Annotated in this window: 55 protein-coding genes and 1 riboswitch (1 of these 56 cut by a window edge); of the genes, 31 read left to right on the top strand and 24 right to left on the bottom strand. The window is 72.1% G+C overall.

The genetic code is table 11. The features are described from left to right. Positions 1 to 239: 239 nt before the first annotated feature. Entirely contained in the window at positions 240 to 488 is a 249-nt protein-coding gene (locus tag ASF18_RS20500; RefSeq protein WP_056212328.1) for a hypothetical protein, read from the bottom strand. 155 nt (positions 489 to 643) lie between these two features. After that, positions 644 to 1,582, bottom strand: coding sequence for a glyoxylate/hydroxypyruvate reductase A (locus ASF18_RS20505; RefSeq protein ID WP_056354744.1), 939 nt, complete (start codon positions 1,580 to 1,582; stop codon positions 644 to 646). Between the two features lie 141 nt (positions 1,583 to 1,723). On the opposite strand from ASF18_RS20505, the gene ASF18_RS20510 reads away from it, so the two are divergent. Beyond that, positions 1,724 to 3,313, top strand: coding sequence for an amidase family protein (locus ASF18_RS20510; RefSeq protein WP_082487835.1), 1,590 nt, complete (start codon positions 1,724 to 1,726; stop codon positions 3,311 to 3,313). On the opposite strand, the gene ASF18_RS20515 is transcribed toward ASF18_RS20510, so the two are convergent. The 4 genes from ASF18_RS20515 to ASF18_RS20530 all read right to left on the bottom strand — a co-directional run bounded on the left by ASF18_RS20515 (position 3,314) and on the right by ASF18_RS20530 (position 5,991). Continuing rightward, positions 3,314 to 3,940: a hypothetical protein gene (locus ASF18_RS20515; RefSeq protein WP_056354747.1), complete on the bottom strand. Its 627-nt coding sequence runs from the start codon at positions 3,938 to 3,940 to the stop codon at positions 3,314 to 3,316. A gap of 71 nt (positions 3,941 to 4,011) precedes the next feature. After that, positions 4,012 to 4,284, bottom strand: a complete 273-nt coding sequence (locus tag ASF18_RS20520; protein WP_056212321.1) for a hypothetical protein — start codon at positions 4,282 to 4,284, stop codon at positions 4,012 to 4,014. A 251-nt stretch (positions 4,285 to 4,535) separates the two neighbouring features. After that, positions 4,536 to 5,537, bottom strand: coding sequence for an asparaginase (locus tag ASF18_RS20525; RefSeq protein ID WP_056212319.1), 1,002 nt, complete (start codon positions 5,535 to 5,537; stop codon positions 4,536 to 4,538). 76 nt (positions 5,538 to 5,613) lie between these two features. Beyond that, complete coding sequence (locus ASF18_RS20530; protein ID WP_056354750.1) at positions 5,614 to 5,991, bottom strand: helix-turn-helix domain-containing protein; 378 nt, start codon at positions 5,989 to 5,991, stop codon at positions 5,614 to 5,616. A 111-nt stretch (positions 5,992 to 6,102) separates the two neighbouring features. On the opposite strand from ASF18_RS20530, the gene ASF18_RS20535 reads away from it, so the two are divergent. The 8 genes from ASF18_RS20535 to ggt all read left to right on the top strand — a co-directional run bounded on the left by ASF18_RS20535 (position 6,103) and on the right by ggt (position 16,152). Further along, positions 6,103 to 7,167 (top strand): SDR family oxidoreductase, encoded by a 1,065-nt coding sequence (locus ASF18_RS20535; protein ID WP_056354753.1) that lies wholly within the window; start codon positions 6,103 to 6,105, stop codon positions 7,165 to 7,167. Between the two features lie 95 nt (positions 7,168 to 7,262). Further along, positions 7,263 to 8,882: a gamma-glutamyltransferase family protein gene (locus tag ASF18_RS20540; protein ID WP_056212314.1), complete on the top strand. Its 1,620-nt coding sequence runs from the start codon at positions 7,263 to 7,265 to the stop codon at positions 8,880 to 8,882. A 135-nt stretch (positions 8,883 to 9,017) separates the two neighbouring features. Then, positions 9,018 to 10,523 carry an ABC transporter substrate-binding protein gene (locus ASF18_RS20545; protein WP_056354756.1) on the top strand — a complete coding sequence of 502 codons (1,506 nt, stop codon included), beginning with the start codon at positions 9,018 to 9,020 and terminating at the stop codon, positions 10,521 to 10,523. A 16-nt stretch (positions 10,524 to 10,539) separates the two neighbouring features. Beyond that, positions 10,540 to 11,484, top strand: coding sequence for an ABC transporter permease (locus ASF18_RS20550; RefSeq protein WP_056277975.1), 945 nt, complete (start codon positions 10,540 to 10,542; stop codon positions 11,482 to 11,484). Positions 11,485 to 11,764: 280 nt separating this feature from the next. Further along, the gene (locus ASF18_RS20555; protein WP_274534722.1) at positions 11,765 to 12,595 is read left to right on the top strand and encodes an ABC transporter permease; all 831 of its coding nucleotides are present in this window, start codon (positions 11,765 to 11,767) and stop codon (positions 12,593 to 12,595) included. A gap of 2 nt (positions 12,596 to 12,597) precedes the next feature. Next, on the top strand, positions 12,598 to 13,629 hold the full coding sequence (locus ASF18_RS20560; RefSeq protein ID WP_056212308.1) for an ABC transporter ATP-binding protein: 1,032 nt from the start codon (positions 12,598 to 12,600) through the stop codon (positions 13,627 to 13,629). Beyond that, positions 13,626 to 14,555, top strand: coding sequence for an ATP-binding cassette domain-containing protein (locus ASF18_RS20565; RefSeq protein WP_056354761.1), 930 nt, complete (start codon positions 13,626 to 13,628; stop codon positions 14,553 to 14,555). The genes ASF18_RS20560 and ASF18_RS20565 overlap by 4 nt, the downstream gene beginning before the upstream one ends. A gap of 19 nt (positions 14,556 to 14,574) precedes the next feature. Further along, positions 14,575 to 16,152: a gamma-glutamyltransferase gene (ggt, locus tag ASF18_RS20570; RefSeq protein WP_056354764.1), complete on the top strand. Its 1,578-nt coding sequence runs from the start codon at positions 14,575 to 14,577 to the stop codon at positions 16,150 to 16,152. 202 nt (positions 16,153 to 16,354) lie between these two features. On the opposite strand, the gene ASF18_RS20575 is transcribed toward ggt, so the two are convergent. The 4 genes from ASF18_RS20575 to ASF18_RS20590 all read right to left on the bottom strand — a co-directional run bounded on the left by ASF18_RS20575 (position 16,355) and on the right by ASF18_RS20590 (position 19,987). Further along, positions 16,355 to 17,293, bottom strand: a complete 939-nt coding sequence (locus ASF18_RS20575) for a pirin family protein (RefSeq protein WP_056354766.1) — start codon at positions 17,291 to 17,293, stop codon at positions 16,355 to 16,357. 163 nt (positions 17,294 to 17,456) lie between these two features. Beyond that, complete coding sequence (locus tag ASF18_RS20580) at positions 17,457 to 18,080, bottom strand: response regulator (RefSeq protein WP_056354771.1); 624 nt, start codon at positions 18,078 to 18,080, stop codon at positions 17,457 to 17,459. 85 nt (positions 18,081 to 18,165) lie between these two features. Then, entirely contained in the window at positions 18,166 to 18,588 is a 423-nt protein-coding gene (locus tag ASF18_RS20585; RefSeq protein ID WP_056354774.1) for a response regulator, read from the bottom strand. Next, on the bottom strand, positions 18,581 to 19,987 hold the full coding sequence (locus ASF18_RS20590) for an ATP-binding protein (RefSeq protein ID WP_162239186.1): 1,407 nt from the start codon (positions 19,985 to 19,987) through the stop codon (positions 18,581 to 18,583). Before ASF18_RS20590 ends, ASF18_RS20585 begins: the two co-directional genes overlap by 8 nt. A gap of 216 nt (positions 19,988 to 20,203) precedes the next feature. Between ASF18_RS20590 and ASF18_RS23985 the strand changes: the two genes are divergently transcribed. From ASF18_RS23985 to ASF18_RS20605, 3 genes are all read left to right on the top strand, one after another. After that, positions 20,204 to 21,136, top strand: a complete 933-nt coding sequence (locus tag ASF18_RS23985) for an AraC family transcriptional regulator (protein WP_210166763.1) — start codon at positions 20,204 to 20,206, stop codon at positions 21,134 to 21,136. Between the two features lie 111 nt (positions 21,137 to 21,247). Then, a complete protein-coding gene (locus tag ASF18_RS24945) occupies positions 21,248 to 22,267 on the top strand; it encodes an AraC family transcriptional regulator (protein WP_056354781.1) in 1,020 nt (339 codons plus the stop codon). Positions 22,268 to 22,471: 204 nt separating this feature from the next. After that, positions 22,472 to 23,638 (top strand): adenylate/guanylate cyclase domain-containing protein, encoded by a 1,167-nt coding sequence (locus tag ASF18_RS20605; protein ID WP_244472801.1) that lies wholly within the window; start codon positions 22,472 to 22,474, stop codon positions 23,636 to 23,638. A 116-nt stretch (positions 23,639 to 23,754) separates the two neighbouring features. On the opposite strand, the gene ASF18_RS20610 is transcribed toward ASF18_RS20605, so the two are convergent. After that, positions 23,755 to 23,955: a hypothetical protein gene (locus tag ASF18_RS20610; RefSeq protein WP_056278476.1), complete on the bottom strand. Its 201-nt coding sequence runs from the start codon at positions 23,953 to 23,955 to the stop codon at positions 23,755 to 23,757. 208 nt (positions 23,956 to 24,163) lie between these two features. On the opposite strand from ASF18_RS20610, the gene ASF18_RS20615 reads away from it, so the two are divergent. The 9 genes from ASF18_RS20615 to ASF18_RS20655 all read left to right on the top strand — a co-directional run bounded on the left by ASF18_RS20615 (position 24,164) and on the right by ASF18_RS20655 (position 33,414). After that, on the top strand, positions 24,164 to 24,643 hold the full coding sequence (locus ASF18_RS20615; RefSeq protein ID WP_056212365.1) for a DUF2721 domain-containing protein: 480 nt from the start codon (positions 24,164 to 24,166) through the stop codon (positions 24,641 to 24,643). Between the two features lie 117 nt (positions 24,644 to 24,760). Then, positions 24,761 to 26,068, top strand: a complete 1,308-nt coding sequence (locus tag ASF18_RS20620) for an FAD-binding oxidoreductase (protein WP_056354786.1) — start codon at positions 24,761 to 24,763, stop codon at positions 26,066 to 26,068. 66 nt (positions 26,069 to 26,134) lie between these two features. After that, positions 26,135 to 27,676, top strand: a complete 1,542-nt coding sequence (locus tag ASF18_RS20625) for a hypothetical protein (RefSeq protein ID WP_056354789.1) — start codon at positions 26,135 to 26,137, stop codon at positions 27,674 to 27,676. 158 nt (positions 27,677 to 27,834) lie between these two features. Beyond that, positions 27,835 to 29,160, top strand: a complete 1,326-nt coding sequence (locus tag ASF18_RS20630) for an MFS transporter (RefSeq protein WP_056212282.1) — start codon at positions 27,835 to 27,837, stop codon at positions 29,158 to 29,160. A 5-nt stretch (positions 29,161 to 29,165) separates the two neighbouring features. Continuing rightward, the gene (locus ASF18_RS20635) at positions 29,166 to 30,281 is read left to right on the top strand and encodes a metallophosphoesterase (protein ID WP_056354792.1); all 1,116 of its coding nucleotides are present in this window, start codon (positions 29,166 to 29,168) and stop codon (positions 30,279 to 30,281) included. Positions 30,282 to 30,331: 50 nt separating this feature from the next. Next, entirely contained in the window at positions 30,332 to 31,600 is a 1,269-nt protein-coding gene (locus ASF18_RS20640; protein WP_056354795.1) for an arsenic transporter, read from the top strand. A 56-nt stretch (positions 31,601 to 31,656) separates the two neighbouring features. After that, positions 31,657 to 32,586, top strand: a complete 930-nt coding sequence (locus tag ASF18_RS20645; RefSeq protein WP_056354798.1) for a DMT family transporter — start codon at positions 31,657 to 31,659, stop codon at positions 32,584 to 32,586. Between the two features lie 304 nt (positions 32,587 to 32,890). Then, the gene (locus tag ASF18_RS20650) at positions 32,891 to 33,115 is read left to right on the top strand and encodes a hypothetical protein (RefSeq protein ID WP_055956977.1); all 225 of its coding nucleotides are present in this window, start codon (positions 32,891 to 32,893) and stop codon (positions 33,113 to 33,115) included. Between the two features lie 23 nt (positions 33,116 to 33,138). Next, positions 33,139 to 33,414, top strand: coding sequence for a BrnA antitoxin family protein (locus ASF18_RS20655; RefSeq protein WP_056212274.1), 276 nt, complete (start codon positions 33,139 to 33,141; stop codon positions 33,412 to 33,414). 86 nt (positions 33,415 to 33,500) lie between these two features. Here the strand turns inward: ASF18_RS20655 and ASF18_RS20660 are convergent, their stop codons facing one another. Together ASF18_RS20660 and ASF18_RS20665 are read right to left on the bottom strand one after the other, a co-directional pair. After that, positions 33,501 to 33,983: a YaiI/YqxD family protein gene (locus tag ASF18_RS20660; RefSeq protein ID WP_056354801.1), complete on the bottom strand. Its 483-nt coding sequence runs from the start codon at positions 33,981 to 33,983 to the stop codon at positions 33,501 to 33,503. Further along, on the bottom strand, positions 33,980 to 35,047 hold the full coding sequence (locus tag ASF18_RS20665) for an adenylate/guanylate cyclase domain-containing protein (protein ID WP_056212270.1): 1,068 nt from the start codon (positions 35,045 to 35,047) through the stop codon (positions 33,980 to 33,982). Before ASF18_RS20665 ends, ASF18_RS20660 begins: the two co-directional genes overlap by 4 nt. Positions 35,048 to 35,320: 273 nt before the next feature. Here ASF18_RS20665 and ASF18_RS20670 point away from each other — a divergent pair, with 273 nt between their 5' ends. The 3 genes from ASF18_RS20670 to ASF18_RS20680 all read left to right on the top strand — a co-directional run bounded on the left by ASF18_RS20670 (position 35,321) and on the right by ASF18_RS20680 (position 39,154). Continuing rightward, positions 35,321 to 36,160: an aldo/keto reductase gene (locus ASF18_RS20670; protein WP_056354804.1), complete on the top strand. Its 840-nt coding sequence runs from the start codon at positions 35,321 to 35,323 to the stop codon at positions 36,158 to 36,160. Positions 36,161 to 36,243: 83 nt separating this feature from the next. Further along, positions 36,244 to 37,521 carry a porin gene (locus tag ASF18_RS20675; protein ID WP_082487838.1) on the top strand — a complete coding sequence of 426 codons (1,278 nt, stop codon included), beginning with the start codon at positions 36,244 to 36,246 and terminating at the stop codon, positions 37,519 to 37,521. Positions 37,522 to 37,636: 115 nt separating this feature from the next. After that, positions 37,637 to 39,154 (top strand): FAD-dependent monooxygenase, encoded by a 1,518-nt coding sequence (locus tag ASF18_RS20680; RefSeq protein WP_056354807.1) that lies wholly within the window; start codon positions 37,637 to 37,639, stop codon positions 39,152 to 39,154. 113 nt (positions 39,155 to 39,267) lie between these two features. Here the strand turns inward: ASF18_RS20680 and ASF18_RS20685 are convergent, their stop codons facing one another. The 3 genes from ASF18_RS20685 to ASF18_RS20695 all read right to left on the bottom strand — a co-directional run bounded on the left by ASF18_RS20685 (position 39,268) and on the right by ASF18_RS20695 (position 42,530). Then, positions 39,268 to 41,469, bottom strand: a complete 2,202-nt coding sequence (locus ASF18_RS20685) for a PBP1A family penicillin-binding protein (RefSeq protein WP_056354810.1) — start codon at positions 41,467 to 41,469, stop codon at positions 39,268 to 39,270. Between the two features lie 227 nt (positions 41,470 to 41,696). Further along, the gene (locus ASF18_RS20690; protein WP_056354812.1) at positions 41,697 to 42,146 is read right to left on the bottom strand and encodes a GNAT family N-acetyltransferase; all 450 of its coding nucleotides are present in this window, start codon (positions 42,144 to 42,146) and stop codon (positions 41,697 to 41,699) included. Positions 42,147 to 42,206: 60 nt separating this feature from the next. After that, a complete protein-coding gene (locus tag ASF18_RS20695; RefSeq protein ID WP_056212260.1) occupies positions 42,207 to 42,530 on the bottom strand; it encodes a hypothetical protein in 324 nt (107 codons plus the stop codon). A gap of 180 nt (positions 42,531 to 42,710) precedes the next feature. Between ASF18_RS20695 and ASF18_RS20700 the strand changes: the two genes are divergently transcribed. Beyond that, positions 42,711 to 42,920: a hypothetical protein gene (locus ASF18_RS20700; protein WP_056212257.1), complete on the top strand. Its 210-nt coding sequence runs from the start codon at positions 42,711 to 42,713 to the stop codon at positions 42,918 to 42,920. A 10-nt stretch (positions 42,921 to 42,930) separates the two neighbouring features. Here ASF18_RS20700 and ASF18_RS20705 read toward each other — a convergent pair whose 3' ends face one another. Beyond that, positions 42,931 to 43,224, bottom strand: coding sequence for a hypothetical protein (locus ASF18_RS20705; protein ID WP_056354815.1), 294 nt, complete (start codon positions 43,222 to 43,224; stop codon positions 42,931 to 42,933). Positions 43,225 to 43,369: 145 nt separating this feature from the next. Here ASF18_RS20705 and ASF18_RS20710 point away from each other — a divergent pair, with 145 nt between their 5' ends. Continuing rightward, entirely contained in the window at positions 43,370 to 44,227 is an 858-nt protein-coding gene (locus ASF18_RS20710; RefSeq protein ID WP_056278051.1) for a gamma-glutamyl-gamma-aminobutyrate hydrolase family protein, read from the top strand. Positions 44,228 to 44,231: 4 nt separating this feature from the next. Here ASF18_RS20710 and ASF18_RS20715 read toward each other — a convergent pair whose 3' ends face one another. The 3 genes from ASF18_RS20715 to ASF18_RS20725 all read right to left on the bottom strand — a co-directional run bounded on the left by ASF18_RS20715 (position 44,232) and on the right by ASF18_RS20725 (position 46,768). Then, positions 44,232 to 45,326 (bottom strand): acyltransferase family protein, encoded by a 1,095-nt coding sequence (locus ASF18_RS20715; protein WP_244472786.1) that lies wholly within the window; start codon positions 45,324 to 45,326, stop codon positions 44,232 to 44,234. A gap of 196 nt (positions 45,327 to 45,522) precedes the next feature. Then, positions 45,523 to 45,897, bottom strand: a complete 375-nt coding sequence (locus ASF18_RS20720; protein WP_056212251.1) for a hypothetical protein — start codon at positions 45,895 to 45,897, stop codon at positions 45,523 to 45,525. Between the two features lie 25 nt (positions 45,898 to 45,922). Continuing rightward, positions 45,923 to 46,768 carry an alpha/beta hydrolase gene (locus ASF18_RS20725; RefSeq protein WP_056212249.1) on the bottom strand — a complete coding sequence of 282 codons (846 nt, stop codon included), beginning with the start codon at positions 46,766 to 46,768 and terminating at the stop codon, positions 45,923 to 45,925. 264 nt (positions 46,769 to 47,032) lie between these two features. Between ASF18_RS20725 and ASF18_RS20730 the strand changes: the two genes are divergently transcribed. From ASF18_RS20730 to ASF18_RS20740, 3 genes are all read left to right on the top strand, one after another. Beyond that, positions 47,033 to 47,830: a hypothetical protein gene (locus ASF18_RS20730; RefSeq protein ID WP_056354821.1), complete on the top strand. Its 798-nt coding sequence runs from the start codon at positions 47,033 to 47,035 to the stop codon at positions 47,828 to 47,830. 186 nt (positions 47,831 to 48,016) lie between these two features. After that, positions 48,017 to 48,238, top strand: coding sequence for a hypothetical protein (locus ASF18_RS20735; protein WP_056354824.1), 222 nt, complete (start codon positions 48,017 to 48,019; stop codon positions 48,236 to 48,238). A gap of 125 nt (positions 48,239 to 48,363) precedes the next feature. Further along, complete coding sequence (locus tag ASF18_RS20740; RefSeq protein ID WP_056354828.1) at positions 48,364 to 48,618, top strand: hypothetical protein; 255 nt, start codon at positions 48,364 to 48,366, stop codon at positions 48,616 to 48,618. 108 nt (positions 48,619 to 48,726) lie between these two features. On the opposite strand, the gene ASF18_RS20745 is transcribed toward ASF18_RS20740, so the two are convergent. After that, positions 48,727 to 49,479, bottom strand: a complete 753-nt coding sequence (locus ASF18_RS20745; protein ID WP_056354831.1) for a BA14K family protein — start codon at positions 49,477 to 49,479, stop codon at positions 48,727 to 48,729. 149 nt (positions 49,480 to 49,628) lie between these two features. Further along, a riboswitch (TPP riboswitch) is annotated at positions 49,629 to 49,737 on the top strand. An 80-nt stretch (positions 49,738 to 49,817) separates the two neighbouring features. Here ASF18_RS20745 and thiC point away from each other — a divergent pair. Continuing rightward, positions 49,818 to 51,710: a phosphomethylpyrimidine synthase ThiC gene (gene thiC / locus ASF18_RS20750; protein ID WP_056354834.1), complete on the top strand. Its 1,893-nt coding sequence runs from the start codon at positions 49,818 to 49,820 to the stop codon at positions 51,708 to 51,710. Here the strand turns inward: thiC and ASF18_RS20755 are convergent. From ASF18_RS20755 to ASF18_RS20765, 3 genes are all read right to left on the bottom strand, one after another. Next, positions 51,689 to 52,300, bottom strand: coding sequence for a hypothetical protein (locus ASF18_RS20755; protein WP_056354837.1), 612 nt, complete (start codon positions 52,298 to 52,300; stop codon positions 51,689 to 51,691). The genes thiC and ASF18_RS20755 overlap by 22 nt on opposite strands. A gap of 107 nt (positions 52,301 to 52,407) precedes the next feature. Beyond that, a complete protein-coding gene (locus ASF18_RS20760) occupies positions 52,408 to 53,988 on the bottom strand; it encodes a DNA polymerase Y family protein (protein ID WP_082487839.1) in 1,581 nt (526 codons plus the stop codon). Continuing rightward, the gene (locus ASF18_RS20765) at positions 53,885 to 54,727 is read right to left on the bottom strand and encodes an ImuA protein (RefSeq protein WP_244472787.1); all 843 of its coding nucleotides are present in this window, start codon (positions 54,725 to 54,727) and stop codon (positions 53,885 to 53,887) included. The genes ASF18_RS20760 and ASF18_RS20765 overlap by 104 nt, the downstream gene beginning before the upstream one ends. A gap of 231 nt (positions 54,728 to 54,958) precedes the next feature. On the opposite strand from ASF18_RS20765, the gene ASF18_RS20770 reads away from it, so the two are divergent. Further along, a protein-coding gene (locus tag ASF18_RS20770; protein WP_056354840.1) for a collagen-like protein crosses the window boundary here: on the top strand, positions 54,959 to 55,162 show its 5' portion. It continues 672 nt past the right edge of the window; the window shows 204 of its 876 coding nt (coding positions 1-204); its start codon is at positions 54,959 to 54,961; the stop codon falls past the right edge of the window.

The following is a 55,162-nucleotide window of genomic DNA, read 5'->3' on the forward strand; positions in this document are numbered from 1 at the left end:
ACGGCGACGCCGCGGTGACGCGCTGGCCGGCGACTTCCCCGCTCACCGAACGCGGCTTCCCTTGGGCGGCAACGGCGGCTCCCTCGCGCTCATCATCGTCGGGGCTTTCCCCTGGCGCCGCCGCCGCGGGTGGTCCTCACGGCCTCCGGCAGCGCCAGGGTCTTCGCCCCTCGGGCCCGCTTCCCGCAGGCGGGTGAGCCTGCGGGAAGCGGGGGCGGCGTCGGGCCGGGGCGGCGGGACTATTTCTTGCCGTGGCCGTGGCCGTGGGCATGCCCGTCCGTGTCGGAATGCAGCGGCTTGCCGTCGGGACCCTTGTCCTGCGTCTCCCGCACCCGGGGATCGTCGCTGTGGTTCGGTCCGCCGGAGACGGTGCCGAGGTTCGGCTTCACCTGCTCGGGGTTCGACGCGTTGCCGTGTCCGTCGACGGCGAGGGCCGGGGCCGCCGCGAGCAGGCCGGCGGTAAGGAGGGCAAACATCGTGGTCTTCATGGGTCTATCTCCGAAGTCGGAGCGGCGATGGCCGCTTCGAACCGGGAGATAGCCGGCCCGTTTGTCGCGCCGTTGCCGCCAGCGTGACGAAGCGTGTCCGCGTCCCCCTGCGGGGCGCGGGCCGGGCCCCATGGCTGACGCGGAGGCGCAGGCCCTCAGTAGCCCCGCCTCCGGTCGATCCCTGCCGGCGCACGGCCGGTGCGCCGGAACTCCGCCACCGCCTCGGCGACGAGCGCGGCGGCCGAGGCCATGTTCGTCGGGGCCGCGACGTGGGGCAGGATCGTGATCGCCGGATGGGTCCAGAGGCGGTGATCCGGGGGCAGGGGCTCCTCCGGGAAGACGTCGAGGATGGCGTGGCCGAGGGCGCCCGTCGCCAGGGCGGCGAGGAGATCGTCCTCGACCACGTGCGCGCCGCGCCCGAAATTCACCAGGGCGGCGCCCGGCGGCAGGTGGCCGAAGGCGTCGGCGTTCAGGATGCCGCGGGTGTCCGGGGTCAGGGGCAGCAGGTTGACCAGGATGTCGGCCGCCGCGAGGCTCTGCACGAAGCCGTCCGGGCCGCTGGCGACCGGGATCGTCCCGTGTGCGGTGCCGGACCGGCTCCAGCCCCGGACGGGAAAGCCGAGGGCGCGCAGGAGGTCGGCCGCGGCCCGGCCCATCTCGCCGAGGCCGAGGAGCGTCACGCGGCGCGCGCCGGCTAAGCGGACGGGGTGCTGGTGCCACGTTCCCGCGCGCTGCTGGGCGGCATAGAGCGGGAAGTCGCGGTGCAGGTGCAGGACCGCCGCCGCCACCGCCTCCGCCATGGCGCGCGCCAGGGTCGGGTCGACGAGGCGCCGCACGGGCACGTCGGGCAGCGTGTCGTCGAGGACGAGGCGGTCGACGCCGGCCCAGAGGCTCTGGATCCAGCGCAGGTTCGGCAGGCCCGCGAGGGACCCCTGGGGTGGGTTCGCCACGATGGCGACTTCCGCCGCGTCCGCCGGGGCGCCCGCGGAGGCCGTCTGGATCCGCTCCCCTGGCATGGCGGCGCCCAGGGCGTCCCGCCAGGCCGCCTCGTCCGCGGCGGGAAGGCTGGTCACGAGAAGGAGGGGGGAGGGCATGGAGTCGGATCTCCTCGGGGCCGGCGCATATCGCCGGGCGACGGGATCACCCGCGAGCGGCCCGCCGTCAACGAAGCGCCTTGACCATTCCGGCCCGAAACCTGCCTGATCGCGGGCCTCTTCGATCCGCATCGGAATCCCATGCCCAAGATCGCTTATCCCGGACCTGTCTGCATCCTCGCCCTCGCGGGCGCCGTCCTCGCCCAAGCCGCCCCCGTCGCGGCGCAGGATCCGGCTTCGGCGCCTTTCCGAGTCGAGGCGGCGACGATCGCGGGGGCGCGCGAGGCCCTCGCCTCCGGGCGGATCACTTGCCGCGACCTGGTCCAGGGCTATCTCGACCGCATCGCCGCCTACGATCAGGCCGGTCCGAAGCTCGCGGCGATCCGGGCGCTGAACCCGCAGGCCCTGACCCAGGCCGAGGCCTACGACGCGGATCGCACGGCGGGCGCGGCCAAGCCCCTCGGCTGCGTCCCCCTGCTCCTCAAGGACAATTACGACACCGTCGAACTGCCGACGACCGGTGGTTCGGCGGCGCTGGCGGGCGCGCAGCCGGCGCAGGACGCCACGGCGGTGGCCCGCCTGCGCGCCGCCGGCGCCATCGTGCTGGCAAAGGCGAACATGCAGGAACTCGCCCTCGGCGGGGTCTCGGTGAGTTCGCTGGGGGGACAGGTCCGCAATCCCTACGACCTGACCCGCACCCCCGGCGGCTCCAGCGGCGGCGTCGGCGCGGGGCTGGCTGCCGGCTTCGCCCTCGGGGGGCTCGGCAGCGACACCGTGAATTCCATCCGCTCGCCCGCCTCGGCCAACAACCTCGTGGGCCTGCGCGTCACCCAGGGGCTGATCAGCCTCGCGGGCATCATGCCGGTCTCGAAGACGCAGGATGCCATCGGGCCGATCACCCGCACGGTGGCGGATGCGGCGACCCTGCTGCAGGCCATGGCCGGCCCCGACCCGGCCGATCCCCTCACGGCCGCGGCGATCGGCAAGGTCGCGCGGAGCTACGCCGATGCGCTGAAGCCCGACGCCCTCAAGGGCGCCCGCCTCGGCGTCGTCCGGGCCCTGTTCGGGACCAAGCCGGAGCACGCGGAGGTCAACCGCGTCATGCAGACGGCCCTCGACGCCCTGGAGGCGGCGGGCGCCACCCTGGTGCGGATCGACGATCCGGCCTTCGAGGCCGACGCCCTCAACCGCGAGGACGACGTTCAGACCTACGAGTACAAGGCGCTGATGAACGGCTATCTGGCCACGATCCCGAATGCGCCGCACAAGGATCTCGCCGGCATCCTGGCCTCGGGCCGGTTCCACCGCGCCGCCCTGGAGTCGTTCCTGACGGCCGCCGAGGCGCGCCAGGACGGCATGGCCGAGCCCGAGTATAGGGCCCGTCTCGGACGGATCGCCGCCCTGAAGGCGCATGTCACCGAGGTTTTCGCGGCGCAGAAGCTCGACGCCCTGGTCTACCCGCTGCAGAAGCGGCTCGTGGTGCCCATCGGCGAACTCAACCAGGCGGATCGCAACGGGATCGTCGCGGGGCTGACGGGCTTCCCCGCCATCGACGTCCCGGCCGGGTTCTCGGCCGCCACCGCGACGGCCCCCGAGGGCGTGCCGGTCGGCATGGACCTGCTCGGCCAGCCCTGGAACGAGGCGAAGCTCCTCGGTCTCGCCTACGCCTTCGAGCAGGCGACGACCTTGCGTCGGCTGCCGGCGAGCACGCCGCCCCTCGGGGCGCGCTGATCAGGCCGCGCGGGTCGGGGCCGGCACGAGGTCGCGCACCCGCCACATCGCGCGGGCGAGGTGGGAGCGATAGGGTGCGAAGGGGCGCGTGAACGCCTGCGTGTCCGTGCAGCCGGTCAGGCGCCGGAGGCTGCCGACGGCGGCGACTTCGCCGTCCGGCCATATGTCCGGGTCGTGATAGTGGAAGATGCCGATCATGTCGGCGGTCCACTGGCCCACGCCCTTGATGCTGCGCAGGATCGCCGCGCGGTCTGGGTGGGGCAGGGTGGCGAGGTCGGGGCCGAACAGGCCCGCCTCGTCCGCGGCGCGGATGGCCTGGACGGCCCGCACCTTGGCGCCCGAGAGGCCGCAGCCGCGCAGGGTCTCGGCATGGGATTCGACGAAAAGGTCGCGGGGGGCCACGCTCCGCAGCTGCGCCGCGGCCTCGACGCGGGCCCAGATGGCTGCCGCGGCGCGGGTCGAGATCTGCTGGTTCACGACCTCGAGGGCGAGGCGGTCCGCGACATGGGCGTGGGTCGGCGGTTCGACCGGCACAGGCCCGAGGCGCGCGAGGGCGTCGTGCAGGGCATGGGACAACCTCCGGGCGGTGGCCAGGAGGTGGGCGTGCGGATCGGAATCGGGGCGCATGCGGTCCGGCGGGGATTGGGCAGACAGGCCCGGAAAGGCCTCGGCCCCGAGACGGGGCCGAGGCGGTCGGCTTAGCGGTCGCGGCGCTCGCGCGTGATGGTGGTACGCTCCTCGCGACGCTCGATCCGGTCCTCACGGCGATCCGGATCGACACCGAGGACGCCGCCGACCGTGCCGGTGGCCGCGCCGACGGCGCCGCCCACCACGCCGCCGATCGGGCCAGCCGCGCGGTTGCCGTCCTCGACGCCGCGCTCGGCGCCCCGGATGGTGCCCTGGGCCTGCGCCGTGCCCGCGAGGACGACGGGGGTGAGGAGGAGGGCGGTGGCGATGACGAATGACTTCATGAAAGGGACCTCGCGTCGATGGTTCGGGATGGCCGGTCACGCCGTCGCGACCGGTTCGGCATGTCTCATCAACGGCCGAAACGCCGAAAGGTCACAGACTTCGCTGGAATAGGCGCGGGCGCGGGTGGTTCGGGCGGCGCTCCGCCTTCCGTTTTCCCGTCTTCGCGTGCCCTCTGCGGGCGATCGGCGTCGACGCGTTTGGGGCCGGCCGCACGCGCCATCCGCACCCGTCGAACGGCGCGCCCTGCCGCTCAGTAGGTCGCGAACATCGCGGCGATGTCGACCGGATCGCGGGTGCGGGTCAGCGCCAGCGCGAGCAGGATCCGCGCCTTCTGCGGCGTCAGGTTGTCGGCGCTGAGGATCCCGCGTTCGCGCAGGCGGGTCGTGACCGGCACCACGCCGCTGCCGGCGCGGGTGGACTGGACCACCACCACCCCGGCGGCCACGGCCTCGGCCAGGGCGTCGGCCTCGCCCGGGGGCGTCATGCCGGGGGCGAGGCCCGCCGAGACGAGTCCCTGCGCGCCGGCTGCCACGAAGGCGCGCACGGCGGTGCCGTCCGCGTCGGCATAGGCGTAGGCGACGTCGACCCGGGGCAGGGCGGCCCGCCCCTCCAGGGTGAAGGGCGTGCCCGGAGCGTGCCGTCGCTCGGGGCGGCGGTAGTAGCGGACATGCGGTCCATCGACGTGGCCGAGGACGCCGAAATCCGCCGTGCGAAAGGTCTGGAGCCGGCCGACCGAGGTTTTCGTCACCTCGCGGGCCGCCTGGATCTCGTCGTTGAGCACCACCAGCACCCCGCGCCCGCGCGAGGCCGGGTCGGCGGCGACCCGCAGGGCCGCGACGAGGTTGAGGCCGGCGTCGCTCGACAGGGCGCTGATCGGGCGCTGGGCCCCGACGAGGACCACCGGACAGGCCACCGTCAGGGTGAGGCCGAGCGCGTAGGCGGTCTCCTCCAGGGTCGCGGTGCCGTGCCCGATCACGATGCCGGCGAGGTCGGGATGGGCCTCCGCGAGTTCCGCGCAGAGGGCGGCGAGGGCACGCCACTCGGCAAAGCCGATGGCGGGGCTCGCCACCGCGCGGAACGGCACCGCGACCACCTCGGCCACGGTGCGCGCCTCGGGCACCCGCTCGAGGATTGCGTCGGCCGCGAGGCGTTGCCCGGTGGCGGTGTAGTCGAGGACGTCGAGGGAATCCCAGCCGAGGGACGCGATCGTCCCGCCCGTGCCGATGAAGGCCACCTTGGATCGCGTCGCCATCGTGTCGTCGTCTCCGCCTGGTTGCCGGTTCGGCGGCCCTCCCATGCAGGAGGCTTGCCGGAGCGGCCTCCGTCCGTCAGCGGCGGGAGGTCGGCCGGGGCTTCAGGTCGTCGAGGGCGTCGGCATTGGCGCGGCCCCAGGCGTAGAGGAGTTCGACCGGCTCGACGAAGCGGCCCCCGAGCGCGGTGAGGCGATAGTCCACGGCGGGCGGCACCGTGCCGGCCACGTGGCGGGTGAGGAGGCCGCTCGCCTCCATGTCGCGCAGGGTCTGGGTCAGCATCTTCTTCGAGATGCCGGGCAGGCTGCGCTGGAGCACGCCGGTGCGCGCCGCCCCGCCGTGGCGGGCGTGCAGCGTGTGCAGGACCATGCTGGTCCACTTGGTGGCGAACAGGTCGAGCACCCGGCGCGGTGCGCAGTCCTCGCGCCACGTCTCGTCCGCACTCAGCTTCTCCATGGTCGTCGCCCTTTGCTGGGTACCGTTTGGTGCCTATGACCCCAATCGGTGCCGTCTGGTCAGGGGCGGACTGTCTCCATAGGTCGGTCTCAGATCAAGACGGAGACTTCCATGACCAGGACGGCCCTCATCGCCGGCGTCAGCGGCATCGTCGGCAACAACCTCGCCCGTCACCTGGTGTCGGAGGGCTGGTCCGTGGCCGGCCTCGCCCGGCGCCCACCGGCCGACCTGGCCGGCGTCACGCCGGTGGCCGCCGACCTCCTCGACCCCGAGAGCCTGCGCGGCGCGCTGGCGGAGGTCCGCCCCACCGACGTCTTCATCACGACCTGGCTCCGCCAGGAGACGGAGGCGGAGAACATCCGCGTCAACGGGACGATGGTGCGCAATCTCCTCGACGCCCTTCGGCCGAACGGCGGCGTAGCGCATGTCGGCCTGATCACCGGCCTCAAGCACTATCTCGGGCCGTTCGAGGCCTACGGGAAGGGCACCCTGCCGGCCACGCCGTTCCGCGAGGAGCAGGGCCGCCTCGACGTCGAGAACTTCTACTACGCGCAGGAGGACGAGGTCTTCGCCGCCGCAGCACGGGACGGCTTCGGCTGGAGCGTGCACCGGCCCCACACCATCATCGGCTACGCGCTCGGCAACGCCATGAACATGGGCGTGACCCTGGCGGTCTACGCCACGCTCTGCCGCGAGACCGGTCGGCCGTTCCGCTTCCCGGGCTCGGCCGCCCAGTGGAACGGGCTCACCGACATGACGGATGCGCGCATCCTGGCGCGCCAGCTCGCCTGGGCCGCCACCACGCCGGCGGCCCGCAACGAGGCCTTCAACATCGTCGACGGCGACGTCTTCCGCTGGAGCTGGATGTGGGGCCGGATCGCCGACTGGTTCGGCGTGCAGCCGGCGCCCTTCGACGGCACGGTCCTGCCCCTGGAGCAGCAGATGGACGGCGCCGCCCCGCTCTGGGCCGAACTTGCCGCCCGGCACGGCCTCAAGGAGGCCGATCTCGGGCGCCTCGCCTCGGCCTGGCACACGGATGCGGATCTCGGCCGCCCCATCGAGGTCGTCACCGACATGAGCAAGAGCCGGCGCCTCGGTTTCCTGGACTACCAGGCCACCGACGACGCGTTCTTCGACCTGTTCGCCCGCCTGCGGGCGGAGCGGGTCATTCCCTGACATCCGCCACCGGCCGGGGCTTCGCCCGCGACTTGGCGGACCCGGCGTTTGTCTCCATCATCGCCGGATCCCCCGATGCGCGAGACCCCGATCCGATGAAGCCGTTCGACTGGACCACCGGCTACCCCACCGTGCGGATGCCGATCTTCGGCCGCAACATGGTCTCGACCTCGCACGCGCTCGCGGCCCAGGCCGGCATCCGCATGCTGTGGCAGGGCGGCAATGCGGTCGATGCCGCCATCGCCACGGCGGCGGCCAAGACCATCACCGAGCCCTGCAGCAACGGCCTCGGCTCGGACGCCTTCTGCATCCTGTGGGACGGCAAGGCGCTGCACGGCCTCAACGCCTCGGGCGGGGCGCCGGCGGCCTGGACCCCCGACTACTTCGCCCGGAAATACGGGGCAGCCGAGCGCCCGCCGATGCGGGGCTGGGATTCCGTCACGGTGCCGGGCGCCGTCGCGGCCTGGGTGGCCCTGAGCGAGCGCTTCGGGACGCTGCCCTTCGCCGATCTCCTGCAGCCCGCCATCGAGATCGCCGAGCGCGGCTACCTCGCGCCGGTCGTGGTGCAGCAGAAATGGGCGGCCGCCGCGACGGTCGCCGATCTCGTGAGCCAGCCCGGCTTCGCCGAAACCTTCCTGCCCCGCGGCCGCGCCCCCCATGTGGGCGAGCGCGTCACCCTGCCGGGCATCGCCCGGTCGCTGCGGGCCATCGCCGAGACCAAGGGGCGGGCCTTCTACGAGGGCGAGATCGCCGAGGCCATGGCCCGCCACGCCGCGGCCCATGGCGGCGCCATGACGGTGGCGGACCTTTCCGCCTTCCGGCCCGAATGGGTGACGCCGACGGCCAAGGACTACCGCGGCTACACCCTGCACGAGATCCCGCCGAACGGGCAGGGCATCGCCGCCCAGATCGCCCTCGGCATCCTCGACTCCTTCGACCTCGCGGGCTTGGCCCCCGACGGGCCGGCGGCGCAGCACCTGCAGATCGAGGCGATGAAGCTCGCGTTCGCCGACACCTACCGCTACGTCGCCGACGCGCGCAGCATGCAGGTCAGCCCGGAGGCGATGCTCGACCCCGCCTATCTGGCGGACCGCGCCAAGCTGATCGACCCGCGCCAGGCGCAGGATTTCGGCGCCGGCAACCCGGTGCGCGGCGGCACCGTCTACCTCACGGCGGCCGATGAATCCGGCATGATGGTGAGCTTCATCCAGTCGAACTTCATGGGCTTCGGCTCGGGCGTGGTCGTGCCCGAATGGGGCCTGTCGCTGCAGAACCGCGGCTACGGCTTCGTGCTGGACCCGAGCAGTCCGAACGTGGTGGCGCCGGGCAAGCGGCCCTTCCACACCATCATCCCGGGTTTCCTCACGCAGGGCGGCGCGCCCGTGATGAGCTTCGGCGTGATGGGCGGCAACATGCAGCCGCAAGGCCACCTGCAGACCCTGGTGCGGATGATCGACCACGGCCAGAACCCGCAGGCCGCCTGCGACGCGCCGCGCTGGCGCTTCAACGCGGGCCTGGAGATCAACGCCGAGGCGACGATGCCGGCCGCGACCCTGCAGGGCCTCGTGGAGCGCGGCCACCGGGTCGACGTGATCCAGGACAGCTACCAGGATTTCGGCGCCGGCCAGTTCATCTGGCGCATGGGGGATGCGGGCACCGAGGGCTATGTCGGCGCCAGCGATCCGCGCCGCGATGGGCAAGTGGCGGTTTGGTAATTGGCCGCGCTTGCGCCAGCATCCGCTGGCACGGATAATGTATGCACTTTCGAACGTCTTCCCGGCTCGTGCCGATCGGCCCTCGGGTGCGACCGATCCGCGATCCGGACCGATCCCTGTTCTGAAGGAAGCTTGATGCTGCGTCTGTTCGCTGTCGGCCTCGTCGCGGGCATTGCCGCGCTGTCGCCCGTTCTCGTCGGGGCGTCGCAGGCCCAGACCCTGCGCTTCGGCCTGATGGAGGACCCGGACGCCCTCGACCCGACGCTGGCCCGCACCTTCGCCGGCCGCATGGTCTTCGCCGCCCTGTGCGACAAGCTCGTGGATATCGGCCCCGACCTGAAGCCGGTGCCGCAGCTCGCCACCGGCTGGAGCCTGTCGGAGGACCAGAAGACCCTCACCATGACCCTGCGGCCCGGCGTGCTGTTCCACGACGGCGAGAAGCTCGACGCGGCTGCGGCCAAGTACAGCCTCGAGCGGCACATGAAGCTGCCCGGATCGCAGCGGCGCGGCGAGATCGCACCGATCGACCGGGTCGAGGTCGTCGACGACCTGACCTTCAAGATCATCCTCAAGACGCCGTTCGCCCCCCTGATGGCGCAGTTCACCGACCGCGCCGGCATGATGGTCTCGCCCAAGGCCGCCGAGCGCCTGGGCGACAAGTTCTCCACCGCTCCCGTCTGCGCCGGGCCGTTCAAGTTCGTCGAGCGGGTGCCGCAGGACCGGATCGTGGTCGAGCGCTTCGACGATTACTGGAACAAGGACCAGATCCACCTTCAGCGCATCGAGTTCCGGCCGATCCCCGACGGCACCGTGCGCCTGACGAACCTCCGCGCCGGCCAGCTCGACCTGCTGGAGCGGCTGACCCCGACCGACCTGCCGCAGGTGAGCCGCGACCCGAAGCTCAAGATCGGCTCGACCATCGAGCTCGGCTTCCAGTCCATCGTATTCAACCCGAACAGGGCGGGCTCGGCGGTGGCCGACCCGCGCGTGCGCGCCGCCTTCGACCTCGCCATCGACCGCAACGCCCTCAACCAGGTGGTGTTCAGCGGCGAGTTCCTGCCCGGCAACCAGTGGGTCTCGCCCAAGCACCCGGCCTACGTGCAGGCGTATCCGATCCCGAAGCGGGATGTGGCCAAGGCCAAGGCCCTGCTGGCGGAGGCCGGGGTGCCGAAGCCGAGCGTGACCCTCACGGTCTACGCCAACAACGAGGCGCCCCAGGTGGGCCAGGTCATCCAGGCGATGACCCGTGAGGCCGGCTTCGATGTGAAGCTCCAGGCCACCGACTTCACCACCGCGCTGGACGCCGCCGACAAGGGCAATTTCGACGCCTACCTCTATTCCTGGAGCGGCCGGCCCGATCCCGACGGCAACACCTTCAGCTTCCTCGCCTGCAAGACGCCCCTGAACTACGCCCGCTACTGCAACCCGGAGGCGGACGCGGCGCTCGGCGCCGAGCGTGCCACGGTCGATCCCGGCCAGCGCGCCGAGGCCTGGAAACAGCTCGCCGACCGGGTGATGGCCGACCGGCCGCTGATCTACCTGTTCCACCGCAAGCTGTTCTGGGCCTACAGCACCAAGCTCACCGGCTTCACGCCCTATCCCGACGGCCTCGTGCGCTTCACCGGCCTCACGCTCAACTGAGGCGGGGGCCCGGCCGATGCTGCGCTTTCTCGTCCAGCGCCTGGCGCTCGCGATCCCAACCCTGGTGATCGCCTCGATGATCATCTTCACCCTGCAGCAATTGCTGCCGGGCGACACCGCGACGGCCCTGTCCGGCGAGGAGCGCGACCCCGAGGTCATCGCCTTCATCCGGCAGAAGTACCACCTCGATCAGCCCCTGCCCGTGCGCTACGCCCTCTGGGCCGGCGGCGTGCTGCAGGGCGATCTCGGCGAGTCGATCCGCCTGCAGAAGCCGGTCCTCGACCTCGTCATCGAGAAGCTGCCGGTCACCCTCGAACTCGCCTGCCTCGCCATGCTGGTGGCGCTCGTCATCGGCGTGCCGATGGGCATCCTGTCGGCGGTCAAGCGCGGAACGGCTGCCGACACCCTGGCCAACGGCATCGCCCTCTGGGGCCTGTCTGTGCCGAATTTCTGGCTCGGCATCCTGATGATCCTGCTGTTCTCCGTGCAGCTCGGCTGGCTCCCGGCGTCCGGCTACGTCTCGCCCTTCGAGAGCCTGTCCGAGAACCTGCGCTCCATGGCGATGCCGGCCTTCGTCCTCGGCAACGCCATCGCGGCGGTGATGATGCGCCACACCCGCGCGGCGATGCTGGGCGTGCTCGGCTCGGACTACGTCCGCACCGCCCGGGCCAAGGGCGTCTCGCCCCTGCGCCTGATCCTGCGCCACGCCCTGCCCAACGCCGCGATCCCGATCATCACCCTGGGCGCCCTCGAATTCGGGCAGCTTCTCTCCGGCGCGGTGCTCACCGAGCAGGTGTTTTCGGTGCCGGGCTTCGGCAAGCTGATGGTCGATGCGGTGTTCAACCGCGACTACGCCACCGTGCAGGGCGTCGTGATCTGCACCGCCACCACCTACGTCCTCCTCAACCTCGCGGCCGACCTCCTCGCGGCCTTCGTCAACCCGAAGCTGAGGCGCGCGTGAGCATGGGCGTTGTGCAGGAGCACCGCATCGCGGGGATATCGAGCGCGTCTCTCCTCCCCCTTGTGGGCAGGAGCAGGAGTTGGGGGTGGTTGGGTGACCCTCAGACGGCGGAGGCTGACGGCGCCACCCTCGATCCCTCCCCACGAGGGGGAGGGAAGCGCGTGATCGCCTGGCAGGAACCGATCGACGGGAGTGGCGCCCGATGACCAAGGCTGCCATCGCCCCGCCCGGCATCGCCCTGCCGGCCGCCGAGCCCGCGCTCCGCGCCGAGCCGAGCCCGATCCGCGAATTCTGGACGCGCTTGAAAGCGCGCCGCACCGCCATGGTGGGCCTCGTCATCGTGGTGGCACTGATCTTGATGGCAATCTTCGCCGACGGGATCGCGCCCTACGATCCCATCGCCACCGATTGGGGCGCCATCCGCTCTCCGCCGAGCTGGGCGCATCCCTTCGGCACCGACGAGGTCGGGCATGACGTGCTCTCGCGCATCGTCTTCGGGGCGCGGGCCTCCCTCGGCGCCGGCCTGACCTCGGTGGCTCTCGCGGTGGCGCTCGGCCTGCCGTTCGGCCTGCTGGCCGGCTATGCCGGCGGCATGGTCGACCTGGCGATCATGCGCCTGACCGACGCCCTCCTGGCGATCCCGTTCCTGATTCTCGCCATCGCGCTCGCCGCCTTCCTCGGTCCGAGCCTGACCAACGCCATGGTGGCGATCGGCCTCTCGGCCACCTCGACCTTCGTGCGCCTGACCCGGGCGCAGGTGCAGGCGGTGGCGGCGGAGGAGTTCGTGGAGGCAGCCCGCGCCGTCGGCAACCCGCCCTGGCGGATCGCCATCCGCCACATCGTGCCCAACATCGTGCCGGCGATCCTGGTCCAGGCGACCCTGACCATCGCGGCGGCGATCATCGCCGAGGCCAGCCTGTCCTTCCTCGGCCTCGGCCAGCAGCCGCCCGAGCCGTCCTGGGGCTCGATGCTCAACGTCGCCAAGAACTTCCTCGAGCAGGCGCCCTGGATGGCGATCTGGCCCGGGGCCTCGATCTTCCTTGCGGTGCTGGCCTTCAACCTCCTCGGTGACGGCCTGCGCGATGCCCTCGACCCCCGGCAGAGGACCTGACCATGGTTCCGGAGAGCCCGAAGCCCCTGCTCGACGTCCGCGACCTCGGCGTCGCCTTCGACAGCGAGGGCGGCGCGGTCCACGCGGTCAACGGCGTGTCGTATACGCTCAAGGAGGGCGAGACCCTCGGCATCGTCGGCGAATCCGGCTCCGGCAAGAGCGTGCACGTGCTGGCGATGCTGGGGCTGATCCCGCGCCCGCCCGGCCGCATCACCGGCGGGCAGGTTCTGTTCGCCGGCCGCGACCTCTTGCGCCTGCCGGAGCGCGACCTGCGGAAGGTGCGCGGCGGGCAGATCGGCTTCGTCTTCCAGGACCCGATGAGCTCCCTCAACCCCGGCATGACGGTGGCCGCGCAGATCATCGAGCCCCTGCGCATCCATCTCGGCCTCGACGGCCGGGCGGCGCGGGCCCGGGCCCGCGACCTCCTCGACCTCGTGCGCATCCCGAACGCCGGCGCCCGCCTCGACCAGTACCCGCACGAGTTCTCCGGCGGCCAGCGCCAGCGGGTGATGATCGCCATCGGGTTGTCGTGCCGCCCCAAGCTCCTCATCGCCGACGAGGCGACGACCGCCCTCGACGTCACCGTGCAGGCGGAGATCATCGGTCTGGTGCAGGAGCTCAAGCGCGAGATCGGCATGGCGATCATCTGGATCACCCACGATCTCGGCGTGGTGGCGGGCATCGCCGACACCGTGCAGGTCATGTATGCCGGCCGCATCCTCGAGCGCGGCCCGGTGGACGACCTCTTCCGCGATCCGCGCAGCGCCTACACCCTCGGTCTGCTGCGCTCGCTGCCCGACCTCAGCCGCGGCCGGGCCGGGCGCCGGCGCCTGCATCAGATCGAGGGCGCTCCCCCGGACATGCGCCATCCGCCGCCGGGCGACCCCTTCGCCGCGCGCAACGCGTACGCGACGTCGCGCTGCCTCACCGAGGCGCCGCCCCTGGCCCAGGCCCCCGGCGCCGCACCAGGCCATCTCGTGGCCGCGTGGTACGACCTGCCGGCGCGCCTCGCCGCCGAGGAAGCCGCACGATGAGGCCCGAGCCCGCCGACCGTTATCCGCTGCTCTCGGTGCGCAACCTGAGCAAGCACTACCCCTTGCGCAGCTGGTGGGGCGGCAAGGGCGCGGTGTTCCGGGCAGTCCAGGATGTCAGCTTCGACATCCGGCCGGGCGAAACGCTGGGCCTCGTGGGGGAATCCGGCTCGGGCAAGTCCACCATCGGCCGTGCCGTCACCATGCTGAACCCGCCGAGCGCCGGCACCGTCGCCTTCGAGGGCACCGACCTCGCCAAGCTCTCCGCCGGGGAGATGCGCCGGATGCGCGCCCGCATCCAGATGGTGTTCCAGGACCCCTACGCGGCCCTCAACCCGCGCATGAGCATCGGCGACTACGTGGCCGAGCCGTTCCGGCTGCACCGGCCCGGCATGGCCCGGGGCGAGCGCCGCGACGAGGTCGAGGGCTTGCTGGCCCGGGTCGGACTCGATCCGCGCTTCGCCCGGCGCTACCCGCACCAGTTCTCCGGCGGGCAGCGCCAGCGCATCTGCATCGCCCGCGCGATCGCGCTGAAACCCAGCTTCATCGTCGCCGACGAGCCGATCGCCGCCCTCGACGTCTCGATCCAGGCCCAGGTCGTCAACCTGCTGCAGGACCTGCAGGACGAGCTCGGCATCTCGTACCTGTTCATCTCCCACGACCTGCGCATGGTGCGCTACCTCTGCCAGCGCGTCGCCGTGCTCTGGCACGGCCGGGTGGTGGAACTCGCCGAGGCCGATGCCCTCTACGAGGATCCGCGCCATCCCTACACCCGGCGCCTCCTCAGCGCCGTGCCGGTGCCCAACCCCGTGGAGGAGCGCGCCCGCCTGCGCGCCGCCTCCCTCCTGCCCCCCGCCGATCCGGATGCCATCGGCGGCCTGGTCGAGGTCGCCCCCGGCCACTGGGTCGCCGACACCCGCTATTCCTGACCCCCAAGGACCCGACGCCGTGAGAGACTTCTCGAAACCGGGCCGCTCGCCCGTCTATGCCGCCAACGCCGCGGTCGCGACCTCCCATCCCCTCGCTTCGCTGGCCGCCATCGAGGTCCTGAAGGCCGGCGGCAACGCCGTCGACGCCGCCATCGCGGCGGTGGCGGTGCAGGGCGTGGTCGAGCCGGCCATGACCGGCATCGGCGGCGACTGCTTCGCCCTCTACGCGCCGAAGGGCGCCGCCGTGCCGGTCACGCTGAACGGCTCCGGCCGCAGCCCGGCCGCCGCGCACGACGCCTGGTACGTGGAGAACCAGGTGGCGATCGACGCGACCTCGCCGCACGCCGTCACGGTTCCGGGCGCCGTCGCGGCCTGGGCGCGGCTGCTCGCCGATCACGGCACCCGCACCTTGGGCGAGTTGCTGCAGCCGGCGATCCGCTACGCCGAGGAGGGCTATCCGGTGCAGCCGCGCGTCGCCTACGACTGGGCGCGCAACCGCGACAAGCTGCGGGCCGATCCCGGCTCGGCCGCCGCCTACCTCGTCGACGGCGAGGCGCCGAAGGTCGGCACGATCATGCGCCACCCGAAGCTCGCCGCCACCCTGCGGCGCATCGCCGAGCACGGCGCCCCCGGCTTCTACGAGGGCCCGGTGGCCGAGGACATGGTGCGCACCTTGCGCGAACTCGGCGGCCTGCACACGCTGGAGGATTTCGCCAACGCGGCGCCCGAATACGTGACGCCGATCTCGACCCGCTACCGGGGTTACGACGTCTATGAATGTCCCCCGAGCGGCCAGGGCCTCGCCGCCCTGATGATGCTGAACGTGCTGTCGCAGTACGACGTCGGCGCGCTGTCCGAACTGGACCGGGTCCACCTCTTCGCGGAAGCCTGCAAGCAGGCTTACCACCACCGCGACGCGCTCTTCGCCGATCCGGTCGTGAACGCCGTGCCGGTGGAGCACCTGCTCTCCCAGGCCTGGCAGGCGCGGGCGCACGGCGCCATCGACATGGCCCACACGCAGGCGCCGGTGCTGTGGCCGGAGATCCGGCACACCGACACGGTCTACCTCTGCGTGGTCGACCGCGACGGCAACGCGATCTCGCTGATCAACTCGATCTTCCAGGGCTTCGGCAGCGGCATCACCGCGCCGGAGAGCGGCGTGCTGCTGCACAACCGCGGCTTCTCGTTCCGGGTCGAGCCCGGCCATCCCAACACCATCGCGCCCTCGAAGCGCCCGATGCACACCATCATCCCCGGCATGCTGATGCGCGACGGCGCCATGGTGGCGCCCTTCGGCGTGATGGGCGGGCACTACCAGGCCATGGGCCATGTCGAGCTGCTCACCGGCATCATCGACCGGGGCCTCGACGTGCAGGAGGCCCTCGATGCGCCGCGCAGCTTCGCCTATGGCGGCGGCATCGAGTTTGAGGGTGGCTTCGGCGCCGGGCTCGCCGAGGGGCTGGCCGCGCGTGGGCACGTCACGGTGCCGGCCCCGGTCCCGATCGGCGGCGGCCAGATCATCTGGATCGACCCGGCCACGGGCATGCGCGCCGCCGGATCCGATCCGCGCAAGGACGGCTGCGCCCTCGGCTACTGAACGTTCTTTCCGGTCGATCGCGTCGATTCGACCGGTCGGGACAGGCCCCCTCTCCCATGGGGAGAGGGTCGGGGTGAGCGCCGTGCCCCATCCGCGGAAGTCACACACCTCGCCCTGTCCCTCTCCTTCCAGGAGAGGGGACCGGCGCGCGAAGGGCGCCGGAGGAATCGACCGGAGAGGGTCTGAGGCGCGGGCATCCGGCTCACGGGTAGCGCACCGGGGCCGGCTGCTCGGGCAGGGGGATGAACTCGGTTTCCCCCGGCACGGTGTCGAAGCGGGCCTGGCGCCAATCCTCCTTGGCCTGCTCGATCCGCTCGGGCCGGGAGGAGACGAAGTTCCACCAGAGGTGGCGCGGGCCGTCCATCGGCTCGCCGCCCAGGACCATGAAGCGGGCGGTCTCGGTCGCCCGCACGCTGATCCGGTCGCCCGGCCGGAAGACGAGGAGCTGGCCCGGGCCGAACCCGTCCCCGGCGATGTCGATGGCGCCCGAGACCGTGTAGATGGCACGCTCGTCGTAGGTCGGGTCGAGGGGCAGCACCGCGCCGGCCTCGAGCCTCACGTCGGCATAGACCATCGGGCTTGAGGTCCGCACCGGCGATGTCGCCCCGAAGGCCTCGCCGGCGATCAACCGGACGGTCTTGCCCTCGCCGCCGAGGATCGGCAGCGCCTCGGCTTCGTAATGCTCGAAGGCCGGCGCGGTCTCCTCGTCCTGGCGGCTTAGCGCCACCCAGCTCTGGAGGCCGAACAGGGTCGAGCCGGTCCGGCGCAGGTCCGCCCCGGTGCGCTCGGAATGGGTGATGCCCCGCCCGGCCGTCATCCAGTTCAGCGCGCCCGGCCGGATCGGCAGCGCGGTGCCCAGGCTGTCCCGGTGCAGGATCTCCCCCTCGAACAGGTAGGTCACCGTCGACAGGCCGATATGCGGGTGGGGCCGCACGTCCATGCCCTGGCCGAGCAGGAACTCGGACGGGCCCATCTGGTCGAAGAAGATGAACGGGCCGACCATCCGGCACTCGGTCGACGGCAGGGCACGCCGGACCGCGAAGGAGCCGAGGTCCCGCGAGCGCGGCACGATCAGGGTCTTGATCGCGTCGCAGGTGAAGCGGTCGCCCGGGATCGGGTCCTCCGCACCGTGCCAGCTCATTCGATGTCCTCCCGTGTCATGGCCGCCAAGCCGGATCATCCCGTGCCGACCGCCTCGCCCGGCAGGCGGCGCCGGCCCGGGTGCCGGCCCGCTCGCATCTGGAGGCCGGGGGAGGGGATGGGATTGTCGAATCCGGCTTCGCTTTGCACCTTCGCGCCGTGCCTCAGCGCTGGTGGGTCGCCGCCACGCCGATCTGGTCGGCCATGCGCACGAGGTCGGCCAGGGATCGGGCCTGCATCTTCTCCATCACCCGCCGCTTGTGGACCTTGGCGGTGATCTCGGTGATCCCGAGTTCGGCGGCGATCTGCTTGTTCATCAGGCCGCCGATGGCGCAGCGCATCACGTCCAGCTCGCGCGGGGTCAAGGCCTGCAGACGCTCGGCCAAAGCCTCCCGGGCGCGGCGGGCCTCCAGGGCCGCCGCATCGGCTTCGAGGGCCCGGTGCACGGCATCGAGCAGGACCTCGGCCACCACCGGCTTCGTCAGGAACTCCACCGCGCCGCCGCGCATCGCCCGCACCGTCATCGGGATGGTGCCGAAGCCGGTCAGGAAAATGATCGGCACGGTGCTGCCGGCCGAACGCAGGGCTTCCTGGACCGAGAGGCCGTTCTCCCCGGCAAGACGAACGTCGAGGAGGATGCATTCCGGTGCCGTCCGGACCCGTGTCGCGGCGAGTGCGGCAGCGTCTCCGTGACCGACCGCAAGCAATCCGCTCGACCGGCACAGACGCATCAGCGCGCAACGCAAGGCCGGATCATCGTCGACGATGTGGACGGTCGCTTCGGACATCTTTCCAAGGAAAGCGAATACACTGGGCAAGCTTACAAGATACGGGCCAGCCCGGTGCATCTTCTGCGGATGAGGCACCTGCCTATCACGGGTGGCGCGTGATGCCGAGGACGCTGCCCAGGCAGTGTTCGAACTGCTCGGCGTCGAAGGGCTTGGCAAGGTAGGCGAAGGCGCCGGAGGCCAGCGCCCGCGCACGGCTCGACTCGCTCGGATAGGCCGTCATCACGATGACCGGCAGCGTCGGTCGGCGCAGGCGCAGGAGCCGCAGGAGGTCGAGACCGTTCACGCCCGGCATCTGCACGTCCGTGACGACGACGGCGATCCCCGCATCGTCCGCCGCGTTCAGGAGCGGCTCGGCCCCGGCGAAGGAGGCGGGGGCGTAGCCGAGGGAGCGGGCGAGCCGCGACAGGGCCGAGCGGATCGCCGGGTCGTCGTCCACGATGGCGACGACGGGCGCCCGCGGGGCCGCGTTCCGGGTGGCGGAATCTCCGGCGGCGGGCTCAGCCATGGGCGGGTCCGGCGACCGGGAGGGTGAAGTGGAAGGCGGCCCCGCCCCCGGGCGCGGCATCGGCCCAGATGTCGCCGCCATGGGCATCGATGAGGTTGCGGCAGATGGCGAGGCCCATGCCCATCCCGCCCGCCCGGGTCGAGTGGAACGGCTCGAAGATGTGGGCGCGCCGCTCGGGCGCGATGCCGGGGCCGGTATCGGTGACGTCGACCGTCACCGCCTCGCCCGTGGCCCGGATCGTCACGGTGACGTCGCGCGGTCCGTCCCCCTCCGCCATCGCCTGGGCGGCGTTCAGGAGCAGGTTCACGAAGACCTGCTGCAGGCCGATCGCATCGGCGTCGATCCAGGGAATCGCGCCCTCGGCCGCGATGTGGACGGCGGCCCGGTGCAGGCGCAGTTCGCCCTCGACGAGCAGGTTCGCGTCGCGGGCCGCTTGGAGGAGGTCCACGGGGGCGGAGGCGCGCGGGGCGTTGCCGAGATAGGACCGGGTCCGGGCGATCACGTCGCGGGCGCGGGTCGCCTCGGTGACGACGTCGTCGAGGGCCGCCGCGGCCTCGCCGATATCCGGCACCGGGCGCCGCAGCCAGCGGGTGGCGGCCTGTGCGTTGGCCAGGATGGCCGCCAGGGGGGAATTGACCTCGTGGGCGATGGAGGCGCTGAGCGCCCCCACGGTGGTGATGCGGGAGGCGCGCGCGAGTTCGGTGTCGGCCCGGGCGAAGCGCTTCTGGGCCTGCTTGAAGGCCGTCACGTCGAGGGCCGTCACGACGATCTCGGAGAAGCCCGCCAGGTCCCGGGGCAGCATGGCGGTGAACAGCATGTCGATCTCGCTGCCGTCGGCGCGCACCACGTGGGCTTCCGAGCGGAAGAAGCGGTCGCCCCGGCCGAAGGCCACCAGCCACTGCACGAAGGTCTGGTCGGTGTCCGGCAGGAGGCGGTCCAGGGGACCCAGATAGGCGTCTTTGCCGGAGGCGCCCGTCTCCTCGACCGTGAAGCCGTTCACGTCGGTGACGATGACCTGCCGGCGCAGGGCGCGAAGCGCCTCCGGCCGGCTCGCGAAGTGGGACTCGATGTCCACCGTGCCGGCCCGGCGCAGGGCCATCACCGCTTCGCCCGCCGCCGTCCAGTCCTCGCGCCACATCGAGATGCCGGACCGCTCGAAGATGGCCTCCAGGCGCGTCTCGCCCATCCGGTACCGCTGCGCCTGTCGGGCCGCCACGGCGAGGGCCGCGCCCCCAGCGGCGAGGGCGAGTGCGCCGAGGACGAGGGCGGGCGCCCCGCCCCGGGCCGCGGCGGCCCAGCCCGCGAGGCCGGCGAGGCCCATGGATGGCAGGATCAGCAGGGCCGCCGTGCCGATGGCCGTCGCCCGGGCCCGGCCCCGCCCCGGCGGCGCGGTCAGCATCCAGGCCGGAAGATCGTCGATGCCGATGGGACCGTCATGGGCCGAGGTGGAGGCGCGGCTGGGCCAGCGGGAGAAGACTTGGCGAGGCAGCGCCTGTCGCGAGTCCGTCGGGCGTGCAAACCGTTGCCGCGAGAAACCGTGCCGCATGCACCTCATCCACCGGGGTCCGACAGGATAGTGGGACCGCGCCCGGGGGGTCTCCGATACACCTGTATAATGGCGCGCCCGACGCAAGGATTGCACGGTGCGGGCATGGATCTGCACCGGCACAGCGCCCACAAGTTTCCCAAGGCCGGCCTGCTTGCGACCTCCCGGGGCCGGCAGTGGCAGGGGGTCGCGGCGGAGCTGCGCTCGCATCCGGCCGGCGATCTGCCGGCGATCGTACCGACCCAGATGGAGATCACCCTGGCGACGCGCCGCGTTCCGGGGGCGCATGTCAGCCGCAAGGGCGCCGGTCTCCGCCAGCGGACGGCGGTCGAGGCGGGCACGATCTGGCTCTGCCCCGTCGGTGTCGGGGAGGACGACATCAACATTTCGGCCCCGTTGACCGAGATCCTGCACATCTACCTGCCGGCCGAGCGCTTCGCGGCCCTGGCGAACCTCTACGGCGATGCCCGCATCCGCGCCGACACCGTGCGCTACCTCGCCGATGTGCCGGATCCGCTGATCCGCCAGATCGGGCTGTCGATCCTGAGCGAACTCGTCCGGGAATCCTCGGCGGGCCGGATGATGGTGGAGGCTGCGGCCCTCGCCCTCACGGCCCGGGTGGCTCAGGCCTACGGCCACGACCGTCCGGACCGGGCCGATCCGGTCTGCGGCGACCACGATTGTCCCGAGCGCATCCAGCGGGCGATCGCCTTCATCCGCGACAACCTCGATCGCGACCTCGGCGTGACCGAACTCGCCGCCGCCGCCTGCCTCAGCCCGTTCCACTTCGCGCGCCTGTTCAAGCGCGTCACCGGCAAGACGCCCTACGGCTTCGTCAGCGCCGAGCGGCTGGCGCGCGCCCGCCGGCTCCTGGCCGAGCGCAAGCTGCCGCTGGTGGATGTCGCCCTCTCGTCCGGTTTCTCGAGCCAGGCCGCCTTCAGCACCGCCTTCAAGCGGGTGACGGGCTGCACGCCGGGGGAATACCGGCAGCTTGCGCCCTGAGGCGCCCGGCAAAGAGCAGGATCGCGTAACGGCCGAGCAAGTCTGCGAAAGACCGTTGCCCCGTCCCGCCGGCAGGGTGTCCTCACCCGAAGGTCTGCTGTGGAGACGAGGATGCATCGGTCAGCCGACACCCCTGCGGCCCGGCTCGCGATTCCGCCGCTGCCGCGCCGCCGGCGGCCCGCCCTGGAGCCCGGCCAGCGCCCGCGCGCGGTCGAACCCCCGCGGGAGCCCGGTCCCGAACCCGTTCGCACGACCCGGTCGCCGGATGCGGAGACGGACGGCATCGTGGTCTCGGAGCTCCCTGCCGTCGGGCGAACGACGGCACCGCAGCCGCAGACCTACGGCGAGGGGCTGCTGATCCGCGTGCAGCGGGCCGATGACGGGGGCTGGCCGGCGGGCGGTCCCCTCCGACCCGCCCCCGAGCGCATCTGCGCCAGCGCCGTCACGATCCTCGATCGCCGCATCAGGCCCCCGGCCATCCATCGGGGCGTCGCGGTGCAGATCTGGCTGTCGCGCCGGATCCTCGTCGAGGTGGCCGCGAGCATGGGCCTCGGGGACATCGATCCGCTCGAGGCTCTGAAGCCGGTCGACGGCAGGGTCCTGGTCGACCCGACGATCCATGACCTCGCCGCCAGCGCCGCCGCTACGCTCGATCGGCCGGATCGCGGCGCGGCCGTGTTTCGCCTGCAGATCGGCCGGGCCATCGGGGCGCATCTGATCGGCCTCCATGCCGATCCGGGCCTCGCCGCGGAGCTGGCCCGGGGCGGGCTCGCCCCCTGGCAGCTGCGCCGCGCCCAGGACCGCCTGCGCGCAGGGCTGGGCGACACGCCGAGCCTGCAGGCGATCGCGGTGGCGTGCGGCCTCTCCGTGAGCCACTTCGCCCGGGCGTTCCGCCAGTCCCTCGGGGTTTCGCCCCATGTCTGGCTCGTCCGTCAGCGCATCGCCCGGGCCAAGACCCTGATGCGGGGGCCCGGCCCGTCGCTGGCCGAGATCGCGCTCGCCTGCGGGTTCGCCGACCAGAGCCATTTCACCCGCGTCTTCGCCCGCGAGGCGGGTGTGAGCCCCGGGCGCTGGCGCCGGATGGTCGAGCCGGAGGAGCCGGGCGTGGATCCCCGAAAGATCTCGGCGTGACAGGGCATCGGCGTGACCGCGCCTTAATGTCGAGGCGCCCTGGTGCGCGCGGGCCGACGGCTCCATGATCGCGGAATCACCGGCCGGTCCCGGCACGCCGGACCCGGCTCGGACGGCGACGGCAGGCAGCGAGGCGCGGCCATGAACAGTCCCCTGCACCAGGACGAGACCCGTCGCTTCGCACGGGCCCAGCTGCGCGGGGAGATGCTCGATTGGCTCCTGGCGGGAACCCGGGGGGAGCGCTTCCTCGACGATATCTTCGTGGCATTCTGCCGGCGCCTGCGCGAGGCCGGGATCCCGGTGGCGCGGGGCACGATCCACCTGCGGACGCATCATCCCCTGTGGCTCGGAACCCGCATCCTCTGGCGGACCGGCCTTGAGGCGGCCGCGTTGCAGAACTTCGAGTACGGCATCGTCGAGACCGACCAGTTCAAGCTGAGCCCGGCCGCCGAGATCTTCAACGGCGCGGAGCGGGTCCGGAAGCGCCTGGAAGAGCCGGCGCAGCCGGCGACGGATTACGGGATCTACCGTGACCTGCGCGCGGAGGGCCTGACCGACTACGTCGCCTGGCCGCTGCACTACACCCTCGGCAAGAGCCACATCGTCACCTTCTCGGCCGATCGGCCCGGCGGGTTCGCGCCCGACGACCTCGATCTCCTGGCCTCGCTCCTGCCGGCCCTGTCGGTGGTCACGGAGGTCCGGCACAAGAACCGCCTGACCCGCCTGCTCCTCGACACCTATGTCGGACCGCATGCCAGCGAGATGATCCTCAACGGGGCGACCCGGCGCGGCAGCGGCGTCACCGTGGAGGCCGCCATCATGGTGATCGACCTGCGCGGCTTCACCGAGATCTCCGAGCTGTGGCCGCGCGACGACGTCATCGCCCTGCTGAACGACTACTTCGACGCGATCTCCCTGCCGATCGAGCGGCACGGGGGCGAGATCCTGAAATTCATGGGCGACGGCCTGCTGGCGATCTTCCACCTCGACACGCCGGCCGCCTGCACCGCCGCGCAATCCGCCGCCCTGGAGGCGCGCGCCGCCATGCGGGCGCTGAACGCGGCGCGGGCCGAGCGCGGGCAGCCGCGCCTCGGCTACGGCATCGGCGTCAATGTCGGCGCGGTGATGTACGGCAACATCGGCTCGCGCTCGCGCCTGGACTTCACGATCATCGGGCCCGCCGTGAACGTGGCGGCTCGGCTGGAGAGCCTGACCAAGGTCCTCGACGTCAGCGTGCTGTTCTCGGGCGCCTTCGCGGCCCGCTCCAGCGACGGGCACCAGCTCGTGTCCCTCGGGACCTTTCCCCTGCGCGGCGTCGGCGATCCCCTGGAGGTGCTGGCCTTCCCGGACGACGCCGAGGCCGGTGCGTGACGCCGCGGCCGGCGCGCTGAACCGAGGCGCTACCCGAAACCGCAGGACCCCGGAACGGGAAAGGCCAGCCTCGCGGCTGGCCTTCGGGATGGTCGAAGCGGGATCGACGCCGCCGCTTACTCCGCGGCGGTCATTTCGGGCGCGAAGTGGCCGCACCAGTCGGCCGAGCCGACCACCGGCCACAGGCCGTGATCCGACGGACCCGGCTGGCTCACCGGCGGATTGAACCGGCACAGCCCCTCGTCGGCCGCCGCGGCGGCGCCGTTGACCTTGTGCTCGTCGAAGAACTTGCAGCTCTCGCACTTCGCGTTCGCCATGTCGGTGATCTCCATCCTGCGCGGCGTGCCGCCGCTGCTACTTACGAATTAGAACAGATCCAATGTAAGCGTCAACCGTCTTGTCGGGGGGCGGTTCCCCGGTCGCGTCGCAGGATCGGGGATCGGAGCCTTGGGACACGCTGCCCCCGTCGCCTCGGGGGCACCGGAGCGTATTCCGGTCGGTCGCGCTTTGGCCTATCAGGCCCTCATGTCCCCCACGCCCGTCGCACCCGACGACATCGCCCACGTCATCCAGATCGCCCTCGCGCCCGCGTTCCTGCTGACGGCGCTCGCGACCCTGCTCAACGTCTTCTCGACGCGCCTCGGCCGCGTCGCCGACAAGGTCGACGCGGCGGCTGCCGGTCTGCGGACCGCCGATCCGCACGAGGCCGTCCGCCTCTCCCGGCAATTGTCGTATCTGCGGCGGCGCTCCTTCGTGCTGGACGGCGCCGTGGTCCTGGCCTCCACCGGCGCGGTCATGACCGGTATCGCCGTGCTCACCCTGTTCGTCGGGGCCCTGCGCGATGCCGCGACCGCCTCGATCCTGTTCGCCTGCTTCGGCGTGGCGCTGGTCTGCACCGTGGTCGCGGTCTGCGCCTTCCTCGTCGAGATCCTGATGGCCGGGCGCGGCATCCGGGACGAGGTCGACCGCCAGCAGGAGCATGCGGGGGAACGCGGCGCATCCTGAGCCGCGCGCGGGCCGGCCTCGCGGGGGACGAGGGGCTGGCGTGCGTGCGGGCGGTCTCGATCAACGGGCCGCACCCTGATACGCGCCAGTCCGCCGGCAGGGATGGGACGAGGTCCGATGAGCGTCGAGACAATGAAGGCGGATGTGGTCGTCATCGGCGGCGGCATGGTCGGGCTCGCCTCGGCGATCGCGCTGCGGGACCGGGGCCTCGACGTCCTGCTCTGCGATCCCGGGGAGGCGCGTGCCCGGACCTCCTACGGCAATGCCGGCGTGATCAGCCGGGGCTCGATCTTTCCGATGTCGAGCCCGGCCCTCTGGGCCAAGCTGCCGACCTACCTGCGCAACGCCGACCGGGGCCTGCGCCTGCGCCATACCCACGTCGCCCGCGTGCTGCCCTGGACGGCGCATTTCCTGGCCTCCGCCCGAACCTCCGCCTGGGAGCGGGCCGCCGCGTCCCTGCTGCCCCTGACCAGCGCGGCGCTGCCCGCGCATCTCGCCCTGGCCGAGCGGGCGGGCGCCGGCCACCTGTTGCGCCGCTGCGGCTGGATCAAGCTCTACCGGACGCACGCCGCCTTCGCCGGCGCGGCCCTGGAGCGGGCGATCCTGGGCCGGCACGGCGTCTCCTTCGAGATCCTCGACCCGAACGACATCCGCGCCGCGGAGCCGGCCCTGATCCGGGCCTATGCCCACGGCATGCTCCTGCCGGAGACCGGCGCCGTGAGCGATCCGGGCGGGCTGCTGGAAGCCTATCAACACCTCTATCTCGGGCTCGGCGGACGAACACTGAGGATGGTTACGACGCACCTCGAGCCCGAGGGGGAGGGCTGGTGCATCCGCCACGACGGCGGCACTGTGCGGGCCCGCCAGGTCGTCCTGGCCGCGGGCGCCGCCTCCGGCGAGATCGCCCGCGGCCTCGGCTACCGCTTCGCCTTCGCGGCGGAGCGCGGCTACCACGCCCACTACGCCCTGCATCCCGACAGCCCGCCGCTGACCCGCCCGGTGCTCGACACCGGCGCCGGCTCGATCATCGCCCCGATGGGTGAGGGGCGCGTGCGCGTCCTCTCCGGCGTCGAACTCAATGCCCGCGAGGCTCCCCCCGACTACGTCCAGATCGAGGCCGCCGCGCAGGAGGCGGGCGGAACGCTGCGCCTGGGCGCGAGCCTCGACAACCGCCCCTGGATGGGCGCGCGCCCCTCGACCCCGGACGGCCTGCCGGTGATCGGCCCGGCACCCCGGCATCGCGGCCTGATCTTCGCGTTCGGCCACGGCCATATCGGCCTGTCCACGGGGCCGATCACGGGGCGCCTGGTGGCCGATCTCGCCACCGGCGCCGCGCCCGCCGTTCCGGTGGCGCCCTTCGCGCCACAGCGCCTCCTCGGCTGGCCGCGGTGGAACCCGGTTCGGGCGCGCGAACGCGCGGATTGACGCCTCCCGCCGGAGGCGCCATGCCGGGGGGCCGCACCACTCCCTCGTCCGAGGACATCCGTCTCCATGCGCCTGAGCGTTCGCCTCGACGGGGGCATGTGCCGCCGTTGGCACCTCCGGCTGATCGAACGCCTCCTGCGCCGCCCCGGGCTCTCGGTGTCCCTCGACCTGTCGCCGGGACCAGGCGCGCTGCCGCCCAACGCCGCGCTCCTGTTCCGGCTCGAGGCGATGCTGCGCCGGCTGCCGCGCACCGGGCCGGCCCTGCGGGTCGAACGCGCGGACCTCCTGGCCGGTGCCGCCCCGGCCGACGGAATGCCCGACCTCGTCCTCGACCTCTGCGGCGACGCGGCGGGTCCGCCGGGCGTGCCGGTCTGGCGCCTCGCCTTCGACGGGGCCTGCGGCGAGGCGGCCCTGCTCGCCTCGCTGCTGGCCGGGCGCCCGCCCGTGGTCAGCCTGACCGAGGACGGTCGGATCGTCGCCTCCGGCCGGGTCGGAACCGAGGCGCGGGGCATCATGCTCACCGCCTTCGAGGATGCTCTCGTTCGGACCGCGAGCCTGATCCTGGCCGCCCTCGGCGGAGCGGGGCCGCGGCTCGCGCCCGAGGGTGTCCCGATCCCGGGCCCGGCGCCGACGGGCTTCACGGCGGCCGCCCTCACGGCCCGGGCCACCCGCACCTGTGCCCGGATGGCCGCCCGCCGGCTCTACGCCCTCTGCACCTGGGCGCCCCATTGGCGGGTCGGCTGGCGCCGGCTCGCCGGTCCCGACCTCATCGACCTCCAGGCCCATCCGGAGACCGGCTGGCACGCGCTTCCGGACGACGGGCGCCGCTTCTACGCCGATCCGTTCCCGATCGCCGATGCCGCCGGCACGGTGCTGTTCGTGGAGGATTACAGCCACGTCCTGCAGAAGGGCGTGATCTCGGCCGTGCGCTTCGGCGCCGACGGCCCCCTCGGGACACCGGTGCCGGTGCTGGAGGCCGCCCACCACCTCTCCTATCCGTTCGTCTTCGCGGAGGGCGATGCCTACTGGATGGTGCCCGAGAGCGGCGCCACCGGAACCCTCGATCTCTACCGCGCCACCGCCTTCCCCGGCGGCTGGGTCAAGGAGGCGACCCTGATCTCCGGCCTGAATGCCAGCGATCCGACTCTTCTCCGGCACGACGGCCGCTGGTGGCTGTTCGCGACGGTGCGCGACGACGGCGAGCATGACGGCCCCTTCGCCGCCTGGGGATCGTATTCCGACAGCCTGCACCTCTGGTCCGCGCCGGATTTCCGCGGGCCGTGGACCGCGCATCCCGGAAATCCGGTGCTGATCGACATCGCCGCCGCCCGGTCCGGCGGCCGCATCGTCGCCCGGGACGGTGCCCTGTTCCGGCCGGTGCAAGATTGCCGCGACGGCTATGGCGGGGCGCTCGGCCTCGCGCGGATCCAGCGCCTCGACGCGGCGGGCTACGCCCAGAGCGTGGAGATGATTCTGCGCGCGGGGCCGCGCTTCCCGGGCACGGGCCTGCACACCCTCAACCGGACGCCGCATTTCGAATTCATCGACGGGGCCGGACGCGTCCGCCGGCGCTTCCGCGGCGGGGCGGGCGGCGCCTCCGAAACCTGACGTTTCGCAGCCACTTACGTCATCACGGACATTTTAATCCCGCCCCAGGAACAATCATCGGCGCGCACGCTTGTGCCACCGCTGGTGGGGGCAAGGAATTCAGTCCCCTGCGAGCCCGATCTCACATCGTCCTGCTCGAACGTCCGGAAGGGCCCCTTATGGCCGAGCCGCTCTCCTCCCGCACCGCTCCGATGCGAAACCCGTCGGCCCGTGTCCTGCGGGGGCTCGATGCGCTCAACTTCTTCCTTGCCGACGTCCGCGATGGGCTTGGTCCCTACCTGGCGATCTACCTGATCGCCGTGCGGGGGCCGGACCAGGGCTGGAACGAGGCCACCACCGGCCTCGTCATGACCATCGCGGGCATCGCCGGCCTCATCGCCCAGACGCCAGCCGGGGCGCTGATCGACCGGACCAATCACAAGCGCGCCATCGTCATCGCGGCGGCCGTCGCGGTCACGCTGAGCTGCCTCGTCCTGCCCTTCATCACGAATTTCTACGTGGTGGCCGCCACGCAATCGGTGGCCGGCATCGCCGGGGCGATCTTCCCGCCGGCGCTGGCCGCCATCACCCTCGGCGTCGTCGGCCCGAAGCTGTTCGCCAAGCGCATTGGCCGCAACGAGGGCTTCAATCATGCGGGCAACGCCGCTTCGGCGGCAATCGCCGGCGGTACCGCCTACTTCTTCGGACCGATCGTGGTGTTCTGGCTGATGGCGCTGCTCGCCGTGTGCAGCATCGGCGCCATGCTGATGGTGCCCTCCGATTCCATCGACGACGATCTCGCCCGCGGTCTCGACCAGACCGAGACGCAGGCCCGGACCGAGGGCGAGGAGGAACCGTCGGGCCTCACCGCGCTCCTGAAGAACAAGTACCTGCTGCTCTTCGCGGTGCTGGCCGCGCTGTTCCACCTCTCGAACGCAGCGATGCTCACCTCGGTGGGGCAGCTGCTCACGAAGCTCTCCGGCAAGGACAACGCCACCTCGCTGATCGCGATCTGCATCGTGGCCGCGCAGCTGGTGATGGTGCCGGTGGCGGTGTTCGTCGGCGCCAAGGCCGATGCGATCGGGCGCAAGCCGATCTTCCTCGCGGCCTTCGGCGTCCTGGCGATCCGGGGCGTGCTCTACACCCTGTCGGACAACCCGTTCTATCTCGTGGGCGTCCAGCTCCTCGACGGCGTCGGCGCGGGCATCTACGGCGCCCTCTTCCCTGTCATCGTCGCCGACCTGACCCGGGGCACGGGCCGGTTCAACGTCTCCCAGGGGGCCGTCGCCACGGCCCAGAGCCTGGGCGCGGCGCTGAGCGCGACCCTCGCCGGCCTGATCATCGTGTCGGCGGGCTACTCGACCGCGTTCCTGTCCCTGGCCGCCATCGCGGGCCTGGGCTTCGCCCTCTACCTCTTCGCGATGCCGGAGACGCGCGGCTACGAGCCCGGCCGCTCCGGTGCCGACGGTGGCGGCCTGACGCCCGTCCCCGCGCCGGCGGCCTGACCCCCATGGCCGCCACCGACGACATCCTCGCCTTCGCCCATATCGGCGACCTTCACCTCACCGATGCGGACGCCGACAACGCCCGCGACCTCCACGCCATCGTGGACCAGATCAACGCCGTGGACGGGGTCGACTTCGTCTATCTGCCCGGCGACAACGCCGACAACGGCACGCCCGCGCAGTACGCCCTGGTGCGCGCCGAACTCGACCGCCTGCGCCGGCCTTTCCACGTCATCACCGGCGACCACGACATGGAGGGCGGGAGCCTCGCGGCGTTCTATGCCGGCCTCGGCGTGCCGCGGCTGCCCTATGCGGTGACCGTGTCGGGCACCCGCTGCCTGTTCCTCGACATGTGCGGGCCGGGCTCCGGCGGACCGGATTTTCGCCTCGGCGACGGGCAGGTCGCCTGGCTCCGGCGGGAGGCGGACGCCGCCGAGGCGGAAGGGCACGACTGCGCCCTCTTCATGCACAGCTACCCCGCCGACCTGACGGGGGAGGGCGAGGCTGCGACGGTCGCAGAACTCGTGCACGGCTCGCGCATCCGCCTCGTCGAGATGGGGCACACCCACTACAACGAACTCGCCAATGACGGCCGGACCATCTACGCGGCGACCCGCTCGACGGGCCAGATCGAGGAGGGGCCGGTCGGTTACACCATCGCGGCGATCGACCGGGGCGTGGTGAGCTGGCGCTTCAAGGAACTGGCGCAGGGCTGGCCCTTCGTGGTGATCACCGCGCCGGCCGACCGCCGCCTCGCCCATGCCGAGGACTACATCGTCTCGGGCACCACCGAGATCCGCGCCCTGGTGCTCGGTGCCGGCCGGACGGCGGTCTGCGAATTCAGCATCGACGGCGGTCCCTGGCGCCCGATGCGGCGCGCCGAGGGCGAGCGCCGCTTCCGCGCCACGGTCGACTGGCCTCCCGGCGCGGGACGCCTCACCGTCCGCGCCCAGGATTCCGAGGGCGGCGTCGGCCAGGACCAGATCGAGCCGGCCGGCGACGTCGGCGCCCTCGTCCGCTCCAAGGGCCTCGGCAGCGACGCGGATACCGTCGGCGCCTGGCCGGACCGGGGCATCCTCGGCACCCAGCTCGGCCCGAACCGCAACGGGCGCCACTGGTAGGGCGCATCCGCCCTGCCCGACTTTCTTTCCGACCAAGGATTCCGAACCCGATGGGTGCGCTGACGCTGACCCCGAACCTCGTCACATGGGCGATCGCCGCCGTGGCCACCCTGGGGGTGATCACCCGTCCCTTCTCCTGGCCGGAGGCGATCTGGGCCGTCCTGGGCGCCGCCGCCCTCGTGGTGTTCGGCCTGATGCCGGCCGGGACCGCCTGGGAGGGCATTCTCAAGGGCACGGACGTCTACCTCTTCCTCGTCGGCATGATGCTGATGTCGGAGGTGGCGCGGAAGGAGGGCCTGTTCGACTGGCTCGCCGGCATCGCGGTGCGGGCGGCCAAGGGCTCGGCCACCCGCCTGTTCACCCTGATCTACGTCGTCGGCACCGTGGTGACGGTCTTCCTCTCCAACGATGCCTGCGCGGTGGTGCTGACCCCGGCCGTCTACGCCGCCACCAAGGCCGCCAAGGTCGAGAACCCGCTGCCCTACCTTCTAATCTGCGCCTTCATCGCCAATGCGGCGAGCTTCGTGCTGCCGATCTCGAACCCGGCCAACCTCGTGGTCTTCGCCGAGCACATGCCGCCGCTGACGCAGTGGCTGGCGATGTTCGCGCTGCCCTCGGTGCTGGCCATCGTCGCCACCTACGCCACCCTTCGCCTGACGCAGAATTCCGTTCTGCGCGACCAGCAGGTCGCCACCGATGTCGAAACGGTGCGCCTGTCGCGGACCGGGCTCGTCGCCGGCCTCGGCATCGTGGCCACCGGCGGCGTCCTCATCGGCGCCTCCGCCCTGGGGCTCGATCTCGGCCTTCCGACCTTCGTGGCCGGTGGCCTCACCACGGCGGCCGTCCTCCTGATGAAGCGCGGCGGCCTCGTCGAGGTCGCCAAGGACGTGTCCTGGAGCGTGCTGCCCCTGGTCGCCGGCCTGTTCGTGCTGGTCGAGGCCCTAGAGAAGACCGGCGTCCTGCGGATGATCGCCGATGCGCTGAAGCAGGCGGCCGCCGCCTCGCCCGTCGAGACCGCCTGGGGCGCCGGCACCCTGATCGCGGTGCTCTGCAACCTCGTCAACAACCTCCCCGCCGGCCTCATCGCGGGTGCCGCGGTGCAGACCGCCCACGTGCCCGACACGGTCGCGGGCGCGGTGCTGATCGGGGTCGACATCGGTCCGAACCTCTCGGTGACGGGGTCGCTGGCCACCATCCTGTGGCTGACCGCGATCCGCCGCGAGGGCCAGGACGTCGGCTTCTGGCGCTTCCTCAAGCTCGGCCTGCTCGTCATGCCGCCCGCGCTGCTGCTGGCGCTCGCCGGCCTCCTCCTCGTCTGATCCATCGCGTCTCAGCCCGAAGTCTCCGGTCCAAAGTCCCTAGCCCAAGGTCCCCCGTGAACGCCGCACTGCTCTATCCCTTCATCCTCGTCGCGGGCGTCCTGCAGGCGCTGGGCAATTCGATGAACGCGCAGCTGCGCGGCCGGCTTGTGAACCCCTGGCTCGCCGCCTCGGTCTCGTTCCTGCCCATCGTGTTCGTGTTCGCCACGCTGTTCCTCGTCATGCCGACACCGCTCCCAACCCTGGAGACCCTCGGCAAGATGCCCTGGTACGCGCCCCTCGGCGGTGTGGCCGGCGCGGTGGCGGTGTTCGGCGGGCTCGCCTTCATCGACAAGGTCGGGGCCGGGCCCTTCAACGGCTTGACCCTGACGGCCAACATCCTGGCCTCTCTCGCCATGGATTCCTTCGGCCTATTCGGGCTCCAGGGCGGCGGCTTCAAGCTGATGCCCTGGCTCGGCGGTCTGCTGATGGCGGTCGGCGTGTTCTTCATCGCCCGCACCACCGCCGACACGGGCGGGGACAAGGACGGCGGGCATGGGCTCAACCCGAAGCTGCTCTATCCCTTCATCGTGGTGGCGGGCATCCTGCAGGCCGTCGGCGTCGTCTGGAATTCGCAGCTGCGCGGCGCCCTGGTGAACCCTTGGCTCGCCGCCTCCGTCTCCTTCCTGCCCGTCGTGTTCGTGTTCGTGCTGGTGTTCCTCGTGCGCCCGACCCCGCTGCCCACCCGGCAGGACGTGTCCGGCGTGCGCTGGTGGATGCCGCTCGCCGGCATCACCGGGGCGGTGGCGGTGTTCGGCGGCCTGCTCTTCGTCGACAAAGTGGGGGCGGGTGCCTTCAACGGCCTCCTCATCACCGCCAACCTCCTGACCTCGGTGGCCCTCGACCATTTCGGCTGGGTCGGCATGAAGCAGGTCAAGGCCGGGCCCGCCCGGCTCGGCGGTGCGGCCCTGATGGTCGCCGGCATCGTGCTGATCTCGGTGTTTTGAGCGGCCCTTGCGTATTCGAAAACGCGAAGCTTGAGGACAAGCGGTTGCAGCCGCCGGGAAACGTTGGCCTTTTCGGCGCCCGGCGTGCTAAACCTCCGACGATCCCGCCCGGAGCCGATCCGCGTCAAGGGTGTGTGGACAGCCTCTCGTGCCGCCCGATTGCCGTCTCCCGGCCGAGTCCGGCGCGCGTCACGACCTGATCGGTCACCGAAATCCGGCGCCCGGACCGCCCACGCGGCCGCGCCGACGGGCATCTGCGACGCCGCGCCGAGCGCGTGCGGGAGGGTTCAAGGACAGGAATGCGATGAGCGACGAGACCGACGCCCGGACCCGATCCGAGGAGCGCGCCGAGCGGGCCGAGCGGATGGCCAAGGAAGGCGCCCAGGCCATGGCCGAGCATCTCGCCTCGGTGAAGGCCGTGGACGAGCGGACGGTGAAGCTGCGGGCCCTGCGCTTGGCCAAGGAGGCCGCCGACGCCGAGGCGAAGGCCGCCGCCCCGCCGCCCGCGCCCAAGCGCAAGCGGTCCTGAGACGGCCCGGCGGAGGAGAAGCCATGGCATTCGACCGCTCCCGTCGACCGAGCGACCCGCGACAGGCCGCCGAGGCGGCTTTCAAGGCCGCCACCACCAAACCCGTCGAGACCGCCAAGCCCATCGGGACGGCCAAGACGATCTCGGCCACGCCGGCCGCCCCGGCCTCGGTCGTGCCCGGCGCCCGCGAGATGGTCAGCCTGCGCCTCGACCGCGCCGTGCTCGAGCATTTCCAGAAGGACGGTCCGGGCTGGCAGGATCGCATCAACGCGGCGCTCAAGGCCGCCGCCGGGCTGTAGGCCGGGCGCACGGCGCAACGCCGCCGTGAGCCTGGTCGTGGAGGCATCGGCTCTGCCGCACCGGTCGACGATTCGGATTCGGAAGCCTAGCCGAAGCCGCCCCGCTTCAGCCGCATCACGGTGCGGTCGAGGGCGCCGAGGAAGGCCGAGCGGTCGCGGGCCGAGAACGGCTTCGGCCCGCCGGTGATCGCGCCGGCCTCGCGCAGGTCCTGCATCAGGTTGCGCGTGGCCAGCGCCATGCCGATGCCGCTCTCGCTGAAGGGCTTGCCGGTGGGGGCGAGCACGTCGGCGCCCGCCTTCACGCAGCGGCTGGCCAGGGGCACATCGGCGGTGACGACGATGGCACCGGGCCGGGCTCGCTCGGCGATCCAGTCATCGGCGGCGTCGAACCCGTCGCTGACCACCACCCGTTCGATCCACGGCTCCCGCGGCAGCGTCAGGAAACTGTTGGCGACGACATAGACGTGCAGCCCGTATCGGCCGGCGACCCGGTAGGTCTCGTCCTTCACCGGGCAGGCATCCGCGTCGATGTAGACGACGATGGACCGGGTCGGCTCGACCCCGCTCACTGCGCGGCGACCGCGTGCGGCGGTACGCCGGACTCCACCGTCTCCGTCCCGACGCGCTCCAGGGTCGAGACGCTGAGGGGCTGGCCGCGCCCCCGCAGGGCATGGGCGCCGAGGGCTCGGGCGCGGATGCCCGCGGGCAGGCGCGCGATCCGGGCCAGCAGGTCGTCCGAGACGAGGATCTCGGTGCCGAGGGGCCGGCACAGGGATTCAATGCGCGCGGTGACGTTCACCGCATCGCCGAAATACGCGATCTTGTGCCGGTCGACTCCGACTTCCGCCGTGACGATCGAGCCGCCGTGCAGGGCCGCGCGCAGGCGCGGCACGGTGCCGAACCGCGCCATCCAGGCCTCGGATTCCGCGTCCAGGCGGTCCATCACGTCGAACACGCAGGCGACGCAGCGCGCATCCTTCAGGCCGCGGGCCATCGGCCAGGTGATCATCGCCATGTCGCCGATATAGTCGTCGATGGAGCCGGCGTTGCGCCGGACGGGCTCGGCGAGGGCTGCGAAGACCGCGCCGAGATAGGCCTGGGCCTTCAGGTCGCCGTGGGTTTCGGCGAAGGCGGTCGATCCGACGACGTCGAGGAACAGGAAGATCCGTTCCTCCCGCACGGGCTGGTGGTAGCGCCCCACGAGGAAGTTCACGAACACCTCGCCGCCGATGAGATCGCGCATGCGGATGACGAAGACGAGCATCGCCGAGACCGCGAGGCAGTAGGCCAGCACCCGCGGGGTGATCCGCACCGCGTGGCTGAGGTCGTCGTCGGTGAGTCCGAGAGCCCAGACCAGCAACCCGCCCAGCGCGATCCCGGCGGCGATCATCAGCACGTAGGCGAGCTCGGCCGCCGGCACGTAGAGCTTCGCCGGCATCCGGCGCATCCGCGCCTGTAGGCCGCCCAGGATCATGCCCCGGTCGAAGGCGAGCGTCGTGCCGCCCACGGCCAGGCCGTAGGTCAGGCCGGCGAGGGGCGTCGCGCCGCCGGCGAACAGCACGTTGTAGAGGAGGCCCGCGCCGCCGCAGGCGAAGAGGATGAGGAGCCAGAACCAGCGGTGCTGCGGCAGCATCAGCGGCGTCCCTCGTGCGGTGCCCCGGCGGGGGCCGGCCGCGGCGATCCGGCCAGGATGGGGGAGGGTGCAGCGCTGCGCAACGGATGGACCCCTTCGGGGATGGGTCCGGAGGCGGCGGCGCCCCTTGGCGCGCCGAGCTTCGAACCCCGTCCTGATCATCGCCCCATGATGGCGCGAGTAAGGCCAAGGTGACGCAGGCCCGCGGATCGGGGACCGGTGTGGCCGCCATGCGTTGCCAGAGGAGATCACCATTCTGGGAGCGCGAGGCGGATGCGGAGTAGAACCTTCGGGACGGCAGGGCCGGCGGTGCCCGTCATCGGACAGGGCACGTGGCACCTCGACCAGGCGGACCGCGCCGCCGCGGTCGCGACCCTGCGGGCGGGCCTCGACGCCGGCCTGACGCATATCGACACCGCCGAGATGTACGGCGAGGCCGAGCCCCTGGTGGGCGAGGCCATCGCGGGACGGCGCGCGGAGGTGTTCCTGGTGTCGAAGGTGGTGCCCGGCAACGCCAGCCGGGCGGGGGTGGTCGCCGCCTGCGAGCGCTCGCTGAAGCGCCTCGGTACCGACCATCTCGACGCCTACCTGCTGCACTGGCCGGGCCGCTACCCGCTGGAGGACACCATCGCGGGCTTCTCCGCCCTCAAGCAGGCGGGCAAGATCCGGTCCTGGGGGGTGAGCAACTTCGACGTCGCCGATCTCGACGAGGCCCTGGCGATCGCGGGGCCGGGCCAGATCGCCTGCAATCAGGTGCTCTACCATCTGAAGGAGCGCGCCATCGAGCACGCGGTGCTGCCCTGGTGCCGACGCAACGGCGTCGCCCTGGTCGGCTATTCACCCTTCGGGAGCGGCGACTTCCCCGAGGCCGGAAGCGCCGGAGGCCTGGTGCTCGCCCGCCTAGCGGAGGCATACGGCACCACGGCGCGGGCCATCGCCGTCGCGTTCCTGACACGGGAGGAGGGCACCTTCACCATTCCGAAGACGGCGCGGCCCGAGCGGGCCCGGGCGAACGCGGCGGCGGGGTCGATCGGCCTGACGCCGGAGGATCGCGCCGCCCTCGAGGCGGCCTTCCCGCGCGGTCCGCGCCAGCGCAGTCTGCCGATGCTGTAGCGGCCGGGGCGAAGTTGTGGCCAATGGCCGGGGACGATCCGGCGCGGACGGTCCGCGCCGGGCCCCTGTGAGGAATGCGTGCGATGGTGCGATGGCTGGATCCGGTCGTCCTCGGCCTGTGCTGCCTCGCCGGCACCCCTGCGCTGTCCGAGGACGCCAAGACCGACAAGAGCCGGCCCGACACGCGCAATCCCGACCAGCCCAACGGCGAGACCCTGACGATCGACGAGAAGGGCATCACCCTGCGCTTCCCCGATGTCGCCAAGCTGCGCATCGGCGGCAAGCTGCAGCTCGATTACGGGGCGGCGGCCATCCGGCAGCCCGGCTTTCCCGAGCCCTTCCCGGAGAATTTCGCGGTGCGCCGGGCCTGGATCGAGAGCTATCTCACCCTCGGCAAGAGCCTGGAGCTCGCCCTCCAGTACGATTTTGCCGACCCGATGCGGCCGATCAACGACGCGGCCGCCGCCTATACGGGCTTCGCGAACACCCTCCTGACGGTAGGCAACATGAAGGAGCCCTTCAGCCTCGACCAGCTGACCGGCGACAACAACACCCTGTTCACCGAGCGCTCGCTCGCCGACGCCTTCGCGCCGGCCCGCAATTTCGGTTTCGCGCTCGGCCGCCACGGAGAGGACTGGACGGTGGTCGCCAGCGTCTTCGGCGGCAACGCCAATACCGGGGTCGGCAGCGAGGGCGTCGCCGCCACGGGGCGCGCCACCTACGCGCCGATCCACGTGGACGACCGGGTGCTGCATCTCGGCCTCGCCGGAAGCTTTCGCGATCTGCCCCGCGACGGGCAGGGGCTGTCGCTGTCGAGCCGGTCCGAGGCGTTCCTGTACCAGCGCGACTTCGTCGACACCGGCGCCATCCGCGACGCGTCGGGCGTCCGCCGCATCGGCCTCGAGGCGGCCTATCGCGACGGCCCGTTCCTGGTCCAGGCCGAGTACATCCGCACGGAGGTGGAGCGCTTCGGGGGCGCCCGCACGGTCGGCTTCCAGGGCGGCTACGTCCAGGCCAGCCTCATTCTCAACGGCAAGGGCCGCGCCTACAAGCTCGCCCCCGATTACGGTGCCACCTACGCGATCTTCTCCGGCGTGCAGGTGGCGGAGGCCGACCGTGTCTCGCGGGGCGGGATCGGCGTCTTCGAACTCGGCACCCGCTTCAGCGCCATCGACCTCGACGATGCCGGCATTCGCGGCGGCATCGAGCGCGACGTCACGGTCGGACTGAACTGGTACCCCGACCGCAACATCCGCGTGGTCGCCGACTACGTCCTCTCGCATACCAGCCCGTCGGCGGTGCAGGGCGGCCGCACCATCGATGCGGACAGCTTCATCGGGCGGTTTCAGCTCTACTGGTAGGCGATTCGGGATGGCCTAAGCCCGTTGGGCAGGCTTGCGGCCGGCCCCCGGGGCGATGCTACGATGCGCCGGCAGGCCGGGCCGCGCCCGGCGATCCGGGTCGGCATGACGATCCATGGAACGCACGGAAGTCCTGATCGTCGGCGCCGGGCCCACGGGCCTGGTCCTCGCCCTGTGGCTGACACGGCTCGGCATCCGCGTCCGGATCATCGACCGGACAGCGGGGCCCGGCACCGCCTCCCGGGCGCTCGGAATCCAGGCGCGCACCCTCGAACTCTACCGCCTCCTCGGCCTCGCAGAGGCGGTCGCCGCCGCGGGGCACCGGGTGCCGGCCGTCAACGTCTGGACCGCCGGCACCCGGCGCGCCCGCGTGGCCTTCGCGGCCGACCCGCGGAACCCGACGCCCTATCCTTTCCTGCTGATCTACCCGCAGGACGCGCACGAGCGGCTCCTGATCGATCGTCTCGCCGCGGCCGGGATCCGGGTTGAGCGAGGCACCGAACTCATCGGGTTCACGCAGGACAGGGCGCGCGTCGTCGCCACCCTGCGCACGGCCGAGGGAGCGCCGGCCCAGGTGGCGACCGCCTATCTGGCCGGGTGCGACGGCGCCCGCTCGACGGTGCGCGAGACCCTGGGCATCGGGTTCCCGGGCGGCACCTACGATCGCTTCTTCTACGTCGCCGATCTTGCCGCGGACGGCCCGGCCATCGACGGCGAGATCCATCTCAACCTCGACGGGGCCGCCGATTTCCTCGCCGTGTTCCCCCTGGCGGAGCGCGGGCGGGCGCGCCTCGTCGGAACGATGCGCGACGATCAGGCCGGTCGCGGCGAGCGCCTGACCTTCGACGAGATCGCCGTCACGGCGCTGGAGCGGCTGCGGATCGCGCCGCGGACCGTGAATTGGTTCTCGACCTACCGGGTGCATCACCGGGTCGCCGACCGCTTTCGCGACGGGCGCGCCTTCCTGCTCGGGGATGCGGGACACATTCACAGCCCGGCCGGCGGGCAGGGCATGAACACCGGCATCGGCGACGCGATGAATCTCGGCTGGAAGCTCGCCGCCTGTCTCCGGGGGCGGGCCGACGACGCTTTGCTCGACACCTACGAGACCGAGCGGATCGGCTTTGCCCGCCGGCTCGTCGCGACGACGGACCGGGTGTTTACCCTGGCGACGTCGGAGACCCCGCTGGCGCAGCTCGGGCGGACCACCCTCGCGCCCCTGCTGGCACGGCTCGTCGCCGGTTCCCCGGCCCTCCGGCGCTTCCTGTTCCGAACGATCTCGCAGATCGCCCTGGCCTACAGGCACAGCGCCCTCAGCGCCCTGCGGGCGGGCCGGGTCCATGGCGGTGACAGGCTGCCCTGGGTGCCGGGCGCGGAGGCGGACGGCTCGGACTGGCAGGTGCGCATCCACGGGGCGGCGGCGCCGGACCTGACGCGCTGGTGCGGTCAGCAGGGTCTGCGCCTGCACGTCTGCGCCTGGAGCCCCGAGGCCGAGCGCGTCGGCCTTGCCCGGGACGCCCTCTACCTCGTGCGGCCCGACGGCTACGTGGCCCTCGCCGATGGGCAAGCCTCCGTCTCGACGCTGGCCGCCTTCCAGGCGCAGCACGGGCTGACCTGGGGAGCGGACGACTGACATTGGTCCGGCTGGACCGGAGCCAGGACCGTATCCGCCGGCTCGCGCTGCGCCTGGGCGAAGCGCGGACCCGTCACCCCGCAGCAACGATTGGAGGGGATCCGGAGCCGGCGCTACTCGCCGACCCCGAACAGCTTCTCGAGGAAGTTGCGGTCGTCCTGGCTCGGGCCGCGGCTCGCATCCGCGTGGCGGGCGGCCGGGCGCGGCGGGGCGGCGGCCTGCGGCTCGCCCAGGAGGGCGCCGATCAGGCCGCCCGGGGTGCTGTTGGTGACGGCGGGCTCGGACGACGGGCCGCGGTTGCGCCAGCGATTGGCGCCGGGGAGCATCACCGGGCTCTGGCCCTTCAGCGCCACGGTCATGTAGGCCTTCCAGATCTCGCCCGGCAGGTTGCCGCCCGAGACCTTCTTCGTCGGCTCGCCGTCGTCGTTGCCGAGCCAGACGCCGGTCACCAGGGTGGCCGAGTAGCCGATGAACCAGGCATCGCGGAAGTCCTGGCTGGTGCCGGTCTTGCCGGCGAGATCCCAGCCCGGAACCTCCGCCTTCCTGGCGGTGCCGCTCACGAAGGTTTCGTGCATCATGGCGTTCATCATCGAGACCGCGTTGGCGTCGATGACGCGGCCGAGGCCGCCGTCCTTGCGCCGGTAGAGCACCTTGCCGTCGGCACTCTTCACGCTGGCGATGACGTAGGGGATCACCCCCGTGCCGCCATTGGCGAAGGCGGCGTAGGCGCCCACCATCTCCAGGGGCGTCACCTCCGAGGTGCCGAGCGCGATCGAACCGTTGGCCTGCAGCGGGGAGGAGATGCCGAGGCGCTGGGCCGTCTGCACCACGGTCTTGGGCCCGACCTCCTGGCCGAGGCGGACCGCCACGGTGTTGAGGGAGAGCGCGAGGGCGTCGCGTAGGGTCACCGCGCCACGGTAATCGCGGGAATAGTTCTCCGGGCTCCAGCCCCTGATGCTGATCGGGGCGTCCTCCCGCACGGAATCGGGGGTCAGGCCGTGCTCGACCGCCGCGAGGTAGACGAAGGGCTTGAACGACGAGCCGGGCTGGCGCTTGGCCGTGGTGGCGCGGTTGAACTGGCTCTGGGCATAGTCGCGCCCACCCACCAGGGCGCGGATCGCCCCGTCCGGCTTCATCGAAACGAGGGCGCCCTGGGCGACGTTGTAGCGGCCGCCCTTCTGGTTCAGCTCGTCCACCAGCGCCTTCTCGCCGGCGGCCTGAAGGCCGGTCTCGACGGTGGTGGCGATGACGATGTCGCTCTCGAACTTCGGCACGAAGTCGTCGAGGACATCCATGACGAGGTCGGCGACGTAGTTGGCCGAGCCGCCGCCGCGTACGCCGGCGGGCCGGGCCGGGGTCGCGAGCGCCAGCTTGACGTCGGAGGGCTTGGCGAAGCCCAGCTCCTCCATGGCGGCGAGCACCTGGGCGGCACGGGCCTGGGCGGCGGGCAGGTTGCGGTTCGGCGCCAGGCGCGACGGCGCCTGCACGAGGCCGCCGAGCATGGCCGCCTCCGGCAGCGTCACGGCCTTGGCGGGCTTGCCGAAATAGCGCTGGGCCGCGGCCTCCACGCCGTAGGCGCCGGCGCCGAAATAGACGCGGTTGAGGTAGAGCTCGAGGATCTCGTCCTTGCTGTACTTGTGCTCCAGCCAGAGGGCGAGGATCGCCTCCTGGATCTTTCGCGATGCGGAGCGTTCCGGGGTGAGGAACAGGTTCTTGGCGAGCTGCTGCGTCAGGGTCGAGCCGCCCTGCGACACGCCGCGGCGGGTCACGTTCTGGGCGACCGCGCGGGCGATACCGACGGGATCGACGCCGAAATGGCTGTAGAAGCGCCGGTCCTCGATGGCCACGAAGGCACGCGGCAGGTAGGGCGGCAGTTCCTTGATGCCGACCACCCGGCCGCCGGTCTCGCCGCGATTGGCCAGGAGCGAACCGTCGCTCGCCAGGATGGCGATGTTGGGCGGGCGCTTGGGGACCGCGAGCTGGTCGATCGGCGGCAGCTGCGACGCGTGGTAGGCCACGAGCCCCGCGATGCCGATCACGCCCCAGAGGCCGAGGACGAGGACGCCGTAGACGAGCCGGCCGAGGATCGAGCGGCGGGCCCGGCGCGGCGCCTTGCGCAGCGCCCGTGATGGGGCGGGGGCACGGCTCTTCGCGCCGCGGCCGCCCCGTGAACCTGACTCGCCTCGTGCCACGCCGCCTCCCGCGCGATCGGCGCGCGAGAGCCGCAGATCGAGATCGGCCGGGTCCCCGACACGGCCCTCGGGCACGTCGAAGTTCGGCTCCCCCCTGCCCGCGCCTCCACGTCCCTTCGCCATGCGTCCCGTCTGCCCCAAGGTTCGTTCGCGATTCGAGCGACCCTGCTTGCGCACGGTAATTGCGGCGGGTTTAAGGGGTGTTAACCGGCTGATTTTTCAAAGCCTTGAAAAACCAGGGGAAATTCGACGGCCCGCGCGGTTCGTGCACCGGATGTTCAGGGGGCGACCGGGGCGGCGGGAGCGGCCGCGCGGGCGCCCGCTCGACCCCCGCAACCCGGCGGGCCTGCTCACCCCTTCTTGCGCAGGGGCCGGACCGAGACGGAGCCGTGATCGCTGAATCCGGTGGCGGCGCCGAAGGCCTGCAGATGCGCCTGGTCGGGGCGGGCCAGCAACTGGATCTCGCCGCATCCGGCCGAGCGCGCCGCCTGCGAGGCCGCCTTGAGGAGAAGGCGGCCGATACCGCGCCGTCGGGCCTCGGGATCGACCAGCAGGGTGGTGATCTGCGCCGTGGGCAGGCTGGCCGTGAGGGAGGGATACCAGTGCAGGACGACGAGGCCGCTCGGCGGACCCCAGTCGACCGCGACGAGGGCCGCGCCCGAGCCGTGCCGCAGGGCCTCGATCCGCTCGGCCAAAGTCTCGCTCGCGGCGGGGTGGCCGGAGCCGCGCAGGAGTTCGGCGAGGCCCGCCGCGTCGCTGCCGTTCGCCGCCCGGATCTCCAGCCCGTAACGGCTCGCCACGCATCGCTCCGGTCGGCTCCCCCGGCCGGAGCGGGCGGAGCGAGGGTCTTGCGGGTGGTTCTAGTCCCGGCGCATCAGGCCGAACAGGGCGAAGCCCGCCAGGGCCGCGAGACCGAGGGCGAGACCGCGATTGTCCTGGAAGCGGCTCGCCGCGGCCTGTCCTGCGGCCCGCAGGTCGTTGCCCAGGGGCGAGCCGCTGAGGATGCGCTCGGCCCGGGCATGGTTCTCCGGCCGGGTCGCGATCGACACTTCGAAGGCGTCGTCGTCCACGCGGTCGATCTCGATGCTGTTGCGGGCGAAGCCGGCGCGCGACAGACGATCCCGTGCCACGCGAGCGGCCCTGAGAGACGGAACGGTCACGGTCGCCAACACGCTGTCAGACATCAAGTTTTCTCCCTGTTCGGCAGACCCAACCACGGCCGCGGGAATACGGTTCCGTGATCGCGGGTTCTGAGCGTGACGGGCGGCCCGGCCTTAAGCTTCCCGCAACCACCCTGGACCTAAGCCCGGGCCTCGCCCGGCGGGTTCCCACCCGCGCGGGCCATGACGAGGAGCCTGCCGGACTTGCGCGATCCGTTCGTTCCTGCCGCCCTTGCCGACCGCCTCCGGGAGAAGCGCCGAAGGCCGCGGTCCCGCGACGCCCTGGCCTACGAGCCGGCCAAGCCGGTCTTCGCCGAACTCCTCGATGCGCGCGGGCATGGCACCGGCCAGTTCGTGCGGCTGTCGCAGGGCATGGTGGAGGCGATCACGCGAGGCGCCCGCGCGGACACCTGATCGATCGGGGTCAGCGGTCGCAGCCGATGCAGATGTCGCGCACCACGCGCTCGCGCCCGTGTCCCGTGCGCTGGTTCGGCAGGTGTCCGTCGAAGGCCTGCTCCGCCGCGCGGGTCGGAGGCGGAACCGGCTTCGGCGGCTCGGGCGCGGCCGGTTTCGGCGCGGGGGCGGTCAGGGCCATGTACTGCGCCGCGGCGGGCGCCGGAGCGAGGCCGGGCACCAGACCGGCGAGGGCGAGACCCAGGGAGGCCCACCGAGGGCGGGCGCGACCGAGTTGGGCGGTCGCGGGACGTCGCGTGGCCATCGAAGCCTCCGATCGTGGGCTCTCGGTGCGAATCGCCGCCGACCGCCATGCGGCGATCCGGCGTCCCGCCTGACGGGAACGAGGGCAGGCAGGGATCGTTCCCCGTCCCTTTGGCCGGCCCCCGGGGCCGGATGGGACCGCATCCATGCTGCACCTCCTCGTGGCCGATGGGAACGACCGGTCCGGACGGGCCGATCACGTCTCAGCCACCGGCGTCACCTCGGCGGAAGCCTATGCGGAGGTCCTGCGCCAGATCTCGCCCGGGGTCGACTGCACCCTGATCACCCCGGCCGACGCTGATGCGGCTTTGTCCCCCGGGACGCGGCTCGCCGGCTTCGACGCCCTCTTCCTCACGGGATCGACGCTCCACGTCTGCGACGCGTCCGACGCCGTGCGGCGCCAGATCGACCTCGTGCGCGAAGCCCTCGGCGCCGGGCTTCCGGTCTTCGGCTCGTGCTGGGGCGTCCAGGTCGCCGCGGTGGTGGCCGGCGGCCATGCGGCCCGCAACCCGAAGGGTCCGGAATACGGATTCTCGCGCGATCTCGTGCGCACCGAGGCCGGGCGGGCGCACCCGCTCCTCGCCGGGCGGGGCGAGCGCTTCGATGCCCCCGCCATGCATCTCGACGCCGTCATCACGCCGCCGGCCCACGCCACGGTGCTGGCGGGCAACGCGGTCCTGTCGGTCCAGGCGATCGAGATCCGGCACGGGGCCGGCGTGTTCTGGGGCACGCAGTACCACCCCGAACTCGATCTCGACGCCCTGGCCGCGATGCTGCGCCTCAGCGCCGAGGACGTGGTGGAGGCGGGCGCGCTGCCCGACCGCGCGGCGGTGGAGGCCTATGCGGCGGACCTCTGCCGCATCCATGCTGACCCGGAGGGACACCGGGACCGGATCGCCCGCCACCGGCTCGGCCCCGACCTGCTGGAGCCGGCCCGCCGGCGGGCGGAGATCGGGAACTTCCTCGACCGTCTCGTCCGGCCGCGGGTCGAGGCCGCGGCCTGAGGGCTCAGACCGCGCGCAGGGCGGGAGCGCCCGGCCGCGGGCGGGCGCCGACGATGTGGAAGGCCCGCGGTCGCACGAACAGGAACGACAGGCGCGTGTGACGGATCATCCGCTCGAAGCCCAGCGGAACCAGGATCGCCACCACCGTGACGACGAGGCTCGCCCAGCCGATGTCGGTGATCGCCCCCGACCGCACGATCAGCGTGCGGGTGAGGGCCATCGGCAGGAAGAACGCGAGGTAGATCACGATCGAGCGCTGGCCGCAGGCCCGCAGCGCCGCCGTCACCGGCCCGCCGGCCCGGGACATCAGGGCCCCGATGGCGACGATCGCGAGGGCGCCGGCGCCGCTCAGGACGAGGGCGAGGCCCGGGAGGTTCGCCAGGACCGGCACGGCTGGGAAGCCCGTGGGGACGAAGACCATCGCGGCGTTGACCACGGCCCAGAGTGCCAGTCCGAGCATCGCGGCGCGGGCGTGGCGTTGCACGAGATCGGCGAAGGTGAAGATGCGCGCGGCGAAGAGGTAGCCGACCAGGAACCAGACGTAGCGGTCGCAGAACTCGTCGATCAGTTCGAAACCGGTATGGATCGGCAGGACCTGCAGCAGTGCCGCCCCGCCGAGGAGCCAGGCCGTCGGCACCGGCCGCAGCGCCTTGGTCAGCACCGAGAACACCGCCAGCAGGTAGATGAACCACAAGGTCGAGTAGGGTTCGACCACCGCCAGGGCGAGGTGGGCGACGAAGGCGCCCGGCCCGGCTCCGTCGGTGATCGGGCCGTACTTGAAGGCCGACTGGATCAGCACCCAGAGGACGTAGAAGTAGACGAAGTGCACGAGGCGCCGGTCGAGGAACAGGCGCCAGTCGCGGTCGATGACCCGGCCGAGGAACAGGCCCGACAGCAGGAAGAAGTCCGGGATGCGGAACGGGCGCGCGAAGGCCACCACGGTGTGCAGGAAGCCCTCGCCCTCCATCGCGATTCCGGTGCCGAGCGTCGCATGCATCATGACCACGAGGATGATGCACAGGCCCTTGGCGACATCCACCCAGGCGAGCCGGGCGGCATCCCGCGGGGATCCCGCTGCGCGCTGCCCCGTTCCGTCCACCGTTCCTTGTCCCACCGCGACCGCCGCCATGATCCGCCCCCGCCCACAGGACCGCGATCCTTCGGCGCCAGGTCTTAAGGATGGCGATACGGCGAGGACCGCCCGCGGATCATGCCGAACGGAGGGTAAAGGCCGGGCCGTGACCGGCTCCGGTTTGGGCCACGCCTTGCCCGCGTGCGTCCACGCCTCGCCGCCCTCAATGCGGGTCGCGCTTGGCGCCCCGGCGGTCGCGGGTCATGCGGGTCGCGGCGTGAAAGTCGTCCGGCTTGGTGCGGACCCAGGCCAGGAACTCCGCCATCTCGGGCGCCGCCCGCAGGGCATCGACGTCGGCGAGGCGCCGGGCGATCTCGGCCTCGCTGAAGCGGGCGTGGATCGCCGAATGGCAGATCTGGTGCAGGCGCACGGTGCCGGCCCGCGCCCCGCCCTTCAGCTTCGGGGTCAGGTGGTGCAGGCTCGATTTGGCATGGGGCGGGATCGGCCGCTCGCAGAGCGGGCAGATCACCGGAGGCTTGGCCTGCGGACCGTGCGTCGCCGGGTCGTCGTCGCGCCAGAGTCGGGCTCGTCGTCCCAAGGGTGTCTCCCGTCGGATGCGTGCGTCAGTGGACTGCTGCCGGAACAGGCCGGCGCTGGGCGGGGTCGTTCGGTTGGAACACGGCCGCGGCCTCGCGGTCCTGGGTCCCGAGAATGGAGACGTGGTCGCCGGCGATGACCGTCAGGCGCGTGCGCGGACCGGCCTGCGCCGCCAGCCGCTCGGCATGCGCGAGGGGCACCACCGGGTCGTCCCGGCCGTGGACGATGACGATCGGACCGCCCTCTGCGGCGATGCGCGCATCGGACCGGAAGGTGTCCCGAAGGAGCAGGCTGGTCGGCAGGAAGGGGAAGCGCCCGGCGACGATGGCGGAGAGGGAGTCGAAGGGCGCCTCGAGATAGAGGCCGAGATGCGGCCGGGCCTCGGCCAGGGCCACCGCCACCGCGGCCCCGAGGGAGTGGCCGTGCAGCAGCACCGGGGTTCCGGGGACCCGCGCCTGGACCATCGCGTAGGCCGCCTGTCCGTCGGCGATCAGCCCCGCCTCGCTCGGACTCCCGGTCGAGCCGGGATAGCCGCGATAGGCGATGGCGAGGACGCCCCAGCCCGCCCCGCGCCAGGGAGCGCCGGCAAAGCGCGCCGCTCCAGGCTCCGGCCGCGAGCCGTTGCCGTGGAAGCTGAGCACCACGGGACAGCCCGGCTCCGGCGCGCGCCAGAACCCGAACAGCCGCTCGCCGTCGGCCGTGGGCAGGCTGATCGCCTCCGTGCCCGGGGGCGCCGGCCGGGCGGGTGCGGGCGCTCGGCTGCGGAAGGCGCCCGGATAGATCAGGTGCCGCTGGAAGACGGTCAGCAGGGTCACGGCCAGGACGGAGAGACCGAGGATGGCGGTGGCCACGAGGGAAGCGAGAAGGCGCATGCGCTCGATGAAGGGGAGGCCGCGACCGAGCGACGACCCCGGACCGTCGTGGCGGGGCGCCGAACCGCGCCGGACCCTGGGGATGGAGGGGACACTGAGGCGTCCCCGAGAGGTAGGGCTGGACTTTGGCGTGTCACCAGCGATGTTGCGTCGCGTGAATGCTCCCGCGCCCGTCCCTCCCCGAAGCGGCCTCCGGCCCCAAAGCCGCCTCCTGACGACGCGTCACCGGTCCGCCGCGCCCGCACCGGTCCGGCGCGGCGCGGCATGAGGGACGCGTCCGGCCGCGCGGAGGGCATGGGCGGTCCCGGCCCGAGCCCGAACGCGCTCCTCATCGGGCTGATCTTCTGCGGGGTCGGCTTCGGCATCGGCGCCGGGGCGCTCGCGGGCTCGGGCGCCGCCTTCGTGTTCCTGATGTCCGGCTGGGTGCTGGGCCTGTGCCTGCACGAATACGGCCATGCCCGGGCCGCGCTGTCCTGGGGCCTGCCCCCGACCGGCGCGCTCAGCCTCGATCCCCTGCGGGCCCCCAACCCCGTGGCGACCATGCTGCTGCCGGCGCTCTTCACCGTCATGGGGGGCGTGGGATTTCCAGGGGGCGCGGGATTGCCAGGCCGCGTCGGCGGTCCGCCCGAGGCCGGGTTGAGCCGGGGACGGCAATCGGCGGTGGCCGCAGCCGGCCCGGCGATGAGCGTCCTCTTCCTCGTCGTTCTCGCGCTGCTCTATGCCCTGGCCAGTCCGGGGGCCGAGACGCTGCGTGCGGTGCTCGCCGTCTCGGTGCTGTTCCAGGGCACAGCCCTGGTGCTCGGGCTGATGCCGATCCCAGGGCTCGACGGCTACGGCATCGTCCGACCCTGGCTCTCCGGGCCGCCGGCTTCGCCGCCATCCCCGCCCTGGGCCTTCGCGGACCGGATGGCCCGGCATTCGGGGCTGGTGCTGCTGGGTCTTTTCCTCGTCTCCGCCGCCTTCACCCGGCCGCTGTTCCGCGCCAGCCTGCTGTTGACGGACCTGCTCGGCATCGATCTCGCAGATGTGATCGCAGGTTTCCGGCTGGTGCGACTGTGGTGATCCGCTCGTGCGGGGCGACCACCGCGAACGGAAGACTTGAACCCATCGTGGAATGATTTGCCGATGCGGTGTGTACTTTAACGAGCCGAGCCGTACTCTTGCGACGCATGCGGAGCCGGTGCGCGGTTCGTCTTGAATTCGGGGCGACGCACCGGCTCGTTGCGATCGTCGAGGCGGGAGGGGGGCATGCGGGACGATGCGCCGGGGCAGGGGACGCCGCCGTCGGCCTACCGCGTGCTGCTGCTGAACAATGCCGGCCGCGTCCTTCGCACCAAGTCCCTCGCGGGCTGCACCGAGGCGGAGGCGCTGGAGCGGGCACGGGCCTTCATGGACGGCCGTTCGGTCGAGCTCTGGGACGGGGGGCGCCTGATCCAGCGGCTCGAGGCACCACACGAACCGACAGCCTGAGCGGAGGAGCGCGGCCCGGGCCTGTCCGCGGCGTTCGGGTCGCGTGGGAACCGGGCTTTCGTGCTAGGTGCGCTCGGTATCCGGATCCGACGCGATCCGGCGCGGCCCGGTGGAGAGACCCTGCGATGGCCCTCAAGACGACGTTCCTGGTGCAGACCTTCGTGCTCAAGCGCAAGCGGCTCTCGCCGGGCGACCGTGAGGTGGCGGTGACGGAGAGCGGTGCCCTGAAGAAGGCCGAGGCGATGGCCGCCCGCTTTCCCGGCACGGCGGCGATCAAGGTCGTGGCCGACGACGAGACGGGGGAACTGGAGAGCGCCACGATCCTCGGCAGCTTCGGCGAGGTGCCGGACGACTTCGCCGAAAGCCTGCAGGGCTCGTGAGGCCCGACGCGTCCGGCCTCCGCGCCCCCGATCAAAGTGCCCCGCGGACGCGAAAGGGCCCCGCCGCGCGGCGGAGCCCCTTCTGATCGTCCCGGAGCCTGTCAGCCGTTACGGGCAGGCGTGGCGCTGACCGTCATTGCCGAGATAGGTCCCGGTGCGGCGGTCGTAGGACCGGAAGCGCTGGACGCAGTAGGCGACGTCCTCGCCGCTGGTCGCGACCTCCGGGGTGGCCTCGTAGCCCGTCGCGGCATACCCGCCACCATAGGGCGCGTAACCGCCGTAATAGGCCGGCGCATAGCCGCCGGCGTAATAGTCGTCGCCGTAGTAGCCGCCATAGGCGCTGCCGAGGCCGTAGCCGATCCCGGCGCCGGCGAGACCCAGGCCGAGCCCGAGGCCGAGGCCGCCATAGCCGCGACGGTAGCCGTAGCCGCGCCCGGCATAGGCGCCACCCCGGTTGAACCCACCGCGGTTGAAGCCGCCGCGATCACCCCGGAAGCCGTTACCGGCAGCGAGGCCCGCCCCGGCACCGACGGCACCGGCGCCCACGCCGATGGTCCCGCCGCGGTTGAACCCGCCGCGGTTGAAGCCACCCTGCGCGAGGCCGCCGCGGAACCCGCCGCCGCCGAAGTTGCCCCCGACATTGCCGCCGCGGAACCCGCCGCCCTGGGCGAGACCACCGCGGAAGCCACCGCCGCCGAAGTTGCCGCCGCGGAATCCGCCGCCACCCAGGCCGCCGCCGTGGAAGCCGCCGCCACCGCCACGGAAACCACCGCCGCCGCCGCCCGGACGTGCGTCCGCGGAGGCGGGAATCATCGAGAGGGCCCCGACCAGGGCGGCCGATGCCAGGAGTATGCGCTTCATGGGAGAACCTGTCGTTCGCATGCCGATCCCGAGGATCGAACTTCTGGTAAAGGAACGCGGGGCCTGACGATAAAGTTCGTTTCAGGCCCTATTCCGTCTCAGTTCGTCGGGCCGGCGATTGACAAAACGGCCGCCGACCTCGAATCTGGAAGCATTCCGAGGGGAGCTCCGAGTGCGGGGGCTGAGATTGGGCGCGACGCCCTGACCCTTGAACCTGATCCGGTTCGTACCGGCGGAGGGACGGGAATTCCAAGACGCGGCGCGCATGTTCAGGCGTCGTCCCATCCGACACCGCCGTTCGCGAGTCCGGATCGTCTCCCACGCCAGGAGCGAACCCGATGAATGCACCCGTTCTTCCGAAGGATCTGCCGCAGGGGCAGGCGCCCACGGTGACCACCGGCCCGATCATGGGCTCGCGCAAGGTCTACGCGGCGGTGGCCGGGCACGACGACATCCGGGTACCGTTCCGCGAGATCACCTTGAGCGATCCGAAGGAGGCGCCGGTGCGGGTCTACGATCCGTCGGGTCCCTACACGGAGACGGATGCGGGGATCGACCTCGGGGCCGGCCTTCCGCTGGTGCGCGAGCCCTGGATCGCCCGGCGCGGCTACGCCACCGTGATCCCGCGCGCGGTCAAGCCCGAGGACAACGGCTTCGTGCCCGAGGACAAGCTCGTGGCCCCGTGTCCGGCCACCCGCGAGATCCGCAAGGCCGCGCCCGGCCAGATGGTGACGCAGTACGAGTTCGCCCGCGCCGGGATCATCACCGAGGAGATGATCTACGTCGCGCACCGCGAGAACCTGGCGCGCGAGACGATGCTGGAGGGCGCCCAGGCGGCCCTGGCCGACGGCAACAGCTTCGGCGCCGCCCTGCCGGCCTTCATCACGCCGGAATTCGTGCGCGACGAGGTGGCCCGGGGCCGCGCCATCATCCCGGCCAACATCAACCACCCCGAGGTGGAGCCGATGGCGATCGGCCGCAACTTCCTCGTGAAGATCAACGCCAACATCGGCAATTCCGCCGTGACCTCGTCCGCCGCCGAGGAGGTCGAGAAGCTGGTCTGGGCGACCCGCTGGGGCGCCGACACGGTGATGGACCTCTCGACGGGCCGCAACATCCACAACATCCGCTCGTGGATCGTGCGCAACTCGCCCGTGCCGATCGGCACGGTGCCGATCTATCAGGCTCTGGAGAAGGTCGGCGGCGACCCGCTGAAGCTCGACTGGGAGGTCTTCAAGGACACCCTGATCGAGCAGGCCGAGCAGGGCATCGACTACTTCACCATCCATGCCGGCGTGCGCCTCGCCCACGTGCCGCTCACCGCCCGCCGCGTCACCGGCATCGTCAGCCGCGGCGGTTCGATCATGGCGCGCTGGTGCCTGGCCGGGCACCGCGAATCGTTCCTCTACGAGCGCTTCGACGAGATCTGCGACATCATGCGGGCCTACGACGTGTCGTTCTCGCTCGGCGACGGCCTGCGCCCCGGCTCCATCGCGGATGCCAACGACGCGGCCCAGTTCGCCGAGCTGGAGACCCTGGGCGAACTGACCAAGATCGCCTGGGACAAGGGCTGCCAGACCATGATCGAGGGCCCCGGCCACGTGCCGATGCACAAGATCAAGGTGAACATGGAGAAGCAGCTCGTGGAGTGCGGCGAGGCGCCGTTCTACACCCTCGGCCCGCTGACCACCGACATCGCCCCCGGCTACGACCACATCACGTCGGGCATCGGCGCCGCCATGATCGGCTGGTTCGGCTGCGCCATGCTCTGCTACGTCACCCCGAAGGAGCATCTCGGCCTGCCCAACCGCGACGACGTCAAGGAAGGCGTAATCACCTACAAGATCGCGGCCCATGCCGCCGACCTCGCCAAGGGCCATCCGGCGGCGCAGCTGCGCGACGACGCCCTGTCGCGGGCCCGGTTCGATTTCCGCTGGGAGGACCAGTTCAACCTCTCCCTCGATCCCGACACCGCCCGCGCCTACCACGACGAGACCCTGCCGAAGGACGCCCACAAGGTCGCCCATTTCTGCTCGATGTGCGGCCCGAAGTTCTGCTCGATGAAGATCACGCAGGACCTGCGCGCCGAGGTGCTGGCGATGGAGGCGGCCGGTCAGGTGCTGGGCGAGGCCGCGCCCTTGAGCGCGGCCGAGCGCGAGGCCGGCATGGCGGCGAAATCGGCCGAGTTCCAGGCCGAGGGTGGCAAGCTCTACGTCGACGCGGCGGAGTAGGCCCCCGCGTCCCGGGCCGGCTGGTTTTCGCTGACCGGCCCGGGACAGGCATCGCGGGGAAGGACCGCCCGCGGTGCGTGGAATTCCAGAGGCGTGTGTGCGCGCGCGTCGTAGGCATCGGAGAGCGCGCCGATCATGACATCGGCCGCGGCATCGAAGTCGGGCGGCGTGCCCAGCGAAATCTCTCGCTCATAGTTCTCGTTCCGCCGGAGCTGCACGAAGCCCAGCCGGTGAAGGGCCGCCTTCGCGGAGTCGGGCAGGACATCGCCAGACGCCTCCGGCCCCTGCGCATACCCGCCCGACGCGGCTTCGCAGCCCATCCGCGTATCCTCGTCGAAGAAGATGCACTGCACGTAGCGCTGATCCGTCCGGACGAAGCTCACGGTGAGGAACCGATCCCGGGACGTGCTGCGCGGGCCGCGCAGGTGGATGCTGCTCAGCCGCGCGACCACTTCGCAGCGATGAGCCGCGACGAAGGCGGCGCGGCCGCGAGCGTCCGACGCGGCGTCCGAGGTCGGGACGTGGACGATCCCCAGCAGCGCCGCCGCGAACGGCCGCACCCGATTCCACGCCCGTCCGGTGGGGATCATTCCGATGGCCCTGCGTTTCCGTCCCGGACGGGCGTGCCCGATCGCGCGGAGTGCTATCACAGGTTGCGGGGCGCGGCATCGCCCCGGCGCGGTTCTCCCCCGTCGCGTCACGCGAACAGCCCGTGCACGAACCAGCGCGCGGGCGCCTCCATCGTGGGGAAGCCCTCGCGATAGACCCAGAGGCGGCGGCCGGCCTCATCTTCGACAACGTAGTAATCCCGCAGCGGACCCGGCGCCCGCCACCACTCGTCGGCGATGCGCTCGGGTCCATCCGCATGGGCGACGTGGTGCAGGCGCCGGCGCCAGCGGAAGCGGTGCGGCGGCCCGTCGGGGGCCAGCGCGATGACGTCCTCGGCCGCTTCGCCCCGGCTGAGCAGCACCAGCGGGCGCGGCGGCAGGGGCTCGCGGGCTCCCGGATCGCGTCGGCCCGCCTGCGCGGGGAGGCTCGCGCGCCACGGCTCTACGGCCTCGGCCCGCTCGGGCAGGTGGGTCTGGCGAAACCCGAGGCGCATCATCCGCCGGCCGAGGCGCTGGCGCAGGGCATCGCCCAGATGCTCGGTGCCTTCGCCCCCGCCGGGGGCCTCCATCAGGGCCGTCTGGCGTGCCGCGATCGGGCCCGTGGCGGTGACCTCGAGGCCCACGGTCTCGAAGCCGAAGCCGGCATCGAGGGCCGGGCCGAGGCGGTCGAGGCGCAGGGCGAGCAGGCGGCCGATCTGGGCCGGGCAGCGGGTCGGCAGGCTCAGGCCGAGGTCGAGGCTGCGCAGGATCCCATCGACGCGGGTCAGGGTCAGCCGTACGGCCCGGGCGCCGAGGCCGGCCGCTTCCAGCCGGGGGGCGATGCCCTCCATCAGACCCATGGCGGTGGCCACGATGGTTTCCGGCTGCCCGATCGGTTCGAGGAAGCCGCGCGCCGCCTGGAATTCGCGCGGGTCCTCGGCCGTGACCAGGGGTTCGGGCCGGTATCCGAGGGCCTGGTCGAGGCGCAGCAGCAGGGTTTCGCCGAAGCGCCGGGCCAGCGGCGCCCGGGGCGCCGTGGCGAGGTCGCCGATCCGGCGCAGGCCGAGGCGGGCCAGGGCCTGCGCCGTGGCCCCATCGAGGCGCAGGGCCGAGACGGGCAGGGCGTGCAGGGCCTCCGCGTTGCAGCCTGGGGCCACGAGGCCGCCCCCGCCGTGGCGCGCCAGGGCGAAGGCGCAGGCCGGCGTGTCGGCGAGGGCGATCCGGGCCGGCATGTCGCGGGTCGACAGCCGCCGGGCGAGGTCTTCCAGCAGCGCGGCCTCGCCGCCGAACAGGTGGCTCGCCCCCGCGATGTCGAGGAAGAACCCGTCGCCGCCCTCCGCCGGGCCGTAGGGAGCGACGACGGGCGTGTAGCGCTTGGCCCACAGGCAGAGGCGGTGCAAGGCGGCGGCATCGGCCTCCGGATCGGCCGGATGGACGGCGACCGGCGTCCCGATCCGGGCGCGGGCCCGGGCCAGGGTTTCACCGGGCACGAGGCCGAGGGCGCGGGCGGCGGAATCCACCGCCACCAGGCGCAGGCCGTTGGCCTCCATGGCGGCCACGACCATCGGGCCGCTGTCGCGGTCGCCGTCAGCCCGAGCGCTGGGCGCGCCGCTCGGGACGGACGCCGCCTGCGCCCGCCTCAGCCGCGTGACCGGCCAGTGCTCCAGCCAGACCGAAACGATGCGCGGCATGATCCCACTCCAGAAGCCAATGTCCGGTCCGCCCGTTGCGGCTCCGGTCGAGGGTCACCTGCCAGCACGGCCGCTCGATGCAGCCGAAGCGGTCGCGCAGGGCCTTGCCGGCGGCGACCCGCCAGCGTGTCGCCGCCACGTTGGGGCTCTCCGCCTCCGGTGGCCTCAGGACAAGGAGGAGCAGGTCGGTCCGGGCCGCCGCGAGGTGGAGCCGGCGGCTCTGGGCGAGGGGCAGGGCGGCATCGATGAGGCCCGCCACGGCCGCCAGCCCCTGCGCGCGCAGGGATTCCTCCAGGGCCCGGTAGGCGTCCCCGTCGCTCGCCACCTCGAACAGCAGCAGGCGGCCGGGATCGAGGCCGAGCCCGGCCAGCCCGTGCCCGTAGGGGAGGGGATGCCCCCTGCCCGCCACGAGCAGGGCCTCGCCGCGCACCCGGGCGAGGTGGCGCGCCACCAGCGCAAGGGCGAAGCCCAGCGCCGCCGGCTCGTCGCCCGCCTGCGCCGGGGCGATCTCGTGCAACTGACCGAGGGCGAGGCCGCCCTGTGCGAGGCGCGTATCGACGTCGTGGATGCCGAGGGGCAGGGCGCCCCGGAGGACGGATGCGCCTCCGCGATCGGCCACGAGGGCGCGCAGGGCCGCCAGATCCGGGGGCGCACCCGGATTCGCGGCATCCGGATTTGGCGGATCCGCCGGCAAAGTCTCGGTCTCGGCATCGGGAGGGTCTTCAGGGCTCTGTCTCATCGGCTCCGCTCGATCCCGCTACGCTAAGAACAAAACAGGAACATACTCAATCGGTTTCCGGGGGGATTCGGAATTTCGCCTGCCCACAGGGACTTGGCCTGTGGACGGCTGTGGACGCTTGTGGACGATGGTTTCCGGGCCGGCCGATCCGCAGCGCTTGACCCTATAGCGAGGGCAGGGCAGCACTCCTCACCTGCCGCGCACAAGACGCGGATCAGCCGGGAGAACTCCATGCGTTTCGCTCGTGCCCTCGTGGTCCTGTCGGGCCTGATCACCGTCGCGGGCGGCCTCCCCGCCGCCGCGCAGACGGCGGCCCAGCCCCGGGGCGAGGCCAAGGCGCGCCGGCCCCAGGTCGTGTCGCAGCCGATCCAGGTCTACGATGCCCGCTTCGAGAACGGGGACCTGCGCATCTCCGGCAGCGTGCGCAAGCCCGGC

The organism is Methylobacterium sp. Leaf89, assembly GCF_001422215.1.
Taxonomy (GTDB): domain Bacteria; phylum Pseudomonadota; class Alphaproteobacteria; order Rhizobiales; family Beijerinckiaceae; genus Methylobacterium.

Coding starts and splice junctions, on each gene's coding strand:
- ASF18_RS20565 (WP_056354761.1), top strand. CDS start 13,626: ATGAGGCCCGAGCCCGCCGACCGTTATCCGCTGCTCTCGGTGCGCAAC.
- ASF18_RS20745 (WP_056354831.1), bottom strand. CDS start 49,479: ATGAAGCGCATACTCCTGGCATCGGCCGCCCTGGTCGGGGCCCTCTCG.
- ASF18_RS20635 (WP_056354792.1), top strand. CDS start 29,166: ATGGCCGCCACCGACGACATCCTCGCCTTCGCCCATATCGGCGACCTT.
- ASF18_RS20625 (WP_056354789.1), top strand. CDS start 26,135: ATGCGCCTGAGCGTTCGCCTCGACGGGGGCATGTGCCGCCGTTGGCAC.
- ASF18_RS20515 (WP_056354747.1), bottom strand. CDS start 3,940: ATGCGCCCCGATTCCGATCCGCACGCCCACCTCCTGGCCACCGCCCGG.
- ASF18_RS20580 (WP_056354771.1), bottom strand. CDS start 18,080: ATGTCCGAAGCGACCGTCCACATCGTCGACGATGATCCGGCCTTGCGT.
- ASF18_RS20630 (WP_056212282.1), top strand. CDS start 27,835: ATGGCCGAGCCGCTCTCCTCCCGCACCGCTCCGATGCGAAACCCGTCG.
- ASF18_RS20550 (WP_056277975.1), top strand. CDS start 10,540: ATGCTGCGCTTTCTCGTCCAGCGCCTGGCGCTCGCGATCCCAACCCTG.
- ASF18_RS20740 (WP_056354828.1), top strand. CDS start 48,364: ATGGCCCTCAAGACGACGTTCCTGGTGCAGACCTTCGTGCTCAAGCGC.
- ASF18_RS20510 (WP_082487835.1), top strand. CDS start 1,724: ATGCCCAAGATCGCTTATCCCGGACCTGTCTGCATCCTCGCCCTCGCG.
- ASF18_RS20640 (WP_056354795.1), top strand. CDS start 30,332: ATGGGTGCGCTGACGCTGACCCCGAACCTCGTCACATGGGCGATCGCC.
- ASF18_RS24945 (WP_056354781.1), top strand. CDS start 21,248: ATGCATCGGTCAGCCGACACCCCTGCGGCCCGGCTCGCGATTCCGCCG.
- ASF18_RS20765 (WP_244472787.1), bottom strand. CDS start 54,727: ATGAGACAGAGCCCTGAAGACCCTCCCGATGCCGAGACCGAGACTTTG.
- ASF18_RS20575 (WP_056354766.1), bottom strand. CDS start 17,293: ATGAGCTGGCACGGTGCGGAGGACCCGATCCCGGGCGACCGCTTCACC.
- ASF18_RS20705 (WP_056354815.1), bottom strand. CDS start 43,224: ATGGCCACGCGACGTCCCGCGACCGCCCAACTCGGTCGCGCCCGCCCT.
- ASF18_RS20500 (WP_056212328.1), bottom strand. CDS start 488: ATGAAGACCACGATGTTTGCCCTCCTTACCGCCGGCCTGCTCGCGGCG.
- ASF18_RS20730 (WP_056354821.1), top strand. CDS start 47,033: ATGAGGGACGCGTCCGGCCGCGCGGAGGGCATGGGCGGTCCCGGCCCG.
- ASF18_RS20535 (WP_056354753.1), top strand. CDS start 6,103: ATGACCAGGACGGCCCTCATCGCCGGCGTCAGCGGCATCGTCGGCAAC.
- ASF18_RS20755 (WP_056354837.1), bottom strand. CDS start 52,300: ATGATCCCCACCGGACGGGCGTGGAATCGGGTGCGGCCGTTCGCGGCG.
- ASF18_RS20540 (WP_056212314.1), top strand. CDS start 7,263: ATGAAGCCGTTCGACTGGACCACCGGCTACCCCACCGTGCGGATGCCG.
- ASF18_RS23985 (WP_210166763.1), top strand. CDS start 20,204: ATGGCGCGCCCGACGCAAGGATTGCACGGTGCGGGCATGGATCTGCAC.
- ASF18_RS20675 (WP_082487838.1), top strand. CDS start 36,244: ATGGTGCGATGGCTGGATCCGGTCGTCCTCGGCCTGTGCTGCCTCGCC.
- ASF18_RS20760 (WP_082487839.1), bottom strand. CDS start 53,988: ATGCCGCGCATCGTTTCGGTCTGGCTGGAGCACTGGCCGGTCACGCGG.
- ASF18_RS20685 (WP_056354810.1), bottom strand. CDS start 41,469: ATGGCGAAGGGACGTGGAGGCGCGGGCAGGGGGGAGCCGAACTTCGAC.
- ASF18_RS20505 (WP_056354744.1), bottom strand. CDS start 1,582: ATGCCCTCCCCCCTCCTTCTCGTGACCAGCCTTCCCGCCGCGGACGAG.
- ASF18_RS20610 (WP_056278476.1), bottom strand. CDS start 23,955: ATGGCGAACGCGAAGTGCGAGAGCTGCAAGTTCTTCGACGAGCACAAG.
- ASF18_RS20725 (WP_056212249.1), bottom strand. CDS start 46,768: ATGCGCCTTCTCGCTTCCCTCGTGGCCACCGCCATCCTCGGTCTCTCC.
- ASF18_RS20530 (WP_056354750.1), bottom strand. CDS start 5,991: ATGGAGAAGCTGAGTGCGGACGAGACGTGGCGCGAGGACTGCGCACCG.
- ASF18_RS20710 (WP_056278051.1), top strand. CDS start 43,370: ATGCTGCACCTCCTCGTGGCCGATGGGAACGACCGGTCCGGACGGGCC.
- ASF18_RS20520 (WP_056212321.1), bottom strand. CDS start 4,284: ATGAAGTCATTCGTCATCGCCACCGCCCTCCTCCTCACCCCCGTCGTC.
- ASF18_RS20665 (WP_056212270.1), bottom strand. CDS start 35,047: ATGCTGCCGCAGCACCGCTGGTTCTGGCTCCTCATCCTCTTCGCCTGC.
- ASF18_RS20545 (WP_056354756.1), top strand. CDS start 9,018: ATGCTGCGTCTGTTCGCTGTCGGCCTCGTCGCGGGCATTGCCGCGCTG.
- ASF18_RS20680 (WP_056354807.1), top strand. CDS start 37,637: ATGGAACGCACGGAAGTCCTGATCGTCGGCGCCGGGCCCACGGGCCTG.
- ASF18_RS20620 (WP_056354786.1), top strand. CDS start 24,761: ATGAGCGTCGAGACAATGAAGGCGGATGTGGTCGTCATCGGCGGCGGC.
- thiC (WP_056354834.1), top strand. CDS start 49,818: ATGAATGCACCCGTTCTTCCGAAGGATCTGCCGCAGGGGCAGGCGCCC.
- ASF18_RS20560 (WP_056212308.1), top strand. CDS start 12,598: ATGGTTCCGGAGAGCCCGAAGCCCCTGCTCGACGTCCGCGACCTCGGC.
- ASF18_RS20735 (WP_056354824.1), top strand. CDS start 48,017: ATGCGGGACGATGCGCCGGGGCAGGGGACGCCGCCGTCGGCCTACCGC.
- ASF18_RS20670 (WP_056354804.1), top strand. CDS start 35,321: ATGCGGAGTAGAACCTTCGGGACGGCAGGGCCGGCGGTGCCCGTCATC.
- ASF18_RS20585 (WP_056354774.1), bottom strand. CDS start 18,588: ATGGCTGAGCCCGCCGCCGGAGATTCCGCCACCCGGAACGCGGCCCCG.
- ASF18_RS20605 (WP_244472801.1), top strand. CDS start 22,472: ATGCTCGATTGGCTCCTGGCGGGAACCCGGGGGGAGCGCTTCCTCGAC.
- ASF18_RS20590 (WP_162239186.1), bottom strand. CDS start 19,987: ATGCTGACCGCGCCGCCGGGGCGGGGCCGGGCCCGGGCGACGGCCATC.
- ASF18_RS20650 (WP_055956977.1), top strand. CDS start 32,891: ATGAGCGACGAGACCGACGCCCGGACCCGATCCGAGGAGCGCGCCGAG.
- ASF18_RS20525 (WP_056212319.1), bottom strand. CDS start 5,537: ATGGCGACGCGATCCAAGGTGGCCTTCATCGGCACGGGCGGGACGATC.
- ASF18_RS20615 (WP_056212365.1), top strand. CDS start 24,164: ATGTCCCCCACGCCCGTCGCACCCGACGACATCGCCCACGTCATCCAG.
- ASF18_RS20695 (WP_056212260.1), bottom strand. CDS start 42,530: ATGTCTGACAGCGTGTTGGCGACCGTGACCGTTCCGTCTCTCAGGGCC.
- ASF18_RS20655 (WP_056212274.1), top strand. CDS start 33,139: ATGGCATTCGACCGCTCCCGTCGACCGAGCGACCCGCGACAGGCCGCC.